58 protein-coding genes, 4 tRNA genes, 3 rRNA genes, 1 pseudogene and 1 riboswitch (2 of these 67 cut by a window edge) are annotated in these 57158 nt (G+C 43.0%); of the genes and pseudogenes, 27 read left to right on the forward strand and 39 right to left on the reverse strand.

The window, feature by feature from the left end:
- The 8 genes from thiL to ACQVGT_RS17500 all read right to left on the reverse strand — a co-directional run.
- On the reverse strand, positions 1–700 hold the 5' portion of the coding sequence (gene thiL / locus ACQVGT_RS17465; protein WP_015382919.1) for a thiamine-phosphate kinase. 278 nt of this gene lie to the left of the window's left edge; 700 of the gene's 978 nt are visible here — the first part of the coding sequence; its start codon is at positions 698–700; its stop codon lies off the left edge, out of view.
- Between the two features lie 180 nt (positions 701–880).
- A tRNA-Asp gene (locus ACQVGT_RS17470) sits at positions 881–957 on the reverse strand.
- A 60-nt stretch (positions 958–1017) separates the two neighbouring features.
- A tRNA-Met gene (locus ACQVGT_RS17475) sits at positions 1018–1094 on the reverse strand.
- A 14-nt stretch (positions 1095–1108) separates the two neighbouring features.
- Positions 1109–1224 (reverse strand): 5S ribosomal RNA (rrf, locus tag ACQVGT_RS17480).
- A gap of 55 nt (positions 1225–1279) precedes the next feature.
- Positions 1280–4207, reverse strand: a 23S ribosomal RNA gene (locus ACQVGT_RS17485).
- A gap of 170 nt (positions 4208–4377) precedes the next feature.
- A 16S ribosomal RNA gene (locus ACQVGT_RS17490) occupies positions 4378–5927 on the reverse strand.
- The 16S, 23S and 5S rRNA genes sit together here with 4 tRNA genes alongside, the layout of an rRNA operon.
- A gap of 160 nt (positions 5928–6087) precedes the next feature.
- Positions 6088–6161: transfer RNA gene (locus ACQVGT_RS17495), tRNA-Gly, on the reverse strand.
- Positions 6162–6175: 14 nt separating this feature from the next.
- Positions 6176–6252, reverse strand: a tRNA-Arg gene (locus ACQVGT_RS17500).
- A gap of 357 nt (positions 6253–6609) precedes the next feature.
- Here ACQVGT_RS17500 and ACQVGT_RS17505 point away from each other — a divergent pair.
- Entirely contained in the window at positions 6610–7464 is an 855-nt protein-coding gene (locus ACQVGT_RS17505; protein WP_015382918.1) for a manganese catalase family protein, read from the forward strand.
- Positions 7465–7523: 59 nt separating this feature from the next.
- Here ACQVGT_RS17505 and gmuG read toward each other — a convergent pair whose 3' ends face one another.
- The 8 genes from gmuG to ACQVGT_RS17545 all read right to left on the reverse strand — a co-directional run bounded on the left by gmuG (position 7524) and on the right by ACQVGT_RS17545 (position 14770).
- Positions 7524–8612 carry a mannan endo-1,4-beta-mannosidase gene (gmuG, locus tag ACQVGT_RS17510; RefSeq protein ID WP_015482881.1) on the reverse strand — a complete coding sequence of 363 codons (1089 nt, stop codon included), beginning with the start codon at positions 8610–8612 and terminating at the stop codon, positions 7524–7526.
- A gap of 18 nt (positions 8613–8630) precedes the next feature.
- Positions 8631–9578, reverse strand: a complete 948-nt coding sequence (gene manA / locus ACQVGT_RS17515) for a mannose-6-phosphate isomerase, class I (protein ID WP_015382916.1) — start codon at positions 9576–9578, stop codon at positions 8631–8633.
- The gene (locus tag ACQVGT_RS17520) at positions 9575–10474 is read right to left on the reverse strand and encodes an ROK family protein (protein WP_015382915.1); all 900 of its coding nucleotides are present in this window, start codon (positions 10472–10474) and stop codon (positions 9575–9577) included. The genes manA and ACQVGT_RS17520 overlap by 4 nt, the downstream gene beginning before the upstream one ends.
- A gap of 28 nt (positions 10475–10502) precedes the next feature.
- The gene (gene gmuR / locus ACQVGT_RS17525; protein WP_015382914.1) at positions 10503–11216 is read right to left on the reverse strand and encodes a transcriptional regulator GmuR; all 714 of its coding nucleotides are present in this window, start codon (positions 11214–11216) and stop codon (positions 10503–10505) included.
- 148 nt (positions 11217–11364) lie between these two features.
- Entirely contained in the window at positions 11365–12762 is a 1398-nt protein-coding gene (gene gmuD / locus ACQVGT_RS17530; protein WP_015382913.1) for a 6-phospho-beta-glucosidase GmuD, read from the reverse strand.
- A gap of 17 nt (positions 12763–12779) precedes the next feature.
- A complete protein-coding gene (gene celB, locus ACQVGT_RS17535) occupies positions 12780–14108 on the reverse strand; it encodes a PTS cellobiose transporter subunit IIC (RefSeq protein WP_015382912.1) in 1329 nt (442 codons plus the stop codon).
- A gap of 18 nt (positions 14109–14126) precedes the next feature.
- Entirely contained in the window at positions 14127–14459 is a 333-nt protein-coding gene (locus ACQVGT_RS17540) for a PTS sugar transporter subunit IIA (RefSeq protein ID WP_015382911.1), read from the reverse strand.
- Positions 14459–14770: a PTS sugar transporter subunit IIB gene (locus ACQVGT_RS17545; protein ID WP_014112863.1), complete on the reverse strand. Its 312-nt coding sequence runs from the start codon at positions 14768–14770 to the stop codon at positions 14459–14461. The genes ACQVGT_RS17540 and ACQVGT_RS17545 overlap by 1 nt, the downstream gene beginning before the upstream one ends.
- A gap of 176 nt (positions 14771–14946) precedes the next feature.
- Positions 14947–15046, forward strand: a riboswitch (purine riboswitch).
- 55 nt (positions 15047–15101) lie between these two features.
- On the opposite strand from ACQVGT_RS17545, the gene pbuE reads away from it, so the two are divergent.
- Positions 15102–16268 carry a purine transporter PbuE gene (gene pbuE, locus ACQVGT_RS17550; protein ID WP_003234105.1) on the forward strand — a complete coding sequence of 389 codons (1167 nt, stop codon included), beginning with the start codon at positions 15102–15104 and terminating at the stop codon, positions 16266–16268.
- 15 nt (positions 16269–16283) lie between these two features.
- Here pbuE and ACQVGT_RS17555 read toward each other — a convergent pair whose 3' ends face one another.
- Together ACQVGT_RS17555 and ACQVGT_RS17560 are read right to left on the reverse strand one after the other, a co-directional pair.
- Positions 16284–16901: a YdhK family protein gene (locus ACQVGT_RS17555; RefSeq protein WP_080030715.1), complete on the reverse strand. Its 618-nt coding sequence runs from the start codon at positions 16899–16901 to the stop codon at positions 16284–16286.
- Between the two features lie 142 nt (positions 16902–17043).
- Positions 17044–18021, reverse strand: a complete 978-nt coding sequence (locus ACQVGT_RS17560; protein ID WP_015382908.1) for an HD domain-containing protein — start codon at positions 18019–18021, stop codon at positions 17044–17046.
- An 82-nt stretch (positions 18022–18103) separates the two neighbouring features.
- On the opposite strand from ACQVGT_RS17560, the gene ACQVGT_RS17565 reads away from it, so the two are divergent.
- Both ACQVGT_RS17565 and ACQVGT_RS17570 read left to right on the forward strand, forming a co-directional pair.
- Positions 18104–18586, forward strand: a complete 483-nt coding sequence (locus ACQVGT_RS17565) for a GNAT family N-acetyltransferase (RefSeq protein WP_080030636.1) — start codon at positions 18104–18106, stop codon at positions 18584–18586.
- Positions 18587–18603: 17 nt separating this feature from the next.
- A complete protein-coding gene (locus ACQVGT_RS17570) occupies positions 18604–19101 on the forward strand; it encodes a YdhH/YoaO family protein (RefSeq protein WP_015382906.1) in 498 nt (165 codons plus the stop codon).
- 74 nt (positions 19102–19175) lie between these two features.
- Here ACQVGT_RS17570 and fra read toward each other — a convergent pair whose 3' ends face one another.
- Positions 19176–19547 carry an iron chaperone frataxin gene (fra, locus tag ACQVGT_RS17575; RefSeq protein WP_015482878.1) on the reverse strand — a complete coding sequence of 124 codons (372 nt, stop codon included), beginning with the start codon at positions 19545–19547 and terminating at the stop codon, positions 19176–19178.
- Positions 19548–19874: 327 nt separating this feature from the next.
- Here fra and ACQVGT_RS17580 point away from each other — a divergent pair, with 327 nt between their 5' ends.
- Together ACQVGT_RS17580 and ACQVGT_RS17585 are read left to right on the forward strand one after the other, a co-directional pair.
- Positions 19875–21263 (forward strand): alkaline phosphatase family protein, encoded by a 1389-nt coding sequence (locus ACQVGT_RS17580; protein WP_015382905.1) that lies wholly within the window; start codon positions 19875–19877, stop codon positions 21261–21263.
- Between the two features lie 65 nt (positions 21264–21328).
- Positions 21329–22039 carry a membrane lipoprotein lipid attachment site-containing protein gene (locus ACQVGT_RS17585; protein ID WP_015482877.1) on the forward strand — a complete coding sequence of 237 codons (711 nt, stop codon included), beginning with the start codon at positions 21329–21331 and terminating at the stop codon, positions 22037–22039.
- A 38-nt stretch (positions 22040–22077) separates the two neighbouring features.
- Here the strand turns inward: ACQVGT_RS17585 and ACQVGT_RS17590 are convergent, their stop codons facing one another.
- The 3 genes from ACQVGT_RS17590 to ACQVGT_RS17600 form a co-directional block, all read right to left on the reverse strand.
- On the reverse strand, positions 22078–23265 hold the full coding sequence (locus ACQVGT_RS17590; protein ID WP_015382903.1) for a macrolide family glycosyltransferase: 1188 nt from the start codon (positions 23263–23265) through the stop codon (positions 22078–22080).
- 160 nt (positions 23266–23425) lie between these two features.
- Complete coding sequence (locus ACQVGT_RS17595) at positions 23426–24688, reverse strand: glycoside hydrolase family 18 protein (protein WP_015382902.1); 1263 nt, start codon at positions 24686–24688, stop codon at positions 23426–23428.
- 126 nt (positions 24689–24814) lie between these two features.
- Positions 24815–25489: a GntR family transcriptional regulator gene (locus ACQVGT_RS17600; protein WP_015382901.1), complete on the reverse strand. Its 675-nt coding sequence runs from the start codon at positions 25487–25489 to the stop codon at positions 24815–24817.
- A gap of 248 nt (positions 25490–25737) precedes the next feature.
- Between ACQVGT_RS17600 and ACQVGT_RS17605 the strand changes: the two genes are divergently transcribed.
- Positions 25738–26475, forward strand: coding sequence for a sulfite exporter TauE/SafE family protein (locus ACQVGT_RS17605; protein ID WP_015482876.1), 738 nt, complete (start codon positions 25738–25740; stop codon positions 26473–26475).
- A gap of 36 nt (positions 26476–26511) precedes the next feature.
- On the opposite strand, the gene ACQVGT_RS17610 is transcribed toward ACQVGT_RS17605, so the two are convergent.
- Positions 26512–27720 (reverse strand): Bcr/CflA family efflux MFS transporter, encoded by a 1209-nt coding sequence (locus ACQVGT_RS17610; protein ID WP_015382899.1) that lies wholly within the window; start codon positions 27718–27720, stop codon positions 26512–26514.
- Positions 27721–27928: 208 nt separating this feature from the next.
- Between ACQVGT_RS17610 and ACQVGT_RS17615 the strand changes: the two genes are divergently transcribed.
- Both ACQVGT_RS17615 and ACQVGT_RS17620 read left to right on the forward strand, forming a co-directional pair.
- Positions 27929–28423 carry a MarR family transcriptional regulator gene (locus ACQVGT_RS17615; protein ID WP_072557150.1) on the forward strand — a complete coding sequence of 165 codons (495 nt, stop codon included), beginning with the start codon at positions 27929–27931 and terminating at the stop codon, positions 28421–28423.
- 15 nt (positions 28424–28438) lie between these two features.
- On the forward strand, positions 28439–29068 hold the full coding sequence (locus ACQVGT_RS17620; protein ID WP_003234135.1) for a nitroreductase family protein: 630 nt from the start codon (positions 28439–28441) through the stop codon (positions 29066–29068).
- A gap of 147 nt (positions 29069–29215) precedes the next feature.
- Here the strand turns inward: ACQVGT_RS17620 and ACQVGT_RS17625 are convergent, their stop codons facing one another.
- Both ACQVGT_RS17625 and ACQVGT_RS17630 read right to left on the reverse strand, forming a co-directional pair.
- Complete coding sequence (locus ACQVGT_RS17625; protein ID WP_015482875.1) at positions 29216–31873, reverse strand: MMPL family transporter; 2658 nt, start codon at positions 31871–31873, stop codon at positions 29216–29218.
- On the reverse strand, positions 31870–32328 hold the full coding sequence (locus ACQVGT_RS17630) for a MarR family transcriptional regulator (protein WP_015252707.1): 459 nt from the start codon (positions 32326–32328) through the stop codon (positions 31870–31872). The genes ACQVGT_RS17625 and ACQVGT_RS17630 overlap by 4 nt, the downstream gene beginning before the upstream one ends.
- Positions 32329–32496: 168 nt before the next feature.
- Here ACQVGT_RS17630 and dinB point away from each other — a divergent pair, with 168 nt between their 5' ends.
- The 3 genes from dinB to vmlR all read left to right on the forward strand — a co-directional run bounded on the left by dinB (position 32497) and on the right by vmlR (position 36514).
- Entirely contained in the window at positions 32497–33015 is a 519-nt protein-coding gene (dinB, locus tag ACQVGT_RS17635) for a damage-inducible protein DinB (protein WP_015482874.1), read from the forward strand.
- 171 nt (positions 33016–33186) lie between these two features.
- A complete protein-coding gene (locus tag ACQVGT_RS17640) occupies positions 33187–34563 on the forward strand; it encodes an amino acid permease (RefSeq protein ID WP_015382896.1) in 1377 nt (458 codons plus the stop codon).
- 322 nt (positions 34564–34885) lie between these two features.
- On the forward strand, positions 34886–36514 hold the full coding sequence (gene vmlR, locus ACQVGT_RS17645; protein WP_015382895.1) for an ABC-F type ribosomal protection protein VmlR: 1629 nt from the start codon (positions 34886–34888) through the stop codon (positions 36512–36514).
- A 40-nt stretch (positions 36515–36554) separates the two neighbouring features.
- Here the strand turns inward: vmlR and ACQVGT_RS17650 are convergent, their stop codons facing one another.
- Together ACQVGT_RS17650 and ACQVGT_RS17655 are read right to left on the reverse strand one after the other, a co-directional pair.
- The gene (locus ACQVGT_RS17650; RefSeq protein ID WP_015382894.1) at positions 36555–37121 is read right to left on the reverse strand and encodes a TetR/AcrR family transcriptional regulator; all 567 of its coding nucleotides are present in this window, start codon (positions 37119–37121) and stop codon (positions 36555–36557) included.
- An 18-nt stretch (positions 37122–37139) separates the two neighbouring features.
- Positions 37140–38321, reverse strand: a complete 1182-nt coding sequence (locus ACQVGT_RS17655; protein ID WP_015482873.1) for an MFS transporter — start codon at positions 38319–38321, stop codon at positions 37140–37142.
- Positions 38322–38805: 484 nt separating this feature from the next.
- Here ACQVGT_RS17655 and ACQVGT_RS17660 point away from each other — a divergent pair, with 484 nt between their 5' ends.
- Entirely contained in the window at positions 38806–39135 is a 330-nt protein-coding gene (locus ACQVGT_RS17660; protein WP_174616607.1) for an HIT domain-containing protein, read from the forward strand.
- 10 nt (positions 39136–39145) lie between these two features.
- On the opposite strand, the gene ACQVGT_RS17665 is transcribed toward ACQVGT_RS17660, so the two are convergent.
- The 3 genes from ACQVGT_RS17665 to ACQVGT_RS17675 form a co-directional block, all read right to left on the reverse strand.
- The gene (locus ACQVGT_RS17665; RefSeq protein WP_015382892.1) at positions 39146–39619 is read right to left on the reverse strand and encodes a GNAT family N-acetyltransferase; all 474 of its coding nucleotides are present in this window, start codon (positions 39617–39619) and stop codon (positions 39146–39148) included.
- 152 nt (positions 39620–39771) lie between these two features.
- A complete protein-coding gene (locus ACQVGT_RS17670; RefSeq protein WP_015482872.1) occupies positions 39772–40116 on the reverse strand; it encodes a DoxX family protein in 345 nt (114 codons plus the stop codon).
- A complete protein-coding gene (locus tag ACQVGT_RS17675) occupies positions 40113–40712 on the reverse strand; it encodes a TetR/AcrR family transcriptional regulator (RefSeq protein ID WP_015382890.1) in 600 nt (199 codons plus the stop codon). The genes ACQVGT_RS17670 and ACQVGT_RS17675 overlap by 4 nt, the downstream gene beginning before the upstream one ends.
- Positions 40713–41066: 354 nt before the next feature.
- Here ACQVGT_RS17675 and ACQVGT_RS17680 point away from each other — a divergent pair, with 354 nt between their 5' ends.
- Genes ACQVGT_RS17680 through cotP form a run of 3 tightly spaced genes read left to right on the forward strand, consistent with a single transcriptional unit; the run spans position 41067 to position 42039 of the window.
- A complete protein-coding gene (locus tag ACQVGT_RS17680; RefSeq protein WP_038827544.1) occupies positions 41067–41339 on the forward strand; it encodes a spore germination protein in 273 nt (90 codons plus the stop codon).
- A gap of 13 nt (positions 41340–41352) precedes the next feature.
- Positions 41353–41595, forward strand: a complete 243-nt coding sequence (locus ACQVGT_RS17685) for a spore germination protein (protein ID WP_014475957.1) — start codon at positions 41353–41355, stop codon at positions 41593–41595.
- Between the two features lie 12 nt (positions 41596–41607).
- Entirely contained in the window at positions 41608–42039 is a 432-nt protein-coding gene (gene cotP, locus ACQVGT_RS17690) for a spore coat protein CotP (RefSeq protein ID WP_015482870.1), read from the forward strand.
- 14 nt (positions 42040–42053) lie between these two features.
- Here cotP and ACQVGT_RS17695 read toward each other — a convergent pair.
- Positions 42054–42548, reverse strand: a pseudogene (locus tag ACQVGT_RS17695) (DUF421 domain-containing protein); the annotation flags it as partial.
- Positions 42549–42751: 203 nt separating this feature from the next.
- Between ACQVGT_RS17695 and ACQVGT_RS17700 the strand changes: the two are divergent.
- The 4 genes from ACQVGT_RS17700 (at position 42752) to ACQVGT_RS17715 (ending at position 44468) form a co-directional block, all read left to right on the forward strand.
- Complete coding sequence (locus tag ACQVGT_RS17700; RefSeq protein WP_015382887.1) at positions 42752–43336, forward strand: DUF421 domain-containing protein; 585 nt, start codon at positions 42752–42754, stop codon at positions 43334–43336.
- Between the two features lie 123 nt (positions 43337–43459).
- The gene (locus ACQVGT_RS17705) at positions 43460–43687 is read left to right on the forward strand and encodes a spore germination protein (protein ID WP_015482869.1); all 228 of its coding nucleotides are present in this window, start codon (positions 43460–43462) and stop codon (positions 43685–43687) included.
- A gap of 32 nt (positions 43688–43719) precedes the next feature.
- Positions 43720–44013, forward strand: a complete 294-nt coding sequence (locus ACQVGT_RS17710; RefSeq protein ID WP_041517676.1) for a hypothetical protein — start codon at positions 43720–43722, stop codon at positions 44011–44013.
- A gap of 218 nt (positions 44014–44231) precedes the next feature.
- Positions 44232–44468 (forward strand): spore germination protein, encoded by a 237-nt coding sequence (locus ACQVGT_RS17715; RefSeq protein ID WP_015482867.1) that lies wholly within the window; start codon positions 44232–44234, stop codon positions 44466–44468.
- A 49-nt stretch (positions 44469–44517) separates the two neighbouring features.
- Here the strand turns inward: ACQVGT_RS17715 and ACQVGT_RS17720 are convergent, their stop codons facing one another.
- The 4 genes from ACQVGT_RS17720 to ACQVGT_RS17735 form a co-directional block, all read right to left on the reverse strand.
- Positions 44518–44856 carry a thioredoxin family protein gene (locus ACQVGT_RS17720; RefSeq protein WP_015482866.1) on the reverse strand — a complete coding sequence of 113 codons (339 nt, stop codon included), beginning with the start codon at positions 44854–44856 and terminating at the stop codon, positions 44518–44520.
- Positions 44857–45041: 185 nt separating this feature from the next.
- Entirely contained in the window at positions 45042–45431 is a 390-nt protein-coding gene (locus ACQVGT_RS17725) for a DoxX family protein (protein ID WP_003234169.1), read from the reverse strand.
- Positions 45432–45529: 98 nt separating this feature from the next.
- On the reverse strand, positions 45530–46468 hold the full coding sequence (locus tag ACQVGT_RS17730; RefSeq protein WP_015382883.1) for a ring-cleaving dioxygenase: 939 nt from the start codon (positions 46466–46468) through the stop codon (positions 45530–45532).
- A gap of 15 nt (positions 46469–46483) precedes the next feature.
- Entirely contained in the window at positions 46484–47104 is a 621-nt protein-coding gene (locus ACQVGT_RS17735; RefSeq protein ID WP_015382882.1) for a nitroreductase family protein, read from the reverse strand.
- Between the two features lie 466 nt (positions 47105–47570).
- On the opposite strand from ACQVGT_RS17735, the gene mneP reads away from it, so the two are divergent.
- From mneP to ACQVGT_RS17755, 4 genes are all read left to right on the forward strand, one after another.
- A complete protein-coding gene (gene mneP / locus ACQVGT_RS17740; protein WP_015382881.1) occupies positions 47571–48464 on the forward strand; it encodes a manganese transporter MneP in 894 nt (297 codons plus the stop codon).
- Positions 48465–48577: 113 nt separating this feature from the next.
- Positions 48578–49390: a MerR family transcriptional regulator gene (locus ACQVGT_RS17745; RefSeq protein ID WP_015382880.1), complete on the forward strand. Its 813-nt coding sequence runs from the start codon at positions 48578–48580 to the stop codon at positions 49388–49390.
- An 89-nt stretch (positions 49391–49479) separates the two neighbouring features.
- Positions 49480–50169 carry a DUF554 domain-containing protein gene (locus ACQVGT_RS17750; protein WP_015382879.1) on the forward strand — a complete coding sequence of 230 codons (690 nt, stop codon included), beginning with the start codon at positions 49480–49482 and terminating at the stop codon, positions 50167–50169.
- A gap of 202 nt (positions 50170–50371) precedes the next feature.
- The gene (locus ACQVGT_RS17755; protein ID WP_015482865.1) at positions 50372–51274 is read left to right on the forward strand and encodes a carboxylesterase; all 903 of its coding nucleotides are present in this window, start codon (positions 50372–50374) and stop codon (positions 51272–51274) included.
- A 412-nt stretch (positions 51275–51686) separates the two neighbouring features.
- On the opposite strand, the gene ACQVGT_RS17760 is transcribed toward ACQVGT_RS17755, so the two are convergent.
- From ACQVGT_RS17760 to ydfH, 3 genes are all read right to left on the reverse strand, one after another.
- Positions 51687–53858 (reverse strand): MMPL family transporter, encoded by a 2172-nt coding sequence (locus ACQVGT_RS17760; protein WP_015482864.1) that lies wholly within the window; start codon positions 53856–53858, stop codon positions 51687–51689.
- Positions 53859–53970: 112 nt separating this feature from the next.
- Complete coding sequence (ydfI, locus tag ACQVGT_RS17765; protein ID WP_015382876.1) at positions 53971–54612, reverse strand: two-component system response regulator YdfI; 642 nt, start codon at positions 54610–54612, stop codon at positions 53971–53973.
- Positions 54605–55828 carry a two-component system sensor histidine kinase YdfH gene (gene ydfH, locus ACQVGT_RS17770; protein ID WP_015482863.1) on the reverse strand — a complete coding sequence of 408 codons (1224 nt, stop codon included), beginning with the start codon at positions 55826–55828 and terminating at the stop codon, positions 54605–54607. Before ydfH ends, ydfI begins: the two co-directional genes overlap by 8 nt.
- A gap of 242 nt (positions 55829–56070) precedes the next feature.
- Here ydfH and ACQVGT_RS17775 point away from each other — a divergent pair, with 242 nt between their 5' ends.
- The 3 genes from ACQVGT_RS17775 (at position 56071) to ACQVGT_RS17785 (ending at position 56925) form a co-directional block, all read left to right on the forward strand.
- Positions 56071–56220 (forward strand): hypothetical protein, encoded by a 150-nt coding sequence (locus ACQVGT_RS17775; RefSeq protein ID WP_015382874.1) that lies wholly within the window; start codon positions 56071–56073, stop codon positions 56218–56220.
- The gene (locus tag ACQVGT_RS17780) at positions 56217–56396 is read left to right on the forward strand and encodes a hypothetical protein (RefSeq protein WP_080030634.1); all 180 of its coding nucleotides are present in this window, start codon (positions 56217–56219) and stop codon (positions 56394–56396) included. Before ACQVGT_RS17775 ends, ACQVGT_RS17780 begins: the two co-directional genes overlap by 4 nt.
- Positions 56397–56481: 85 nt before the next feature.
- Positions 56482–56925 (forward strand): carboxymuconolactone decarboxylase family protein, encoded by a 444-nt coding sequence (locus ACQVGT_RS17785; RefSeq protein WP_015482861.1) that lies wholly within the window; start codon positions 56482–56484, stop codon positions 56923–56925.
- 79 nt (positions 56926–57004) lie between these two features.
- Here the strand turns inward: ACQVGT_RS17785 and ACQVGT_RS17790 are convergent, their stop codons facing one another.
- Positions 57005–57158 carry the 3' portion of an ArsR/SmtB family transcription factor gene (locus ACQVGT_RS17790; protein WP_015482860.1) on the reverse strand. It continues 527 nt past the right edge of the window, so only the last 154 of its 681 coding nucleotides appear in the window; its start codon lies off the right edge, out of view; it ends in the stop codon at positions 57005–57007.

A 57158-nucleotide genomic window follows, 5' to 3' on the forward strand; every position in this document is an offset into this window, starting at 1 on the left:
AAACACAGCTGGCTTCTGCAATCTCGTTCAGTTCACTAGCCAATCCGTCACTAACATCATTTAAAGCTGCCCGTTTAAAACTCGAGCATAATCTGCCGACGCTTACTCTTGGCTCAGGCCGTTTATGCCTGTGGATAAAGTAATCCGTTTCCACAGATGAGTTTTGAGGATTAGTCTCTTCCAGCAATAAAGAAAGTCCTGCTGCAGAAGAACCGATTTCACCGGTTACAAACACAATATCATTCGGTTTTGCCAAGCTGCGCAAACAGGCCTGCCCCTTTTCAATTTCACCGATCACAGTGACTGTAATGACTAATTTGTCAGCGGTAGAAACTGTATCGCCGCCAATCAGATCCATATGATATAGTTTCGCCAGTTCATTCATTCCTTCATACATCGACTTGATTTCAGATTCAGTCCATTTTGAAGGTACCGCAAGTGATACCAGATAAAACTTGGGAATGCCTCCCATCGCGGCAATATCACTTATATTAACGGCTAACGCCTTGTACCCGATATCTTCAGGTGAGGAATAGTGTAATTTGAAGTGCACGTCTTCTACCATAGTATCAACACAAACAATTTCCTGAACGCCGTGTTTCGCAGTGTAGAGCGCTGCATCATCACCTATTCCTACATCAACGGAAGAATGGTGAATGGTCCGCGGAGTAATGCTATGTATCAAATCAAATTCATCCATGAACCAAAATCTCCTTTCAACCCTGCTTATGCCTATATGTGCTCTTCCTAGTTTATCGAATTTTGCTGGAATATCCAAGATGTTCCCGATATAAAGAAAGCTTGGCTATGACACCAAGCAGAAGATACAGTAAAAGAAAACACAAAAAAAACGAAAACATGATCGTTTCGTTTACATTAATGGCGGTCCGGACGGGACTCGAACCCGCGACCTCCTGCGTGACAGGCAGGCATTCTAACCAACTGAACTACCGGACCATATTTGTATAAGATTATTTTGGTTGTACCCTTAGGGCACTCCTTATTTAATCATATATTTGGTTGCGGGGGCAGGATTTGAACCTGCGACCTTCGGGTTATGAGCCCGACGAGCTACCGAACTGCTCCACCCCGCGATGATAAAAGTAATGCTTGGCGGCGTCCTACTCTCACAGGGGGAAACCCCCGACTACCATCGGCGCTGAAGAGCTTAACTTCCGTGTTCGGTATGGGAACGGGTGTGACCTCTTCGCTATCGCCACCAAACAAATTGAGAGTGTTCTCTCAAAACTAGATAACAGGTGTGACATCATTCAAAAATATGGTTAAGTCCTCGATCGATTAGTATCTGTCAGCTCCATGTGTCGCCACACTTCCACCTCAGACCTATCAACCTGATCATCTTTCAGGGATCTTACTTCCTTGCGGAATGGGAAATCTCATCTTGAGGGGGGCTTCATGCTTAGATGCTTTCAGCACTTATCCCGTCCGCACATAGCTACCCAGCGATGCCCTTGGCAGAACAACTGGTACACCAGCGGTGCGTCCATCCCGGTCCTCTCGTACTAAGGACAGCTCCTCTCAAATTTCCTGCGCCCGCGACGGATAGGGACCGAACTGTCTCACGACGTTCTGAACCCAGCTCGCGTACCGCTTTAATGGGCGAACAGCCCAACCCTTGGGACCGACTACAGCCCCAGGATGCGATGAGCCGACATCGAGGTGCCAAACCTCCCCGTCGATGTGGACTCTTGGGGGAGATAAGCCTGTTATCCCCGGGGTAGCTTTTATCCGTTGAGCGATGGCCCTTCCATGCGGAACCACCGGATCACTAAGCCCGACTTTCGTCCCTGCTCGACTTGTAGGTCTCGCAGTCAAGCTCCCTTGTGCCTTTACACTCTGCGAATGATTTCCAACCATTCTGAGGGAACCTTTGGGCGCCTCCGTTACCTTTTAGGAGGCGACCGCCCCAGTCAAACTGCCCACCTGACACTGTCTCCCCGCCCGATAAGGGCGGCGGGTTAGAAGGTCAATACAGCCAGGGTAGTATCCCACCGATGCCTCCACCGAAGCTGGCGCTCCGGTTTCCAAGGCTCCTACCTATCCTGTACAAGCTGTACCAACATTCAATATCAGGCTGCAGTAAAGCTCCACGGGGTCTTTCCGTCCTGTCGCGGGTAACCTGCATCTTCACAGGTACTATAATTTCACCGAGTCTCTCGTTGAGACAGTGCCCAGATCGTTGCGCCTTTCGTGCGGGTCGGAACTTACCCGACAAGGAATTTCGCTACCTTAGGACCGTTATAGTTACGGCCGCCGTTTACTGGGGCTTCAATTCGCACCTTCGCTTACGCTAAGCGCTCCTCTTAACCTTCCAGCACCGGGCAGGCGTCAGCCCCTATACTTCGCCTTACGGCTTCGCAGAGACCTGTGTTTTTGCTAAACAGTCGCCTGGGCCTATTCACTGCGGCTCTCTCGGGCTTGCACCCTAACAGAGCACCCCTTCTCCCGAAGTTACGGGGTCATTTTGCCGAGTTCCTTAACGAGAGTTCTCTCGATCACCTTAGGATTCTCTCCTCGCCTACCTGTGTCGGTTTGCGGTACGGGCACCTCTCACCTCGCTAGAGGCTTTTCTTGGCAGTGTGGAATCAGGAACTTCGCTACTATATTTCGCTCGCCATCACAGCTCAGCCTTATGGGAAACGGATTTGCCTATTTCCCAGCCTAACTGCTTGGACGCGGATATCCAATACCGCGCTTACCCTATCCTCCTGCGTCCCCCCATTGCTCAAATGGTGAGGAGGTGGTACAGGAATATCAACCTGTTGTCCATCGCCTACGCCTTTCGGCCTCGGCTTAGGTCCCGACTAACCCTGAGCGGACGAGCCTTCCTCAGGAAACCTTAGGCATTCGGTGGAGGGGATTCTCACCCCTCTTTCGCTACTCATACCGGCATTCTCACTTCTAAGCGCTCCACCAGTCCTTCCGGTCTGGCTTCACAGCCCTTAGAACGCTCTCCTACCACTGTTCGAAGAACAGTCCGCAGCTTCGGTGATACGTTTAGCCCCGGTACATTTTCGGCGCAGAGTCACTCGACCAGTGAGCTATTACGCACTCTTTAAATGGTGGCTGCTTCTAAGCCAACATCCTGGTTGTCTAAGCAACTCCACATCCTTTTCCACTTAACGTATACTTTGGGACCTTAGCTGGCGGTCTGGGCTGTTTCCCTTTCGACTACGGATCTTATCACTCGCAGTCTGACTCCCAAGGATAAGTCATTGGCATTCGGAGTTTGACTGAATTCGGTAACCCGGTAGGGGCCCCTAGTCCAATCAGTGCTCTACCTCCAAGACTCTTACCTTGAGGCTAGCCCTAAAGCTATTTCGGAGAGAACCAGCTATCTCCAGGTTCGATTGGCATTTCACCCCTACCCACACCTCATCCCCGCACTTTTCAACGTGCGTGGGTTCGGGCCTCCATTCAGTGTTACCTGAACTTCACCCTGGACATGGGTAGATCACCTGGTTTCGGGTCTACGACCACGTACTCATGCGCCCTATTCAGACTCGCTTTCGCTGCGGCTCCGCATCTTCTGCTTAACCTTGCACGGGATCGTAACTCGCCGGTTCATTCTACAAAAGGCACGCCATCACCCGTTAACGGGCTCTGACTACTTGTAGGCACACGGTTTCAGGATCTCTTTCACTCCCCTTCCGGGGTGCTTTTCACCTTTCCCTCACGGTACTGGTTCACTATCGGTCACTAGGGAGTATTTAGCCTTGGGAGATGGTCCTCCCGGATTCCGACGGAATTTCACGTGTTCCGCCGTACTCAGGATCCACTCAGGAGAGAACGAAGTTTTGACTACAGGGCTGTTACCTCCTATGGCGGGCCTTTCCAGACCTCTTCATCTACCTCGTTCTTTTGTAACTCCGTACAGAGTGTCCTACAACCCCAAGAGGCAAGCCTCTTGGTTTGGGCTGATCCCGTTTCGCTCGCCGCTACTCAGGGAATCGCATTTGCTTTCTCTTCCTCCGGGTACTTAGATGTTTCAGTTCCCCGGGTCTGCCTTCTCATATCCTATGAATTCAGATATGGATACCACTCCATTACGAGTGGTGGGTTTCCCCATTCGGAAATCTCCGGATCAAAGCTTGCTTACAGCTCCCCGAAGCATATCGGTGTTCGTCCCGTCCTTCATCGGCTCCTAGTGCCAAGGCATCCACCGTGCGCCCTTTCTAACTTAACCGTTAAAAAGAATCACTATGTGATATCTTGTATTACTAATTGAATGTGATGTCTACTGTTATCTAGTTTTCAAAGAACACGTTTCGAAGGAATGATCCTTCAAAACTAAACAAGACAGGGAACGTTCTGTTTATAAGACCCAAGGTCTTATATTCCGTATAATATCCTTAGAAAGGAGGTGATCCAGCCGCACCTTCCGATACGGCTACCTTGTTACGACTTCACCCCAATCATCTGTCCCACCTTCGGCGGCTGGCTCCTAAAAGGTTACCTCACCGACTTCGGGTGTTACAAACTCTCGTGGTGTGACGGGCGGTGTGTACAAGGCCCGGGAACGTATTCACCGCGGCATGCTGATCCGCGATTACTAGCGATTCCAGCTTCACGCAGTCGAGTTGCAGACTGCGATCCGAACTGAGAACAGATTTGTGGGATTGGCTTAACCTCGCGGTTTCGCTGCCCTTTGTTCTGTCCATTGTAGCACGTGTGTAGCCCAGGTCATAAGGGGCATGATGATTTGACGTCATCCCCACCTTCCTCCGGTTTGTCACCGGCAGTCACCTTAGAGTGCCCAACTGAATGCTGGCAACTAAGATCAAGGGTTGCGCTCGTTGCGGGACTTAACCCAACATCTCACGACACGAGCTGACGACAACCATGCACCACCTGTCACTCTGCCCCCGAAGGGGACGTCCTATCTCTAGGATTGTCAGAGGATGTCAAGACCTGGTAAGGTTCTTCGCGTTGCTTCGAATTAAACCACATGCTCCACCGCTTGTGCGGGCCCCCGTCAATTCCTTTGAGTTTCAGTCTTGCGACCGTACTCCCCAGGCGGAGTGCTTAATGCGTTAGCTGCAGCACTAAGGGGCGGAAACCCCCTAACACTTAGCACTCATCGTTTACGGCGTGGACTACCAGGGTATCTAATCCTGTTCGCTCCCCACGCTTTCGCTCCTCAGCGTCAGTTACAGACCAGAGAGTCGCCTTCGCCACTGGTGTTCCTCCACATCTCTACGCATTTCACCGCTACACGTGGAATTCCACTCTCCTCTTCTGCACTCAAGTTCCCCAGTTTCCAATGACCCTCCCCGGTTGAGCCGGGGGCTTTCACATCAGACTTAAGAAACCGCCTGCGAGCCCTTTACGCCCAATAATTCCGGACAACGCTTGCCACCTACGTATTACCGCGGCTGCTGGCACGTAGTTAGCCGTGGCTTTCTGGTTAGGTACCGTCAAGGTGCCGCCCTATTCGAACGGCACTTGTTCTTCCCTAACAACAGAGCTTTACGATCCGAAAACCTTCATCACTCACGCGGCGTTGCTCCGTCAGACTTTCGTCCATTGCGGAAGATTCCCTACTGCTGCCTCCCGTAGGAGTCTGGGCCGTGTCTCAGTCCCAGTGTGGCCGATCACCCTCTCAGGTCGGCTACGCATCGTTGCCTTGGTGAGCCGTTACCTCACCAACTAGCTAATGCGCCGCGGGTCCATCTGTAAGTGGTAGCCGAAGCCACCTTTTATGTTTGAACCATGCGGTTCAAACAACCATCCGGTATTAGCCCCGGTTTCCCGGAGTTATCCCAGTCTTACAGGCAGGTTACCCACGTGTTACTCACCCGTCCGCCGCTAACATCAGGGAGCAAGCTCCCATCTGTCCGCTCGACTTGCATGTATTAGGCACGCCGCCAGCGTTCGTCCTGAGCCAGGATCAAACTCTCCGATAAATGGATCACAGGTTAAGTTCACCGCATCCTGCGGCGACACCCGTGTGACCTGCGTCGTGCAGGCCCTAGTTTGACTGACTACGCACATCGCTGTGCGATTTATAAAAATGAATTAACAGGTACGTTTTGTCTTGTTTAGTTTTCAAAGATCATTCAATAATGGAGCGGGTGATGAGAATCGAACTCACGACATCAGCTTGGAAGGCTGAGGTTTTACCACTAAACTACACCCGCGTAGCATCTTATATTGGCGCGCCCGAGAGGAGTCGAACCCCTAACCTTTTGATCCGTAGTCAAACGCTCTATCCAATTGAGCTACGGGCGCTTATTAAGCGACTTAACTATCATACTATCATTTGATGTTGAAGTCAAGAAGTTTTTTAAAAATGTTTTTCGAATGTTTTTCGAATGTTTTTCGAATGTTTTCCAATTCGACTTTTCTTATTATACACATTTTTAAAATCTTGTAAACACTTTAGAAAAACTTTTTTGTTTTTCTGTTTTGTTTCACGCTGTTCATCAGCGACGTTTAATAATATACCATGCCTGTTTTATTTGGTCAACACTTTTCCTGTATTTTTTTATTTTCTTCTTTCACGCCTTCCCATGCTTATCATGTATATATTTTATCTCACCTTACAAATAATATAAGAAAATCTCTTAAGAAGAAATGAGGCGTGTTATGTATTACTACAAAGAGGAACTGATTAATATCATTAAACCGGACAAGCCAGACCCGGCAGCTGCTAAGGTCCTGCAGGAGATATTAGGCGGTCATTACGGAGAAATGCGTACAATGATGCAGTTTTTTTTCCAAAGCTCTAATTTCAGAGGAAAGCAGAAACAGTACCGCGATCTGCTTCGCGGCATTTTTTTAGAGGAGATTGCCCACGTTGAACTGGTTCAAAACACAATCAATGCTTTATTAGATGAATCAGGCGGTGAAGGTGTCGGCAGTCAAGGTGCAGATCAAGCGCCACTTGATGAAGCGGTTAAACATGCTAATCCTCATCATTATATTATTGGAGCGCAAAGTTCCCTTCCTGTTGATGCAGGGGGCAATCCGTGGAACGGGTCGTGGGTGTATAACCACGGAAACTTAATTACTGACCTGCTGGATAACCTGCTTCTCGAGTCGACAGGTGTGCTGCAAAAAACAAGAATTTATGAAATGAGCTCTAATCAGACGTTCCGCGAAACACTTGCTTTTCTGATTGTACGCGACAATGCTCACCAGAATGCATTCGCGAAAGCGCTCGAGACATTGGGCGTTGAATGGGCGAAGCTGCTCCCTGTGCCGAATTATGACATTAATAAATATCCTGAGTGCAGAAAGTATGTCGAATTAGGCTACCATAATGCACAGTTTAACTTTAGGTTGGATGAAACGAGAATCGGTGAAATCTATCAAGGGAAATCTCCAAGCCGAAATGGCGGAGAGTTACAAGTAATAGATCCTCCGGCAGGGTTTCCTGTACCAGTGCTTCCTGAAATACCAAATGAACACAGTCCTGGGTTAGGCGATATGAATGCTTAATCCAGTGGGAAGGTGCTCAAGAAACTTCTTCAGCACCTTCTTAATTGTGACAAACAGATTCATTCAACGATTGGCGTTAAAGAATCACCATTCCATATTTCTCCCTTGTTGAGTGTCCAGCTGTCATGATATAAAACTGAAGCACCCTTGTTTACTGCTGGGCTCCATTCATCATTCCATGCCAGAAAGTAAATGGTTTTAGGATATCTTTGTTTTATTGCATTGATAAATAGGCTGTAATCAAAGCTGCCGTTTGCTGTTTGCGGGCCGACTTCTGTAAAAGCAATTGGTTTATTAAGCGCTGTTAGCTGATCGTATCCATTGATCGAGTAGGCATCTTGAAAATACGCATCTAATCCGACAATATCCACGTAAGACGCGCCCGGGTAAAAATCAGTTTTAAAATCTCGGTTGGCGTCGGGAGAGTAAACCCAAAGCAAATGATCAAGTCCTCTTGTGTCGGTCATATAATGATAGATTTTCTTGTAGAGCTGTTTATATAGAGAGATTCTTTCATTATCCTTTTGGTTATATGATGTAAGTCCCCACCAAAACCATTCACCGTTCATTTCATGCAGCGGCCTGAACAAAACAGGCACACCTTGGTTCTCCAGCTCTTGAAGTCCGTCAGCAATTTTGCTGAGCATGGCATTCAGCCGCTTCCCTTCTGCTGTTGAAGAATCTAGTATTTTTTTATACTGATCGTTTGTAATCGGTGTTTTAAAATGCCCTGACTGAAAAGCAGGATTCGCCAGGTGCATGCTGATTTGCGGGATTCCACCATTTTTCCAATACGATATTAAATCGCTGTTGCAGCTTACATCTATTGAATCTTCAATATTTGCTGTTTCAAGCCATCCTCTGGCATAATCGCAGCCGTAAATAGCAGGCGATTGCCCGGTGGCGCTTCGGATTCTATCAGCCTCAGCCATAGAAAATGTGTCATGACTGTAACCTCCGAACGCTCCGGAAAGGACTCTGTTTTCCGTTCGGTTCGGCAGGTGCGCAAGCCAGTTCATCACTGCTTTTGTTGTCTGCTGTGCATTAGGATTCACAGGCGACACAGTATGCGCTTCAATTGGTTTTGCTAAAACAGCAGACGCAAGTAAAAATAAAATGAGCAAAGAGATCGTATGTTTCTTAAACAAATGCAACTCCCCCATTCATTAAGGATGAGATATCATGAATTCACATGTTCCTTCTATTGAAAACTCGCCAAAATGCGCAGGCAAGACAAAGTGTGAGCCTGCATTGCATTCATACTGAATACCATTATTTATGATTCGTCCTGATCCGCTCAGAATACTCCCCAGCAAATAGGTTTGATGTGAAGGAAAAGCAGCTCGGCCGCTAATCTTCCATTTGTACACTGAGAAATAATCTGATTGCACATAAACAATGATCTCAGCGTTACCAACTTCTTTTACTTCCGGTGTATGCACTTTATCGATATGCGGTATCGTTATAACTTCCATGGCTTTTTCTATATGAAGTGTTCTTTTTTGGCCCTGGTCATTACAGCGGTCATAATCGTATACGCGATACGTTGTATCAGAGTTTTGCTGGATTTCAAGGACAAGGGTTCCCTCACATAAAGCATGGAGTGTACCGCTTGGCACATAAAAGAAATCTCCGGGCTTGATTTTGATTCGCCTCAGCAGACCGTTCCAATCACCGCTTTCTATTCGTTGTTTGAACTCTTCCTTTGTGCTTGCATGATGTCCCAAAATTAGTTCGGCGTCATCTTTGCAATCAATGATATACCAGCACTCCGTTTTACCAAGGTCGCCATTTTCGTGCAGTTTTGCATAATCATCATCAGGATGGACTTGCACGGAGAGATCCATATTGGCGTCCAGCAGCTTTACCAGCAGCGGAAACACCTTCCTATCTGGAAAACCGAAAATCTCTGGATGATCTTGCCATACTTGATCTAGTGTCTTTCCTGCCAGCGGGCCATTTTTTACAGCCGACGGGCCATGGGCATGTGCAGAAACGGCCCAGCACTCACCTGTTTTTTGTGAGGGTATTGCGTAGCCAAAAGCGTCACGAAGCTTCGTCCCTCCCCATATTCTTTCTTTAAAGACAGGCTCTAAAAATAAAGGATGTGTCATGATCGCACCTCCCCGGATGCTGCCTCTGCTTGTAAGGCCTGATGCGCCAAAACTAGCGTGCCGATGATTCCGGCGTTACTGCCTAAACGTGGAGGTACAATATAATCACTTATATCATCTGACAATTCAGAAAAATCTAAGTAGCTGTTCATGATTTTCGGTACATATTGATAGATATAAGAAAACACTTGTTTCTGTTGCATGACGCCGCCGCCAAGAATGATTTTTTTAGGTGCAAGGATCAAAATATACTGAACCAGCGCTTGGGCAATATAGTACCCTTCCAGTTCCCAGACTTGGGCTATATCTGATAAATCCGCGGCTTTTTTTCCCCAGCGCGCTTCAATGGCGGGACCGGAAGCCAAGCCTTCAAAGCAATCTTCATGATAAGGGCACTTCCCTTGGTATACGTCATCCGGGTGCCTCCGGATATAAATATGGCCCATCTCTGGGTGTGACAGGCCCTGAAGGAGCCTCCCCTCTACAATAGCCCCCGCTCCGATGCCAGTGCCAATCGTTATATACAGGCAGCTGTCAAGACCCTTCGCTTCACCGAAAAGGAATTCACCCAGCGCTGCAGCGTTGACATCCGTACTAAATCCAACTGGGATTTTCACTTCGTTCTTAACGGTTTGCAAAAAGGGGTAGTGTCTCCAGCCCGCTTTCGGCGTGGCCATAATGGTACCGTATGTTTGACTGGTTTTATCGTTATCAACGGGACCAAAGGAGCCAATGCCGATGGCCTGTAATGAAAATTGCCGAAAATATTGAATTACTTTCTCTATCGTTTCTTCCGGCATCTTTGTGGGGAATTGTATTCGGTCAATGATTGTTCCATCTTCTTTACCGACAGCACAAACAATCTTTGTGCCGCCTGCTTCAATACCGCCAAGCATGCAGATGGCCTCCTTGTTGTCTCCGCAATCAGCGCCGTATGTTTACAGAAGTCACAACAAACTTGTCATGCCGATGACGTGAAAAGGAATATTCAAATGGAATGCCATTATCTAAGAAGCCCACATGTTCAACTTCAAGAATTGGATCATCCTGTTTACAGCCTAGATGCTGCTGGTCAATATGATCAGACTTACAGGCTCTGATTTTCCGATGTGAGCCGGCAATTTTGAGCTGCAGCTCGTTTGAGATGTGGTTATAGACCGAACCATGAAGGACATCATCATTAATGCCCGGTATTAAATGAGTCGGCATATATGTTTTTTCCAATACATAGGGTTCACCTTCTACAATTCGCAGCCGAACGACATAATAAACCGGTGTTTTCTGATCAATAGACAAATGGGCGGCCACTTCCTCAGTGGGAAATTGCACTTCAAACTGAATGACCTTGCTTTGGATTTTTTTATCTTTCAGCAAGTTGGTCAATCCGAGAATCTCATTGCTGACTACATGGACATGGTCATCCTGTATTGCAGATTGAATAATAAACGTGCCATGGCCTCGTTTTCTAAACAGCAGACCCTCGGCAACTAAATTATCCAAGGCTCTCTTCATCGTCATGCGGCTTGAGTTAAATTCTTTTGCAAGAGATACTTCATCAGGAATGGGCTGATCGATCGGATATACGTTATTTTTAATTCTATTTCTCATTTCATTTGCAATAATTTCGTATTTATTCATTGGTATCCTCCGGCAGCTGTTAGAGTCTGATATCACATAAGCTATTACGGATATCATAAGTTCTTTTCCCTATTTCATCAATGTTGCGGATTTTCGTCATCTCTATTCGTTATGATGATTGCCGGAAGATCTTGACCTTTAGGAAAATCTAGAAACCGCTATGCTCAGCAACCTTTTTGAACCATTTTCCGCTCTTTTTGACGGTTCTTTCTCCGTCTTTCTCAAGATTAACTGATACAAACCCATATCGGTTTTTATAGGCATTTGTCCAAGACCAGTTGTCCATGAACGTCCATAAGTGATAGCCTTTTACGTTCGAGCCTTCCTGTATGGCGCGGTGAATCCATTTGAGGTGCTCTTTTATAAATTCAATCCGGTAATCATCTTGAATGATGCCTTGTTCATCCCTGAAGCGCTCTTCACCTTCAACCCCCATACCGTTTTCAGAAATAAAACACTCGATGTTGCCGTAGTTTTCTTTTAAATTAATCAAAATATCATAAACGCCTTTTTCATAGATCTCCCAGCCGCGATGCGGATTCATTTTGCGGCCCGGCATGACGTAGGGATCAAAATATCTGTCCGGTAAAAAAGGAGCGTCGGGATTCGGAAGATGTTCTTTCGCTTTCACACGTCTCGGCTGATAATAATTCACTCCCAACAGGTCAACCGTGTTCTTTTTGATGATGTCAAGATCTTCAGCGTTGTAATCAGGCATAAAGCCTTCATGCTTCAAAATGTCAACCAGCTCTTTGGGATATTCGCCTTTAACAGATGGGTCTAAAAAAGATCTGTTAAAAAACGCGTCTGCGATTTCCCCGGCTTTCACATCCGCCGGATGGCTGCTTCTCGGGTATGAAGGGGTCAAATTTAAGATGATGCCGATTTTCCCGTCCTGCTTCATCTCCCTGTAAGCCTGAATAGCGCGGGCACTTGATAGCATCGTATGAAATCCAACCTGGACGGCCTCTTTAAAGTCGACCTTGTTTGGATAATGAAAATCATATAGATATCCGCCTTCTACGGGAACGATTGGTTCATTATGCGTAAACCATTTTTTCACCCGGCCGCCAAACAAACGGAAGCAAGTTCTTGCATAGTTTTCATACGCGTCAACTGTCTCTCTGTTTACCCAACCGCCGATTTTTTGAAGCGCCATCGGCATATCGAAATGAAACAAATTGACAAAAGGTTCAATTCCGTTAGCGATCAACTCATCAATGACATTGTTATAGAAATCTGCGGCTTTATTGTTGATCTCGCCCGTTCCGTTTGGTATTAAACGTGACCAGGAAATCGACATCCGGAACGAGTTGTGGCCAAGCTCCTTCATCAGCCTGATATCTTCTTTATAGTTGTCGTAAAATTGAGATGTGTCTGCGGGTCCGACATGATCAAAAAAACGATGCGGTTCTTTTTCAAACCAATAATCCCATATATTCTGGCCTTTTCCGTCTCTGTCGGCGGCACCCTCCGTTTGTGTTGCTGAAGCGGATGATCCCCACCAAAAATCCTTTGGAAAACGATATTGTTCTGTTTGTGCCAAGTCTCTCTCCCCTTATGTCACATTTTTATGCTGTTATCATTTTGCTGAGCAGCTGTCTCCTGCACAGCCTGTTCTTTTTCTTTTGCCAGATTTAATTTATCCATTGCTTTTAGGAACGGAAACCAGATCACGAAGACAATCAGCAGATTGATAAGCTGCATCACGCCCCCCATGATTGAGTTCGTCGCCATGATGCCATTAATGAACAATGGAACCGTCCACGGCACTGTCACACCAGTCGGAGGCGGAACGAGCCCGGCTGACATGGCCAAATAGGTGACGAGCGTAACAACCATCGGTGCCAGCACCCAAGGCACAATAATGATCGGATTCATGACTATCGGAAGCCCGAAGATAATCGGTTCGTTTACGTTAAAAATACCGGGAGCGAGGCCAAGTTTTGATACTTGCTTCATCTGCCTGCTTTTCATGAATATGAGAATGGTAAACACAATCGCAAGCGTCATCCCGGTTCCGCCCATCCCTACTGTATAAATCTCCATAAACGGTTTTGAAATAATATGAGGGATTTCTTTTCCCGCCGTGTAAGCAGAAAGGTTTTCTACCTGCAGTGTATTCCAAATCGGGTCCATCACGGAGTTGATAATGATCTGTCCATGCAGTCCGAAAAACCAAAGAATTTGAATGAAAAACACGGCAATCAGCGTTGGGATGATACCGCTTCCAAGTCCGACAAGCGGAGCCTGTATTGCGTGATAAATGACGTCGTGCATATTTGTTTTAAAAAACAGAGTCACCATTACGTTAATCAGCAAAAATACAGTCAATGTGATAAAAGCCGGAATAAGTGCGGCGAATGATTTTGCTACAGCAGGCGGAACGCCGGCTGGCATTTTGATTGTCAGGTTTTTTTGAACAATTCTTCTGTAAATTTCACCAGAAAGAAATGCCGTAATCATCCCAAGAAACATCCCTTTTGCACCGAGACGGTCGACCGGGATAACCCCTGTAATGGCATCTCCTGTTTCCGGTTGAACGATAAATGGCGTTAAGAGCAAAAAGGAAACCAAAGCAATCGCTCCGCCAAATACAGCTTCGACCTGATAGCTTTTTGACAGGTAATAGCCTATTCCGAACACAACAAAGACAGACATAATGCCCATAGTCGCCGTGGAGGCAATGCCGAAATGAGACTGAAACGATGTAAGCATTGAGGCGTTCATGATTTCGTTTAGAAACGGCAAATTCGTTAACACGACAAAAATGGACCCGAATATCGTAAGCGGGAAAGCCAGCATAAATGCATCACGCAGCACTTGCAAATAACGGTTATTGTTTAACCTCCCTGCAATTGGAACAAGGAATTGGCTGATTTTCTCGAACACCCTATCCACCCCGATTATTTATAGATTCTTTGTTTTAAAAATATCAAGCATCTCTTTCACTAATTCTTTCATGGATAATGTTGACATCAGGTGATCCTCCGCATGCATGAGCAGCAATGAGAAAGCTTGTGCTTCTCCGCCGGATTCCTTCTGTATCATTTGAAAGTGAATGTCATGGGCCGCGGATAAATCCTGCTCAGCCTTGGTAATGAGGGCATCCGCCTCATCCTTGTTCCCTTCTTTGTAGGCGCGCAGTGATTGTATGATGCAGCTGCGGGCATTGCCGCTGTGCAGGATAAGCTGAAAACTGATTTGTTCATCTGTTAAATTCGTGATTTTCACCTGTTCCATTATTGATTCTCCATTAAGGACAATGCCTGCTCATACGCTTTTTTCCCATCTGCCATTCCGTAGGCCATCATGTCAATGACTTCAACCCGAATGTTGTATTGATCCGCCTCTTTTTGGAGTTCGCTTTTCAGAAAGCTCATTTGCGGACCGATCAAAACGGCATCCGCTTTTCTCATGTCTTCTTTTGCTTTATCCTGGCCAACAGCCCAAATCTCCGCTTCCTCACCGATAGACTGTGCGTATTCCTTCATTTTTGTCACCAATAAACTGGTAGACATTCCTGAACTGCACGCGAGTAATATTTTTTTCAACTGCTATCCCCCCTTGTGATTAAAACGCTTACATGGATTATTATAGTCATTTATCTTTAAATGTCTATACTTTTATAAAATAAATATAATCATATACTTGTCCGGTTCATCATTTTGTAAATTTTTCTATGGAAGATTCATTCATAATGTGGTACACTCATCAACGGAAACGAATCAATTAAATAGCTATTATCACTTGTATAACCTCAATAATATGGTTTGAGGGTGTCTACCAGGAACCGTAAAATCCTGATTACAAAATTTGTTTATGACATTTTTTGTAATCAGGATTTTTTTTATTTATCAAAACATTTAAGTAAAGGAGTTTGTTATGAATTTCAAAGTTTTCCTGCTTGCAGCTTCTACGATTGCAGTCGGATTGGTTGAGTTAATTGTGGGGGGAATTCTTCCTCAGATCGCAAATGATTTAGACATTTCCATTGTTTCAGCCGGACAGTTGATCAGTGTGTTTGCGCTGGGATATGCAGTGTCTGGGCCGCTGCTTTTGGCATTGACTGCGAAGATTGAGCGGAAGCGCTTATATCTAATTGCTTTATTTGTTTTCTTCCTTAGCAATCTTGTCGCCTATTTCAGCCCTAATTTCGCAACACTGATGGTATCTAGGGTATTGGCAGCAATGAGTACAGGGCTGATTGTTGTGCTTTCTTTAACAATTGCCCCGAAAATTGTAGCGCCTGAATACAGAGCCCGCGCAATCGGAATTATTTTTATGGGTTTCAGCTCTGCTATCGCATTAGGCGTGCCGCTCGGAATCTTAATCAGCGATTCCTTCGGGTGGCGGATTTTGTTCCTTGGCATCGGCCTGTTGGCGCTGATCTCCATGCTGATTATTTCAATCTTCTTTGAAAGAATACCGGCGGAGAAAATGATTCCTTTCCGGGAACAACTCAAGACGATCGGTAATCTGAAAATCGCGAGTTCACACCTCGTCACGATGTTTACATTAGCTGGCCACTACACGCTTTACGCTTACTTTGCGCCGTTTTTAGAAGAGACTCTTCACCTGAGCTCTTTCTGGGTCAGCATTTGTTATTTCCTTTTCGGGATATCTGCTGTATGCGGAGGCCCTTTCGGAGGAGCGCTATCTGACCGGCTTGGTTCCTTTAAGAGCATTTTGCTGGTGACCGGTTCCTTTGCCATCATTATGTTCTTACTGCCGCTGTCTACATCGTCTATGATTTTCTTTTTGCCTGTCATGGTGATTTGGGGTCTTCTGAGCTGGAGCCTCGCCCCGGCTCAGCAAAGCTATTTAATTGAAATTGCACCTGATTCGTCTGACATTCAGCAAAGCTTTAACACGTCGGCACTCCAAGTCGGAATTGCCCTTGGCTCAGCCATTGGCGGTGTTGTTTTGGATCAGACGGGTACTGTAGTGTCAACAGCATGGTGCGGCGGGTCAATTGTGATCATCGCTGTCCTGTTTGCTTTCATTTCTTTAACAAGACCTGTTCAGACAGCAAAAAAATCCTCCTTGTAAAAGGAGGATTTTTTATTATTTAGCTGAAAGCTCATCTTCTATGACCCATTTGTGGTTTTTCACTTTTTCGCCGCTCGTTGTCGATGTATAGTCAACCATGTATACAGTTGTTTTTTCCGCGGAGTCGATCTCGGCTGTTGCTCCTTTCATGCCTTTCATATGAGAAGCCTCTAAAATCACCTGATCTCCGGGATGTAACGTTTTATCTCCGGTATCTTTGATTTCTTCTTGGATCACCCATTTATGATGATCCACACGCTGTCCCCCATTAGTCGGAGTATAAGAAACAACATACGCCGTTGTATCATAGGCGCCTGTTACCGTAGCTTCGGCACCTTTCATGCCTTTCATATGGGAAGTATTGATGATTACCTGGCTGCCTACTTTGTATTTCGGATTTTTAGATTCCTGTAATCCCTCTGGAACGTCAGCTGATCCGGAATGGTCCATCTCTTCATGTGTTGAGGAGTCTGAATGATTGTCATGTGTGCTTTCTTTCGTACTGTTGTTATTGCCGCATGCTGATAAAACAAAAACAAGAGATAACATCAGAATTCCCAGTGCATTTTTAGAGATTTTCATGTTCATTCTCCTTTGCTTCATTTTTTTCCTGTAACTTTTGCCCGCAGACAATGAAAACATGGCCTCTCGATAATACTATACCCCCGAACGGTATGTAAATACGCTGATATTCTCATAAAGCGTTCCCGCAGTTTGTCCTATTCCCCTTTGTTTGCAAAACCAAACATGAAAAAAAGCCGCTGTCAGGCGGCATTTACTGATTTAAGATTTTTATATACACACCTTTTTTTGCTTTTTGATAAGCGGCCTCACCCATTTTCCTCACCTTTTCAGAAGCATCTGAGGATTTGATCCATTCGTCATCAAGAAAAATGGATGGATCGATTAGGCGCATTTTCTTCTTTTGATGGAAATCGTACTGGATGTCATCCTCTATTACTTGTATGCCGGGATGAATAGATGTAAGCAAGCCCAGGACTTCTTCATTTTTTGATGCACGCAGGATGTTCAGTACCTCTTGGTCCGTTTTCAGCAGATCCTCTGCGGATATGACATCATGCCGCAACGCTGCCTTCAATGCTCGCGCTAAATACTCATATCCATATACATTCACGGGATTCAAAAAGAAATCAATCACTTCCTTGTAGTACACACTGACAAACCATTCGGCAGCTTCAATACTATCAGGAAACATCCTTCCGTTTCTCACAATAAGATGATCCAAAAAGGTTTGCGCTTCGTGCAGGCTAATGTGTCCATATCGGTACATATCACGCAGCGTATAGTCTGTCCGATCAGCACACAGCTCCGGTGCGGGCTGTTCGAGCAATGTCCACCTTGAATCGTCAGATAAAAGTTCTTCAGTATGATAGCCGTGTTTTTGTAAAATGTCCGGGATTTCAGAGTGAACAATGACTTGTTGAAAGATGTTTTCATGATAGTCTTCTGCTTGATTTTCAAAGACAACGTCGACCACATGAGAAAAAGCTGTGTGTGATACGTCGTGGAGCAGACCCGCAATCTGTTCTTCTATCGTTCCTCCGAGCTTTTTGATGAGGAGCATTACGCCGATGGAGTGCTCATACCTGGTCACATTCCACCTTCGATTGACTAAAAAGCTTGCTCCGCCTTGATAGATCCCTTTTAATCTTTGCACAGGAGCGCTTTTGATAAGCTCTTCCAGTACTCCATCTATATGGTGGTGCCCGTAAATGACATCGCTGATTTCCATGCCGTCACCTCAATATCTATTTTTTTTGTTATATATTGTTTATATTGATAGTACATATGCAATCTTTCAATAGAGGAGTGTTATGATGATCATCATCCCAAACAATGAGATAGCGAAACATATGTTGATCGATTTTTTTGCCAAGCGTTGGGGTACACCCGAGATGGCGATTTCCAGCGGCATTTTTCGGTGTGATGAATTAGATGGATTTGCCGCAGTAAATGAAAGCGGCGAAATCATTGGCTGTATTACATACTTGATAGATGGGAAAGATTGTGAAATTATTTCATTAGATAGTATGATTGAAAATAAAGGAATCGGCACAGCTTTACTTCAGCAGGTTGAAGAGACGGCTAAATATGCACATTGTCAACGAATAAAGCTTATCACAACGAATGATAATGTACATGCGATGGCGTTTTATCAAAAGAGAGGCTATCAATTCGCCGCAGTGTTTCCGAACGCAGTTGAAAAAGCGCGCCGACTCAAGCCGGAGATTCCCGAGGTGGCTGAAAACGGCATTTTGATTCGGGATGAAATTCTATTTTCGAAGGTAATTGATTAAACGAATAGGAGTCTTTTATGTCCAGTCATTATAAATACCCTCTCATTTTCACGGCATTCCTATTAATCGCTTTCTGCTTGATCTTTTTTTCCTATCACCTGATTCATCATGTTCGTTTGGAGTATCCGAATTGGCAGGGAGAAAGCAAAGACCAGAATTGGGAAGCTGTTTTCAAAAAAAATGAAGATGCACCAAATGAATACAGCGGCGAACTTTATTGGATCGGTGAACCACATGAAACAGACAACACTTATTTGGAATCACTGATTGTAAAAAAGGATGATGAAGTTCTGCTGAGTTCTGACACGGAAATCCCGATGCATGATTATTCTGGAGGCACTTTTTCTGATGGAAGCGCAAAAGAAAAGTCCGTTTCTTTTTTAGAGCGGTTAGATGAACATGAGCTTGAAGGCCATGATATTACGATTGAAGTGAAATGGAAACAAGGTAATCATTATTCTGCGAGCCAGCTTACGCTCAATGAAAAGACCTTGTTTGAAGAAAAGCAGCAATAGATGATCAAAACGAAAAATAGACAAATGAAAAGGTGTAACATATTTTATACAGCTCATATGTTATGCCTTTTCCTTCATTTTCGCCAAAAAGTGGAGCAGTCTGCCTTATCCCGAATATTAACCTCAATCATGTTCTCAAGTAGCGTGTAATCAACTGGACCGTTCCAAGGGATACGTATTAGCTGCTCGGTGTAATCATATCCGGCCTTCACAATATCATCCTCTACGTGCGCTATCGTTACTTTTTCAGGAGCGACAGCTAAATGCTTTTTAGAAACACTAAAGCCAATAATAAATGTACCGTGATCCGTAAACATCGGCTGGTTCCATTTTATTTCTGTATGTAAATTTGGATATTTATCTTTGATCCAAGTCAACACCTCTTCCGTTCTTTCTCGGTGGAACGGGTCATCAATCCCCGCTAAATACTCAGAAAAAACGTCCATGTTGTTCCCTCCTAAAATAAAATGATGCCACTCCATATGAACTGCTCAGACATGTGCTTACACAATACCTCTTTCCAACATAATACTTAAAATTGTTCAAGATGTAAGCGGGTTGCTTCTATGCGACTATAGCAGATTTCAGTCCGCCTATCCACGGCCAGTATCTATTCCTCCCATTTATTTCTTTAGTACTATCACTCTTTCCTTTGATAGCCAGTTCATTATTCTTGTAAATCCAATCTTTAAAATCGATTAATACTAGCTTAACAGTTTAAAAATATAATTGGGTTGTCATTGAGATTCATCTATATTTAGGAGGTTATCCAGTTGAAAAAATTCCCGAAGAAATTACTGCCTATCGCGGTTTTATCATCAATTGCGTTCAGCAGCTTAGCCAGCGGCAGTGTGCCTGAAGCCAGCGCCCAGGAAAAGAAAAAGGGGAACCACGACGAAATTAAGAATGTTATTGTTCTGATTGGTGATGGTATGGGTGTTTCTTATACGTCCGCTTATCGATACTTAAAGGATAATAAAAAGACAAAAGTTGTGGAGCCTACGGCTTTTGATCAGTATCTTGTCGGCCAGCAAACAACTTACCCCGATGATCCTGAACAAAATGTAACGGATTCTGCAGCGGCGGCAACGGCTATGTCTGCGGGAATTAAAACATACAATAATGCCATAGCCGTGGATAACGACGGGTCAGAAGCCAAAACGGTGCTTGAAGCTGCGAAAGAAAAAGGAAAAGCAACAGGACTTGTGGCCACTTCAGAAATTACACACGCCACTCCGGCCTCTTTCGGTTCACACGACCACAGCCGAAAAAATATGAACTCAATTGCGGATGATTATTTTGATGAGATGGTCAACGGCAAGCACAAAATTGATGTCCTTTTAGGAGGGGGAAAGAGCAATTTTGACCGTAAGGACCGTAATTTGATTAAAGAATTCAAAAAAGCGGGGTACAGCTATGTGGATAACCGCAAGGACATGCTGAAAAACAAAGACAGCCAAGTTCTCGGCCTATTCGCTGACGGCGGCCTGCCTAAAAAGATTGACCGGACGAAGGATATTCCATCACTTAAAGATATGACAAACACAGCCATTAAAAAATTAAACAAGGATAAAGACGGATTCTTCCTCATGGTGGAAGGCAGCCAAATTGACTGGGCGGGCCATGACAATGATATCGTCGGCGCCATGAGCGAGATGGAAGACTTCGAACAAGCTTATAAGGCGGCTATTGATTTCGCTAAAAAAGACAAGCACACATTGGTTGTCGCAACGGCTGACCACTCAACCGGCGGATATTCCATCGGTGCGGACGGCATCTACAATTGGTTCAGTGAACCCATTAAAGCCGCAAAACGCACACCTGACTTTATGGCAGAAAAGATCGCTGACGGCGCGGATGTTGAAAAAACTTTGAAAACATATATCGATCAAAAAAAATTGGCTTTAACAAAAGCCGAAATTCAATCTGTTGAAGAAGCGGCAAAATCGAAGGAAGTACTGGATATCGATAACGCAATCGAGAACATCTTTAATAAACGCTCTCACACTGGATGGACAACAGGCGGACATACCGGTGAAGATGTTCCCGTCTATGCATACGGTCCGTCTAGTGAGACATTTGCCGGCCAAATTGATAATACAGAAATCGCAAAAAATGTCTTCAAGGCTTTACAATACAACATTAAGATTAACGATAAGTAAAAGAATACAAGGTGTCCCGTTGCTTGTATGAAGTAACGGGATCTCTTTTTAATGGAGGAATCATCATGAGAAGAATTCTTTCAATTTTCGTTTTTGCTATCATGCTTGCGGGCTGCTCATCAAACGCCAGTACTGAAAAACAGCATGCAGGCGGGGAGAAAACAGTAAAAGCTGAGCCGCAAAGCACTTCATCCCAGAAGGACAGCACAGATGATTATCAGCCTAATTCCCAGGTAACTGATGACCGGTCATTGCTTAAGGTCGGCCAAACGTTTTCAGATGATAAAGGAAAAGCTGTCTTAAAAGATATCAAACAAGTGAACAAAACCTATAAAATTGGCGACGTGGAGTTAACAGTAAAAGAAATGAAGCTGATCCACTTGCGCCCGGACTACAGCATGATTGATTACTTTCATGAGTTAACACACGATGAAGAGTTTGATTTCGTTAAGGTTTTCGTTAATATCAAGAACACCTCTTCAAAAAAAGTAAATGTTGCACCGATTGCATTGATGAAAACAAATACGGGCGAAACCTTCGATTGGAACAAAGATATTTATCTTGAAGAGTTAAACGGCGAATTGCAAGGCGGCGCCGAAAAGTCCGGAAATCTCGGCTTTATTGTGAACGCATCAAGCGGCCATGCTCATGATAAGGCCGCGGATGCTGAGAAGAAAACAAAAGAGATTAAGTGGATCGAAATCACGACAAGTGACGTCTTTGACCATAACCATAAGAAAATCAGTGATGCTCAAAAAATCAAAATCAAGTTTTAAATCAAGAACTCCCGTACAAGGTACGGGAGTTCTTTTTCTTATTTGTTTTTTTGGCGAATCAACTCATCAATCCGCTCCATCACTTCTTCCATGTCCATACATTCTTTGAAGCTTTGATTGATTTTTTTAATGCCTGCCGTATACTGATCGTTGCGCAAAACCTCATCTACGGCCTGTTTTAATATTTGGACATTGACTTCATCTTTAGAGATGACATAGCCTGCATGGAGTTCAGAGAGACGCTGCGCCACCATCGGCTGATCCTTATCATGAGGCATGACAACCAGTGGCACGCTGAAATGAATGCCTTCGTTTACGCTGTTCATTCCGCCGTGTGTAATGAAAACATCCGATTGCTCCAGCACTTCCAGCTGAGGGACATACGGAGCAATGATAAAGTTTTCCGGCGCCTGCTTTAATTTGGTCAGGTCCGCTTTTTCTCCGGCAGCGATGACGACTTTTCCGTTAAAGCCTGAAAATGCATCAATACAAAGGTTGAAGAAATCCTCTGTATGATCCAGTACAGTCCCCATTGAAATATAAATGACCTTCTCATCTTTTAGCTGTTCAATCGGGAAATTTGTTTTTTCCGCTCTCTTTGGAAAGCTCGGCCCGATAAACAGACATTCATCCCCGAAACGATCATTTTCTGGCTGAAAATAACGGCTTGTATACACTACGTTCAATTCCCCTTTATTGTTCATGAATTGAACCAGGTTTTTCGGGGCAACACCGTACGTTTCTTTCATTTTTGCCAAAAGGTCTTCGCACTCTTGATCCAATTCAAGCGGCGCTCCAGACTCCGGATGCAGCGGCAGGATTTTCAGGTGCTCCTCGCCAAACAAGAAAGACGCCGATGAAGAGACTCCTGGAATATCTAAGTAATCCCTTACCAATTCCCCCGCGCCGAATTTATCATAATAAACAAAATCAAATTGAATGCTCTTAGATAAGTCTTTGACAATCTGTAAAATGTCCAATGACGTTTTGATATGGATTTTCACGAAATCAAGAATGCCATTGGGCGAACCGACATGAATAGGTGTCGTTCGCAGCAGATCCCGGTGAAGATGGACCGTTGCTCCCGCTGCTTCTAATCGTTTTTTATATTTTTCAGTGGATATATAATGGACATCATATCCCTTATCGGAAAACGCTTTTGTAATGCCTAAGGTAGGATTCACATGGCCTTCCGCAGGAAAATTCAAAATCAATACTGTCTTCATGTAGACAACTCCCTCTCAAATCGTATTCTGACTCTTTGTTTGATCAGACTACTACTAATCGTAAAATGGGAACACAACCCATGCAAGGTACAAATGAATGAACTATTCTGCTGCTCTGGACTTAATCAAAAAAAAGACACCCAAGCTCTGGTGTCTTTTTTTATACTTTTCTGATCGTAAAAAATTTCCGCAGAAGCCATGGGCCCGGTGTAAAGCCCAGCGTTAACTGCCAAGCGCCAATAGCCTGCAATCTGTATTCGCGGACGATCTGCATCTTCCGGCTCATGCTCCTGACATCCTCAAACCATACCTCATGCGTCCGCCCCTGCTGATCACTGTACCGGAAAAACGGTGATTGATATTCGGCTGAATATTGTATCGGGGCTTGGTACCTCATCGCTCTTTCGATTGCGTTTTGATTTGAAATCGCTGAAGCAACTGTGCCCGGCTGATACGGGATGATCCAGTCGTACCCGTAGAGCGGGACTCCGATAATGATTTTTCTGCTCGGTACCTGCGCAATCGTAAACTCAATGGTTCTCCTTATTTCAGTAATCGGCGCTACAGGACCCGGCTCACTTCCGGCATGATGCCAATCATAAGCCATGATAAACATATAATTAACAACCGCTCCTATTCCTCCGTAATCATAGCCTCTCAGCCAGGGGATATTATCGCTTGTTTTTGCCGGAACAGCTATCGTCAGCACATATCCTCCCGCCTGAAGGCGATCTCTCAGCTGACGCAAAAAACCAGTGAAAAGGTCACGATCCTCGGCGCTCACCTGTTCAAAATCGATTGTCACACCGCCATATCCCCTTGTGGAAACTAAGTAATAAATATTGTTGACCAGATTGCTTCTCGCTGTCGGGTTGTTCAGGACTTGGTGAACGAGTTCTGTACTGAATCCTGTTGATGTAAGGTTTGTTATGGTCGCAAGCGGCGTCACCCGTCTTTGCCAAGTTGTCTCGATAGCAGCCGCATCATTCAATTGGTTTGCAATGTCGCCGTTCGGTGCAATATGGTATTCGAAAATCGAAATTGAAGACGAGTATGGCGCATAATCATTGATCAGCTCCCGATCGAGGTCAGGATTTCGGAGCACGTAAAAACTTAATGTTCCCGCAATGTAATTTGAGATCGAAGGAATCGTTATTTTTGCTCCCGCTTGTAAAGCATTTGGGCTGATGCCCGGATTGGCGGCTCGCAGACGCTCTAATGGCACAAACGCTTTAGCTGCAATGGCGGTAAGCGTATCTCCCGGCTGGACTGTATATACATAAAGAGGGATAAGCAGAGCCTGCCCCGGCACGATATTCGTTTCATCTAAACCATTCACACCCCGTATTTGATCAACAGAAGCACCGTATCTTCTGCCTATCGAAAACAAAGAATCACCAGGCCCGACGATATGGATAAACATGTTTAACCCCCATTATTCGTTAGTCAAACCATCATAAAATCTTATTAACGGGGCCTCTTAGTTATGTGGTGAATACATAAAAAAATACCAAGGGTTCTGCTCCCCCTTGGTACCGGATCATACAAATCAATTCTCTTTTCCTTCTTCAAGTACACGCTTCAAATGCTCACAGTCATGATTGAAATGAGCCAGCACATACTGTTTGGCTGCTTCTTTGTTTTTCTTTTTCACTTCTTCAAATATCTTGCGGTGTTCACTCAGGATCGTTTCTGCACGGTGGTCACCAGTATAATTAAGGATTCTGCAAAAGTGAATCAGATCATTTACATGCTCAAGCAAATTTTTCAAATGTCTGTTATGGCTGAAATCAACCAGCAGCTCATGAAATTTTTGGTTTAAACGAATGATTTCCGTATCTTCCGTGCCGTTGTGAATCGCTTTCTCTGTTTCTTCAAGCTGTTTTTCGAGTATGGTCAGCTCTTCTTCGTCCGCTTCGTCTATGACTAATTCGACTGCCAGCTGCTCCAGCGGAATTCTGATTTTATAAATCTCATCTACATCTTTTGCCGTTAATGACGTGATCGAAAATCCATTTCGGTCATCCGCTTTTAACAAACCATCTTTCTCAAGCAATCGCATGGCTTCCCTTATCGGAGAGCGGCTGACGCCAAAGCTTTTCGCCAGCTGTGTTTCGTTTATCCGTTCCCCAGGCTTAAAAGTCCCGTTGAAGATCATTTTTTTTAGCTGGTTATAAAATTGCAGGTAGTAGGGAGTCGGCTTATCTAATTTAAAATCGTCCATATATAATACCTCTTTTGAATATATTCAAGGGCTTTTCTTCATCAAAATCATATAACAGATGGTAATGGGAAGCAACAAACTGCCTTGTCAGATCCCAGAATTTGAGGTACGATATGTTTGCTGAACGACGGTCGACGGACTACTGGCAACTGAAAAAACGGCGTGTTTTTCTTCGTCAATAGGACACCATACCTCCGCCAGAATAGCGCACGATTACATTTTTACATCTTTTCAATGGAGGAAAAAATATGCTCATTATTCTTGTTATGTTTCTTCTAGGAATTATTTTAGGCTTTATTGGCGCCGGTGGAGCCGGCTTTGTCATTGCCCTTTTAACGCTTCTTTTCCATATCCCGATTCATACGGCGTTAGGCACTTCGCTTGCCGGCATGGCTTTTACAAGCTTATCAGGGGCATACAGCCACTATCGCGAGGGCAACATTCAAATGAAAATCGGCTTAATAGTCGGAGGCTTTGCTGCGGTTGGCTCATTTTTCGGCGCCAAGCTGACATCTTTTATTCCGGCTGATTTGCTTCATTATTTGACGGCTGGAATGTTATTTTTATCAGCAATTCTCATTTTAATCAGATTATTTATTTTAAAAGAGAAGGCTCAAGTGAATCAAAGCACTCTTTCAACGTATACGAGAGCGGTCATCTTAGGAATTGTAGCCGGCGTTCTTTCCGGCACATTCGGCATCGGGTCGGCACCTTTTATTCAAATCGGTTTAATGATTATGCTGAATCTGTCCATTCGCCATTCTGTCGGAACGACGATGCTTGTGATCATCCCTCTGGCTGTAGGTGGAGGCATCGGATATATCACAGAAGGTTTTGTTGATTATGTATTGCTGATCAAAGTTCTGGTCGGGACAATGTGCGGTGCCTATGTAGGCGCAAAATTCACCAACCTTATGCCAAAGGTGGTTTTGAAATCAGCCATCTTTTTGACTCCGGCGATTGCAGGCCTGCTGTTATTATTCTAAATAAAACAAAAAACCTGACGTCATGTCAGGTTTTTTTTATGAATTCTGCCCTACTCGTTCTTTGGTTAATCCAAAAAACGCCAGTGAGCCGATGACAGCTGTCACAAACATGATCGCTCCCATCGGAACGGCTGTTGTCTCATTAATGCCTACAAGCGGTGACACGATTGAACCGAGGAGCAGCGGGAGCATTCCAAGCAGCGCACTTGCACTTCCGGCGCGGTGCCCCTGCTTTTCCATGGCCAAGGTAAACGTGCTGGTCAGAACCATGCCGATCGTAATCATGTAAATGAAAATGGATATGACTAATGTAGCAAGAGGACCGTGAATCATGGTCATGGTTAATAGCACAGCCGTCGCAATCACAGCCGTAATGACCGCTATACGAAGAAGGCTTTTTTCATGAATGATTCCGCCAAAGCGTCCGATGATAAAGCTGCCCGATATAATCGCCAGCCCGTTAATGCCAAAAAGAATACTAAATACCTGCGGAGACACCCCGTAGATGTCCTGGTATACAAAAGGCGTACCAGACACATATGCAAAGCTTCCCCCGTGAATAAATCCGACAGTTAACGCGTACCCCATAAAGGATCGATCCTTCAGCAGGCTGCCCATCGTTTTGACGGATGTTCCGATTGAGCTTGGAATCCGTTTTTCCGGCGGAAGCGTTTCTTTTAACCTCAATGCAATCAGAAGAACGAGTAAAAATCCGATGATCATGAGGACGTGAAAAATTGTATGCCACGTTGCGAACGGCAAAAGCAAAATGGCACCGCCTGTCATAGGCGCAACCATTGGCGCCACCGCGGTAATGACCATTAACAGCGAGAAAAATTTAGAAAGCTCTCTTCCGGTAAACACATCGCGGACGATTGCGCGAGACAGCACAAGCCCTGCAGAAGCAGTGAAGCCCTGTAAAAAACGCGCAGCCACTAAAGTTGTTATATTGGGCGACAGTGCACAAAACAGAGAAGATAACGCAAATAAAAAAATACAGATTAATAGCGGTTTTCGTCTTCCCTGCGCATCGCTGACCGGCCCGACAATCAGCTGGCCGATCGTAAGCCCGACCAGACAGGCTGTTAAACTTAACTGAACAAGTGAAGCACTTGCTGATAAATCTTCCGCGATTTCAGGAAAACTTGGCAAATACATATCTATATTAAGCGGGCCCAATATAGCAAGCATGCCGAGCAGAAACGCTAGTGCCAAGCGTTCTTTTCCAGTTGGATTGTGCAGCATGTTATCAAACCTTCCCTTCAACCTAGTCCCTTATATAATGGATGTCAGCTCCAACAATGGATTGAAGCCGTGAAACATTTGTATATTGTATCATAACTTTCAGCCTGTGAAAGCCGCTTGAGCACGGGCTCGGCAAAGTGATATTCCTCTGGGAGGTTTTTCGAAGATGCAAATGGCTTGCAAGATGAAATCATTCGTTGTATATTAATTGACGTGTCAATCATTGATATATCAATTAATAGTTTTGACAGGAAAGAAGGGATGGGTTTTGGCGTCATTTTGTTCAGAGGAAGCCGAGATTTTATATCAGCTGCAAGGCGTGAACAAGGTGATTGGCGTGAAGTTCGAGGCATGCACGGGCATCAGCCAATCTCGTTTGGAATTGCTGACATTGCTTTATCATGCAGATGAGATCAGTCAAAGCGACCTTCAAAAGAAAGTAAATATCGATAGCGCAGCCGTTACCAGACACCTGAAACAGCTGGAAGCCAAAGGCATGGTATCAAGGCGGCGCAAGCCTGAGGACAACCGCATCACCCTTGTTCGGTTAACAGACCAAGGAAGAGAGCGAATTGAGTCTTCTAAGAAGGAAAAGGAGCGTTTCATGAAGGAAATGCTCGCAAATGTAAGCGCAGAAGAACGCCGCCTGCTCATTGATGTGCTGGCGCGCATGCGAAACAATATAGATAATATCGAAGCTTAAGAGGAGTGTATCAACATGATCAAAACAAACGATTTTATGGAAATTATGAAAGGCCGCCGTTCTATCCGCAACTATGATCCGGCAGTAAAAATCAGCAAAGAAGAAATGACAGAGATCTTAGAGGAAGCAACAACTGCCCCATCTTCTGTTAACGCGCAGCCATGGCGTTTTCTTGTCATTGACAGCCCGGAAGGAAAAGAAAAACTCGCACCGCTTGCAAGCTTTAACCAAACACAGGTCACAACATCATCTGCTGTCATCGCTGTATTTGCAGACATGAATAATGCAGACTACTTAGAAGAAATCTATTCAAAAGCTGTGGAACTCGGTTACATGCCGCAGGAGGTCAAAGACAGACAAATCGCCGCGCTGACCGCACATTTTGAAAAGCTTCCGGCACAGGTCAACCGTGAAACGATCCTGATTGACGGAGGTCTTGTTTCCATGCAGCTGATGCTGACTGCACGCGCGCATGGCTACGATACAAACCCGATCGGCGGATACGATAAAGAAAACATCGCGGAAACCTTCGGATTAGATAAAGAACGTTATGTACCGGTTATGCTACTTTCTATCGGAAAAGCTGCAGATGAAGGCTATGCTTCCTACCGTCTGCCGATTGATACAATTGCAGAATGGAAATAAAAACAAAGAGCCCAGGAATGTTTTCCGGGCTCTTTGTTTTTAAGTACAGCCGCCGTTTGATCGTCTGACCTTTTTCGGGTAACACGTCTGAAGTTAGTCGTTTAGTCATGAAAAAAGAGTGATGACCATTCATCACTCTTCTCTCAATTATTCTTTTCCTTTCTTCCTGCCGAACGGCCACCAGTTTCCTTCTCCAAAGGTCGCAATGATTGCCGGAATGAAGAGCGGAAGTATGACAAGGCCGTAAAGCAAGAGTCCGATGATGATAACACTTGCCACCTGCATCAGTGTATTGACGCCTGAAGGCATCATCGCCGCGAACGTACCGGCCAATATAATGGCAGCTGTAATAATGACAGATCCCATTTTGCTCATTGACCTGACGACACCTTGCTGAATGCCAAGGTGCACCTCTTCCTTAAATCGATCAAGCAAGAAGATTGAATAATCTACCCCTAACGCGATCAAGATGACAAAGCTGAAGAATGGTACTGCCCAGCTGACGCCGGCGTTTCCTAAGCCGTTTACAAAAATTAATTCTGTTATGGATATCGACGTATAGTACGTCAGCAGCAGTGACGCGAGCATATAAATCGGCATGATTATGGAGCGGAACAAAATGGTTAACACGATAAACAGGCCTATAATCATGATCACCATTGTTCTGGAGAAGTCCGTTGTGGACAGCTCTTTTAAGTCCGCATTCATACTCGTGACCCCGCCGTATACGATCTGTGCATCCTCCAAAGGAGTGCCGTCAACTTCGTTTGCGACAGCTTTTTTAATTTGGTTTATTGTCGTAATAGCTTGTTCTGAGTAAGGATTTGAATCCAGAACGACACTTAATTGAACACCTTTTCCGTCCGCAAAGGAATACTGGTCAATTGACTTCTTAAAGTCTTTGTCCTTCATTACTTGATCAGGAATGAATATGCCTGTATCTCTTACAGTTGGACTTTTGCTCATGTCCTCTAACATATCACTGGAAGCTGTAATACCGTCAGAGACTTTCGTCAGGCCATCATTTGCGCTTTTCACGCCTTCGGACAGCTTCTTCAGGCTTTCTGTCAGCGTTCCGGCTTGTGCCTGCTGGCCTGAGAGCTGCTGGTTCGCTTGTTCAAGGCCGGTTTGAATCTGGCCAAGCTGTCCGCTGATTGCCGTAAGCTGCTGCACGGTCTGTGCGGTATTGCCGGTTTGGGAAATCTGTTTGCTCATGAGCTGCAGCTGCTGATTGATTTTGCCCAAGCCATCTGCCGCATCGCCCAGTGAACCGCCAGACTCTCCATTTGAGGCCGAGCCGGTTTGCCCTGCCATTTGATTCAGTCCGTTTTCTATATCCGTTAATCCACTTTGGACATCGGCAATCCCTTTTACCGTCTTATCCAGCCCGTCTGAAACCGATCCTAGCTGGTTATCAATATATAAATCTTTGATTTTTTTACCAGTCGGCTGCGTAATGGTCATAACAGAGTCAACATGATCAACTTTCTCGATCGCTTTGCTGATATTTCCTAGATAAGGGATTGTATCAGCTGTTGTAAGATCTTTGTCTCCTTTTACGACAACATTGATCGGGAACGCTTTTCCTTCCCCGAATCCATCCTTAATGGCCTCGAGAGCTTTTATAGATTTATAATCGCTGCTGATTTCCGCAGTTGAGTCGAATGAAATCTGGTCATCATAGGTCAAGATGAACGGAAGCGTGATAATGACCGTGATGACTATAAACAGAAACGGACGAGCGACGGAATGCCTGCCGAGAAACGCCCATAATTTGTTATCACTGTGCGACAGCACTTTCTTAGAAGGCCAGAATAATTTTTCACCCAGCGTCACCATAAATAATGGCAGCAGTGTGTAGAGGATGATCATTAAAATTCCCACACCGACTGCTACCCCTACTGCGGATTGGAAAATCGCAAACTTCGCAAATCCTAAGGCTGAAAATCCGATCAATACCGCAAATCCGCTGATAAATAAGGTTTTTCCCCCCGTGCGGTAAGCGATAAGCGCCGCTTCTTTTTTATCATGCCCGTTTGCCAATTCTTCACGGAATCGTGTAAGAAGCAGTATGCAGTAATCTGTTCCAATGCCGAACAGGATCGCAACTAAGAAGGTTTGCGTGAACGTCGAGATAGGAAAATCAACATTGTATACAAGGATGCCCAGTATGGATTGACTGATCAGATAAGAAAAACCGACAACCACAATCGGAATAAAAGGCGTCACAACAGATCGGAACACGATCAACAGTAAACCGATGATCAGGCAGACTGTGATCACTTCCGTTTTCTTAAGCCCTTCCTCTGAGCTGTGAGCGAAATCCTGGTTGATAAGGGAAGCTCCCGTAATATATGCCGTCAAACCATCAGGAACGATTTGATAAATCTCGTCCGCAATTTTTTCCGCCTTTTTATCAGAACCTGTAATCGTGACAGGCATGAGAACGGTTTTCTTGTCTTTCGACATCAACTGGTCTTTGACTTCTTTTTCCGCTGACAGAGGAGATGTTACATCTTCTACACCGTCGATCTTTTTGATTTTATCGATCATGGCGCGGAGCTGGTCCTCTGTTTCTTTCTTTAAAGCGTGGTCTAATGTAAAGACAACACTGATCGAATTATTGTCTTCTCCCGCTTGTTTTAAAATGGCGTTTGCCCTTTCTGAAACAGCATCAGCGGGAAGCTGGGCCTGCCCCTTTTGATTGGCCAGCTCCGTTAAGTTCGGAGAAAACAAACTCAAAACGACGGTTAGTGCTAATACTATGGCTGCAATTGCCCACTTGAATTTGATGATTGCTCTCATTCGGCAGAATCTCCTCCTTTAAATTTACTTTTTAAAATGGTGAATATCTCGATGATGGAATGTAAGTGTTCCTCATCTATATCATCGATCAGCGGTTTGAGCGCATTAAAGATGGCAGAATCTAATTCTTCTAGTATGTGTTCACCGCTGGGTGTAATGTTAATAAGCTTAGAGCGCCTATCACTTTTTGCCGGACAGTCGTCCCATTGAACCAATCCCTTTTCGAGCAGCTTTTTCAGTCTGTTAGAGATCGCGCTCTTATGTACATTTTGGTACATGGCCAGGCTGCCGGGAGAGGTTGGGCCCTTGACTTTTAAAATTTTCAACAGGTCTGCCTGTTCCCTTGAGATATGCTTGAAGACATCCTGATTGATTTCACGATGCACAAATTCTGTCCCTTCAAGCAGGACTTCCACAAACAGGTTTATCGCCTGGCATAGCTTTTGTTCATTCAATATCTTCCCCTCCTCATTATAGTTTACCCCGCTAAACTTTATGTTCAATGTCAATTAGTTTATTCCCCTAAACCATATATGTCAACAGATTTTATTCACGAGCACTCTACATAAGAACCCATGTTCGTGTATAATGGAAGATATACACACGAAAGGGGGAATTTTAACATGTCAGATTTGGCATTCAAATTGTATGAATATAACGTCTGGGCCAATCAACAAATATTCAACCGATTAAAAGAGCTTCCAAAAGAGGTATACCATCAAGAAATTCAAAGTGTGTTTCCGTCAATATCCCATGTATTGTCTCATGTTTATCTTTCTGATCTCGGCTGGATTGAAGTGTTTTCCGGCAAAACCTTGAGCGATGCGTTGGCTTTAGCTGAACAGCTTAAAGAACAGACAGAGGCAAAAGAAATAGAGGAAATGGAAGACCTTTTTCTGAGGTTATCCGAGCGCTTTACACTATTTTTACAGCAAAAAGAACAGCTCAATAAGCCACTCCAGATTCAAAATCCCTCAAGCGGCATCATGAAAACAACTGTTTCCGAACTGATTCCCCACGTTGTCAATCACGGGACATACCACCGCGGCAATATCACAGCAATGCTGCGGCAGGCAGGCTACGCATCCGCACCGACAGATTACGGGCTCTACCTGTTTATGAAAAAAACTGAAAAAGCATAAGAAAGCGGCTCCCTAAATGGAGCCGCTTTTTTCGGGAAATAGTCCAAATCACATTAAAATTCTTTTCATCAATCCTTTTTTAGTAAAAAAGATAGAAATTTTAGTGTTATAATAATCATTAAAAATAGATTGCTGACTCAATAAACAATTTTCAATGGAGGAACACATAAAGTGACAGACGACATGACGAAAGACAATATAAATCAGCAAACGTTGCAGAGAGGCTTGAAAAACAGGCATATCCAGCTCATCGCCATCGGCGGAGCCATTGGGACAGGCTTATTTCTCGGCTCAGGCAAATCGATTCATTTTGCCGGACCGTCGATTTTATTTGCTTATATGATCACAGGGATCATTTGCTTTTTAATTATGAGATCGCTGGGTGAACTGCTGTTATCAAACTTGAACTATCACTCTTTTGTGGATTTTGTACAAGACTACCTAGGCGATATGGCAGCATTTATCACCGGCTGGACATATTGGTTCTGCTGGATTTCCATTGCGATGGCTGATCTGACAGCAGTCGGGCTCTACACTCAATATTGGCTCCCGGGTGTGCCGCAATGGGTGCCTGGCTTAATCGCTCTTATTATTTTACTGATTATGAATCTGGCGACAGTCAAGCTTTTTGGAGAATTAGAATTTTGGTTTGCTTTGATTAAAGTCATTGCCATTTTGGCGTTAATCGTCATTGGCCTTGTGATGATTTTCAAAGGCTTTTCCACAAGCTCAGGAGTGTCCAGCTTCACAAACCTCTGGAGCCACGGAGGCCTGTTCCCGAATGGCATGCACGGGTTTATCCTCTCGTTCCAGATGGTTGTGTTTGCTTTTGTCGGCATTGAACTTGTCGGGCTTACGGCCGGTGAAACAGAAAACCCTGAAAAAGTAATCCCTAAGGCGATCAACAATATTCCTGTCCGTGTGCTGCTTTTTTATATCGGGGCTCTTCTCGTGATTATGAGCATCTATCCTTGGGATGTCATCAATCCCAGCGAAAGCCCATTCGTACAAGTATTTGTCGCGGTTGGCATCGTCGGGGCTGCAAGTATTATCAACTTTGTTGTGTTGACATCCGCTGCTTCAGCATGCAACAGCGCTGTATTCAGTACAAGCCGTATGGTCTATTCCCTGGCGAAAGATCACAATGCGCCTGAGTCAATGGCGAAACTGACTCAGCGTAAAGTGCCTAGAAATGCTTTATTCTTTTCGGCTATCGTGATTTTAATCGGTGTTACGTTAAACTACATCATGCCAGAAGGCGTATTCACCCTGATCACAAGCATTTCAACCGTATGCTTTATCTACATTTGGGGGATTACGGTCATCTGCCATATGAAATACCGCAAAACAAGACCTGAATTAGCGAAAACAAACAAGTTTAAGCTTCCGCTTTATCCGTTTACAAATTACCTGATTCTTACGTTCCTGGCGTTTGTTCTGGTTGTGCTGGCACTGGCACAGGATACTCGTGTTTCCTTATTTGTCACACCTGTGTGGTTTATTTTGCTGATTGTGATTTATAAAGTGAGAAAAGCGAAGCATCAATAAGACTCGAAACTCCTGCCTTAAAAATGAGAGCAGGAGTTTTTTTGATGAAAATGACCTTTGCTTTTGAATTTGAAGGTATGCTATAGTATTTGTAATCAAACAAGAAGGGATGATGGGTGGACAATGATTAACTAATCTTATTTTTACCGTTTGAAATCAATATTTCAAATCAGAAAAAATAGGATTAGTCTGCCCATTTTCTATATATACGACACTGCTATTTATAAATAAATAGCTTATTTGATCATGCAACGGCGCGGCTAATCCTTCCAACACATTTTGGGAGGATTTTTTTATTCTCCCTTTAAAGCGAGGGATATGGATGAAAGAGATCGTAACATTAACAAATGTCAGCTATGAAGTGAAGGATCTGACTGTTTTTAAAAACATAAATGCCAGTGTTCAGCAAGGAGATATCATTGGGATTATCGGCAAAAACGGTGCTGGGAAATCTACGCTGCTGCACCTCATTCACAATGACTTAGCCCCTGCACAGGGACAAATCCTTCGGCAGGATATAAAAATGACGATGGTTGAACAGGAAACCGCGGCGTATTCCTTTGCGGATCAGACACCTGCCGAAAAGAAATTATTGGAGAAATGGCGTGTGCCCGTCCGTGATTTCCAACAGTTAAGCGGCGGTGAAAAACTGAAAGCGCGGCTGGCGAAAGGACTATCAGAGGATGCAGATCTGCTGCTGTTAGATGAACCGACAAACCACCTTGATGAAAAAAGCTTGCAATTTCTCATCCAACAGCTGAAAAGTTATAGAGGCACTGTAATTCTTGTTTCTCACGATCGTTATTTTTTAGACGAAGCCGCAACAAAAATATGGTCGCTTGAGGATCAGACGCTGATTGAATTCAAAGGGAATTACTCCGGGTATATGAAGTTCCGGGAAAAGAAAAGACTCGCCCAGCAGCGTGAATATGAAAAGCAGCAAAAAATGGTTGAACGGATTGAAGCACAAATGAATGAGCTCGCTTCTTGGTCGGAAAAAGCCCACGCCCAATCGACGAAAAAGGAAGGGTTTAAAGAATATCACAGGGTAAAAGCGAAGCGTACGGATGCCCAGATAAAATCCAAGCAGAAGCGGCTTGAAAAAGAGCTGGAAAAAGCAAAGGCGGAACCCGTTACCCCAGAATATACAGTCCGCTTCTCATTCGATACAACCCACAAAACAGGAAAACGTTTTTTAGAAGTTCAGAATGTAACAAAAGCGTTTGGAGAAAGGACCCTCTTTAAAAACGCAAACTTTACAATTCAGCACGGCGAAAAGGTAGCGATCATAGGACCCAATGGCAGCGGAAAAACAACATTATTGAAAATCATTCTGGGACAGGAAACGGCTGAGGGAAGCGTATGGGTATCGCCGTCCGCAAATATCGGCTATTTAACGCAAGAGGTGTTTGATTTGCCTTTAGAACAAACACCGGAAGAGTTATTTGATCATGAAACATACAAAGCAAGAGGGCACGTTCAAAGTCTGATGAGACACTTAGGTTTTACAGCTGCCCAATGGACTGAACCGATCAAGCATATGAGTATGGGTGAGCGTGTAAAGATCAAGCTGATGGCATATATGCTGGAGGAAAAAGACGTGCTGATTTTAGATGAGCCGACAAACCATCTCGACCTGCCTTCACGCGAACAGCTGGAAGAAACACTGTCACACTACAGCGGCACATTGCTGGCGGTTTCACATGACCGATACTTTCTCGAAAAAACAACAAACAGTAAACTCGTCATCTCAAACAACGGCATCGAAAAGCAGTTAAACGACGCTCCTTCAGAAAGAAATGAGCGGGAGGAGCTTCGATTAAGGCTTGAGACAGAAAGACAAGAAGTGCTGGGCAAGCTCAGTTTTATGACGCCAAATGATAAAGGGTACAAGGAGCTTGATCAGGCTTTCAATGAGCTTACGAAACGAATGAAAGAGCTGGATCAATAGCGTGTAGGGGATACCAAGGGCTGTTCGCCCTTGGTATTTTTCAAGCTTTTGCCTTCAGCCCTCGCCAAAAAATATCGAAGGAAATCTCTAAAGACCGCTCAAATGATTGTTTATTCTCATAAACCAGCTGAATGTTCAGCCCGTCAAAAAGAGTGATGAAGGCTATCGCACACTTCTCGGGCGGACAGGTGATGACCGATTCTTTAAAAACAAGTGCAACCCGGCTTTTCAAAGCATGCAGAAACATCAAGTACTGGGCTGAAATAAAATCACTTACTTCAGCAGGAGCCTTAAACGACATCGCCTGCAAAAAGGCTACATTAGGCATAGCATGAAAGCGCACCTGTGTTTCTTTTAAAAAATCATATATAAGATTCTTGGCTGGCATATGCTTTCGTGATTCAAAAAAATCATTGATAAACGCTACTTCTTCTTCAACAATCTCGGGGTATACTTCCATCAGCAGGTCCTTTTTTGACGAGAAATGGTAGGACAGAGATTGTTTCCGAATTCCTAATTCTTTTGCAATATGCGCCATTTTGACTCCCTCGTAGCCAAGTTCATTAAATTGGCGAACGGCTGCGCGTTTTATATTCTCACGGGTCACTGTTCTGCCCTCCCCAAATTATTTCATCCGTTTTCTCTTGGAACAGATAAATAAAATATATAATAAAAGAAACAACAGGTACACCAAAATAGAAGCGATATAAAGCTCCCGATAAGAATAAATCGTTGCCACCACACCTAATAACAATGATCCTCCGCCAATTCCCATATCAAAAAAATTAAAGAATGTCCCCATAGCATCCTCATGTTCATGCTCTTCTACTAGATTGATACACCATGTCTGGATAGCCGGAAATATTGAGCCGAACCCAAATCCGTAACATATCGCCGCAGTAAAAAACATTGCATTGGTTTGGGCAATATATAATATTGAAAGGCCTGCTATTGAGAATATTGATGCGGGGATAAGGATGGCTGCCGCTCCGAATCGGTCAAATATTTTCCCGGAGATAAGACGTATAAAAAAACTGGCTGCTGCAATCAGAAAGAAAAACATTCCGACACTTCGGAAACCCTTTTCGATCGCATAGAGCGCAAAGAAGGACATAATCCCAGATGCAGCAATGCCGACTAAAAAAATTAGAAACGAAGGAAACAGCACACGTCTTTCTAACACCTTTATCTTTATCCTTCCCTTTTCACCCGTGTCTTTTGCTTCAGGCCGCCTCCGCACAAGTGCAGCCATAAGCACTGCCAGTAAAAGAATGGACATCCCGCCTAAAAAAAGCCTCTCAAAATCATAAAGCTCCAGTGCTGAGATACCAATCATAGGCCCAACCGAAACAGCAATCGTTTCGCCTACCCCAAAATAGCCAATCCCCTCGCCTCGGCGCTCCTTCGGAATAATTTCCGCGGCAATCGTCGCAAAATAAGTAGTAGCTAATCCAAAACCGGCACCATGTATTAAGCGAATGAGCAATAGGACGCTCACATCTGACGCCAGATAATATGCACCGGTTGAACAGGCACTGATAACAATTCCAAATATAAGTAAATTTTTTTTATTAAATCGTTGAGCCAAAACCCCTGCAAAAGGACGTATGGCAATGGCAGATATCATAAAAATACCTGTAACCAATCCGACTTGCTTTGCCCCGCCTCCGATAGCAGTTACAAACAATGGCAATGTCGGCAATAACATTTCAAACACCATAAATAAAAAGGCATTTGAAAGTGTGACAAAAATAAATGATAAGGACCACATTTTTGCAGTATGTATTTTTTCCGCCTGTAACTCCATGAGCTTCTTCTCCTTTTCTGTTGATCGATTTAATTGGTTACACTCACTTTATCTGACTATAGTCAGATTGTAAACTGGAAATCCACGAAAAAATTATGATAACCATTTATTTTTAAATGTTTTCACTCAAAAAAACTGACAATAGTCAGACTTCCAAATGAAAGAAAATAAGTTTGATTCGATCGTTATAGGCGAGAAGCTCCGTAAAATGTTGACGATTTCAATAATAATGCACATAAAAAAAGAACAACACACGTTGTCCTTGTTTATATCTTAAAGTACCCTGTCACCACTTCCAGATAGGCATTTCCATACTGGAGGAAAGGATCAGAGCCTGCTGCCGTCATAGGACACCATTTTGTTTTCAAACATCAAAACGAACTGAAAATGATAAAAAGTGTTCCCCTAAATCAAATGCAAAAGAAGGGAAATAACGGAAGACAGTAGAAGGATAAACCCAACAAACAAAATGAAGATGGATCATATGACTGAAAACTTTTACTGTGATGAGGTATTTAGCGGCAAAACGAAAGTGAATAAGGTAATAGAGACGGATAACATATTGGCTTACTATCATACAAAGCCTTTTTATCCGGTTCATATTGTAGCTGTTTCCAAGAGACATATCTCTTCGTTAATCACCTTGGAAGAGTCCGATCATGACTTACTTCTTGAATTAATGAGTGTCATTCAAGAAGTCGCTTCCATGGTGACGGACGAAAAAGGCGCATGCCGTGTAATCACCAACTTAGGAGCTTACCAGGACTCTAAACATTTACATTGGCATATTGTGTTTGGAGAACCGCTTAAGTAAGCGTCTGGGGTCAGCACAGCTGTTTCCGCATACGTATATTGGTCATGGCATAACCCATCTTCTGATAAAGATAGACGGCTGTCTCGTTGTGTGCAAATACATGTAGAGCCAGCCTTTCCGCACCAAGCTCTCTTGCTCTTTCATCAAGCGTTTGAAGCGCCAATTGAGCAAGTCCTTTTCCGCGAAAGGCTTCATACAATCCAAAGGAATAGATAAACGCTTCCTTTTGCGGATGAAATGGATCAGCATACAGCCAGAGCCAGCCCATTCTTTCCCCTTGGTCATTTGTGATGTTCCAAAAATAATGATTGCTGCTGTCTCGCCCATTCGGAATCATGTTCTCATATGCTTGCTCCGATTTCTCAAATGCCTCTTTTTCCGTCCAAGTTCCTGACGTTATGTTTTGTTTCGCATAATTTTGCACGGACATCCCGCGAAAGGCTTCGAACTCTTCCTCAGTCATGTCTTCCAAAGTTAATGCCATCCTGTATTCCTCCTTTATAAAAAAAGCCCAGCTGATGCCGGACGAATAACGCAGAAATGGAGCTCTATTTTACTGATTCAGTTAATTCCTGGACTTTCTAAGAAAAGGAGATTTCCTGCAAATGGGCTTGTTCTTAAACATTAGTGAAAAGCTTACGTGTAACTCCCCATGATGATCATGATAGAAACAATCAAACAGATCATCGCTGGTATCGCCATGATGACCGATTGTCTTGCTCGAAACATATGCGCATGAATTGCTCCCGCCATGAGAACGACAAACAGAACACCTGCTCCAATCGCTGCATACCGATTCCAAATTCCCGCGGTCATAGCAAGTGCCCCGGCTATTTCAAGAATGCCAGTAACAGTCAGAAACCATAATGGATATTGATAATGCCGCCAATGCTCAACTTGAAAGGGAACGCGGCTTACCTTTATGATGCCTCCCGCAAGCATAAAAACTGTCAAACTGACTTTCATAATAATAGATATCATCTTACGTCATTCCCTTTCGGAAGCATCCCGTATATTAAAAGATTCACAACCTCTGCTGCGAGGCTTGCCGGATCTTTGATTCCGGTTAACAAAAATGAATCGGTTAAATGTTCAATCATGCCGACCAAACACTCAGCGACAGTTTCCATATCCAGTTCAGAGTGAAAATAGCCAAGCCGCTGTTCTGCTTCTAAGTTCTCTTTCAAAACCATCGCCAAGTCTTTTTTCATTTGTTTTGCTTCCGGGTTGAGAAAAAAGCCGATCTTGGTTAAATCCTTGTCCTCAGCCAAAAATTGAAAAACAGTCTCTACAGCTAGCAGTACCCGTTTTGACACATCCTCCGTGTTTAATCCGTTTTCCAGAAGAAGTGACTCTGTCAGCTTTCTGACTCGAGAGTGAAAATCGGTGATTAACTCGGCAAAGATGGCTTCTTTGCTTTGAAAGTACAGGTAAAATGAAGGCTGTGTGAACCCAGCTTTTTTCACAATTTCACTTACCTTCGCGTCATGGAATCCCCGAATCGAAAATTCATTAGCGGCAGCTTTGAGTAACCGTTTCCGGCTTTCTTCTCCTTTACGTCCTTTTTTACTTTTCAACGAGGACCACCCCCAAAAATAATACTCGCAAGTAATGTTACTCACGAGTATTATTTCATGGCATTAGCTTCATTGTCAATGATTTCAAACTGATCCTGTTTGCCAGCTTCCTTTATTAAAGGGTCTCATGTATTTCGAATAACTGAATCAATTCATTGATTACTGTATCAATGGCTTTTCATTCACTGATAAGTATTTGCCAATAGATTGAAATTCAGGCTGTGACAAACTTTATTCTTTTTTTCTAACGAGCATCACTCCGGGGCCAGATAGAGTTTTGCCCGCAAATGCAAGGAACAATTGGGTGCAGCGGCGCATAATGTACTGTACAGAATGATGGAAGGGTGTGATGGGATGCCGTCTACAATAATCAACCTATATTATTTAAAGATCAACAGTATTTCGGGCAATGGTTCAATTACAATAGGTGAAGCCGCGCATAACAGCCATACCGCAAATAATAAATCCCAAGGGATCAACTCCTCTTTCGGTGATACATCACCTGCAGAATCAATCATGGAAAACTTCTTAAATGATCCTGATGTCAACGACCAGACAGAACTCGGAAACTCTGATAATACCACTATGAATGCTCCTCAGCTTCCAGTACCACCAATTTTAGATTAAAAGGAGTTTCGCTATGCCATACCAAATTAACATCGCAAATATTAAGGTGAACGGCGTCACACAAAACGGAAATATTGATGTCGGTCCAACCGTACACAACAGCCATACAGCGAACAGCAAATACTTTGGGGCAAACTTTTCTCTAGGGGATTTTTCGCCTTCTTCTTCTCTTTTAAATACTGGGAACCTCGATACTGATATCAGTGATCAAGACCAAATTGGAAACCCTTCTGCACCGATTTCAAACCAAATTTAAGGAGGATCCTAGATGGATCTCGAAAAAATGAGAAAGTGGCTTGAGATTACAAATGAATATAAGCAAAATGACTTTTGGACAAATGTGCTCAAGTATAAAGCCCCGGAACAATTTTTTAATACCAACACCTATACTCTCGTTTACGACTTTTATCAAGATGAAGAATATAATTTTATCATTGTGGAAATGCCCGGTTTGTATGAGGAAGAATTAACGATCCGCTTACTATCTAAAACCCAGCTGCTGATCAAAGGAACGATCACGCCGGTTTTTCCAGCCGAAATGGAGGTGCAGCGTGAACGGTATTACGGCGAAATTGAGCGGACGATTCAGCTTCCTGAAGCTACTGAATTTCATTTATTACAGTTTCAGATGTTAAACGGGCTTCTGCACATTTCGTACCCAAGACAAGTTGAAACCATTGCGTTCAATAAGGGGCTTTAAGATTGATTGTTCCTTCATTCCTTATCCATAGGGGCTGATATATGGTCTTTATATTGATCCACATAAATATCCCCATTACCCAGCAGCACTGCGTACACGGTCTCTTTCACCTTTATGTCTCTTTTTCGCAATTCTTCCAAAAGCCAGGATTCCGTCAAACGATTCTGCTTTAAATTATTCTCAATGATTTCTCCGTCCATAATAAGCTCTATCGGAAGCCTGTGTTCTTGGTTTACCGCAATCATTAAATCCTGTTTGGTCACATGCCGGAATTGCGGTTTTCTTAACACAGTCAGCTGACCATTCGTTTCAAGAATGGCAAAAAGTACTTCTTCGATATTAAATATTTCTTTTTCCCGTAATTGCTGATTTAAATAATCAAGTGTGTAACGCATTTTCCTCATATTTGATTCAAGTATCTTCCCGTTTTGAATCAGCACTGTAGGATCTTCAGCAAAAAATTTCCTCAGCTTCCTGTTCTTTATCGACAGGAACGAAATAAGAAAAATGGCGTTCCCCGCCTCCCAGATTGTTTTGGCCAAAAAACTCCTGCTGCTATCATTGTTTGGCTTAATATATCCATCTATACCAAAAATATCGTTTGGTTTAGGACAGAATGAACCAACTGCCTTTCGGATATATTAAATTGCGATTGGCCGATAGAAAAGCCAATCCCATGACAAATCTAATTCATCATTGGTCAGGTGGTAGCATGAATTTCACTTGGGAATCTCTTGTTCTCATTGTAGCCGGAGTCATTTTGCTGAGAATTTCAGGAATGAAATCAATCGCACAAATGACTTCAACTCAAACGGTTGTCATGATTTCAATCGGAACTATTATCGTGCAGCCAATCATCAAGTACAGCCTTTTCAAAACATTAATTGCGGCGGCAATTTTCACAATAACACTCATCGTTATAGAATGGATCCAAATGAGATCGAACTTCATTGAAAAGATGTTGACCGGAAAAGCAAAAGTTGTTATTGAAAACGGACAGCTTCATATCGAAAACTTAAAGAAGATGAGACTTACAGTTGATCAACTTGAAATGCATCTAAGGCTTCACGGCGTTACGGCTATACAAGATGTCAAAATTGCGACATTAGAGGCAAACGGGCAATTAGGAATAGAATTAACTGATGACGCCAAACCCTTAACTGTCAGGGATCTGAAAAAACTCATTCACCCGGATTTCATAAATAAGGACGGACAAGCCCATTTGTCTAGCAATCAGAATATTTTTGATGAAATTGGTAAAAAGAATAAAAAAAACATCCCTAAAAAACTGCATTAACAGGCACTTGTGGAATTTTGCAGGTTTTTGTCTCTCGTTGAATGTTTTTGCCGTTTTGTTTAAGCAATTGCTGCTCACACACCATATTGTATAAACAGTCATAACAGAGAGGAGAGATGAAAGATGAAATTCCCAGTATATATTCATTCGATATCCGGAAACAGCATTTTTAATAACGGTTTTGCATTCTCCATCAGCCCTTTCTCTGTTTCTAAAGAGACAGATGGTTCCGGAGGGAATAATACAGGTTTGGTTTTTGAATCCAATGCTTTAAGCCAAACAAGCTCCGCCAATCAAGCCCTACATGTTACAAATGCGGTCCAAGAACTGCTTTCCAAGCTTTTAGCGTAAACATAAGAAATGAACACTTCATGAGGTGCCGTATGGATTTTCCAATTATTCACACAAACTTTTGGGATGCTGTAATAGCTGTTCCAATCATTATATTGATAACCCAAATCCTCAAAATATTATTGAAAATCCCCAAAACATTTGTACCGTCAGTTGCCTTAATAACAGGCCTTGTCATTTCTGTTTTCATAAGCCATCGACACAGCCTCTTTTCTGGCGTATTTATGGGCTGGTTTTATGGCTACGCTGCTATAGGCTCCTACTCATCATTAAAAACGACCATCTTATCCTTTAGGCAAACGAAAAACGATACATCAAATTCATAGATGACATATAACGATCTGCCGCCTCTTTATCAGGCGGCTTTATTTCTGCTGATAGGTTGATCATCTTCAAAAAAGATGCTCAATCACTCGCTTAAAGAGGCGCTATTATTTTTACCATTATGTTGATGCAATGATATAAAAACGCAATATCATAGAAGTAAATAGACTGCCAGCGTCCTCTATGACGGCTACTTCTGAGTGAAAGGAGTTTTTGAAGCATGCGATCTCAAATCAACATTTCAAATCTCACGATAAATGGAATGACACAAAACGCCAATACAGATATCGGACAAAACTTGCAAAACAGCCATACTGCGAACAGCAAAAATTACGGAGTCAATTTCACATTAGGAGATTATTCTCCTTCTAATTCAATTATTATTTCAGCAAGTTGTGATAATGATACAAGTGATCAAGGGCAGGTTGATAACCCTTCTTCACCTAGTGAAGAATAAATTGATGCAAAAAAAGAACTCATTTGAGTTCTTTATTTACCTTATTTCTTTATTCACCTTCATATAATCGATAAACCCTTTTCAGCTTTTGTTCAAGCTGTTCAAAATGAACAAAACGGGCTTCTCTTAGAAACTCAGTCCCATCAATGAACAAAAGAAGCACAGGAACGGTGAAAACTGAAAATCTGCCGGCGACCTCTGTTACATCGTCAGCATTGATATGCCCCAATTTGATGTTTGGAAACTGATCCAATACTATTCTGAGCTGGGGCAGAACTGCGTGACATACTGTACAGCCAGGCCTTGATATATAAATAAAACTGAATTTGTGCTGTTTGATAAAATTTTCTATAGAATCTAATGAATGTAATCCTGTCATCTCTTTCATCCATTTACTCCTTCAAATAGGTCTGTTTTTCATGACCAAGCTCATCAATACGTATCATTGACTATACAGATTTATATTTATTATATCCGCTTTTTTGCTTTGCAGAGTACCTGCAAGTTTGCCGAAAATATCAAAATAAAAGAACAGTTACTGACAAGCAGCAACTGTTCTTACATACTTTCTTATTAAAAATGCAAAGCGTAAGCTCCTGAACCGATGAGTGCAACCCCTATGGAAACTGCAATGAGCACCAGGTTATATTCAAAACCTCCCGCGCCATTCGCAAAACCTTTCGCGCCATGGACTTTTACGATGGCACCTAACATAATGATCGTTATGATAGCAGCTCCAAGCGGGAGGAATACGCCTAAAATAAATAGAATTCCGCTTACTAACTCCCCAAGACCTGATAGCGCGGCCGCAACGTTTCCTGGTTTCACCCCAATTGATTCGAACCATTGTCCGGTTCCTTTAATCCCGTATCCGCCAAACCAGCCGAATAATTTTTGTGTGCCATAAAACAAAAACACCACACCAATCATTATACGAATAAGCAACAGTCCTGCATCTTCCATTTGTATCTCTCCTCATCTTTGATTTCATCTGATTCTTTGCTGACAGTATCCAGCAATCATCAATTGAATATATGTTTCTTTATTTTTTATGTGTCAAATCAATCTAACTCTCTTACTTCAAACGGCAGCAGCCCTTGTTCAATTTGTGTGCGATGCGGTTCATATTGCACAGGCAGCATCAGTTTTTCGCCCATTGTATCTTGTGTTTCATCATGTGCAAAGCCCGGGGGATCAGTTGCGATTTCAAACAGGATTTCCCCATGTTCCCTGAAGTAAGTGGCATTAAAATAGTTTCTATCCCGAACAGGAGTTACACCATATCCGTGGGAAGCAATATATCTTTGCCAATCTAACTGATCTTCATCATCGTTAGCCCGCCAAGCGATGTGATGCACCGTTCCGGCCCCCATTTGCCCGCGGCCAATAGGCGTTAACTTAAGGTCAATCACATTTCCGATATCACCGGCGGAACGATAACGAACGAAGTCTCCTTCTTTGCCGACTCGCTCCAGCCCCATGATGTTTTCTAAAAGGTCAGCGGTTTTGTCAGGCTGCGCTGATAATAGGGTTGCACCCCCAAAACCTTTAATGGCAACATCGGGCGTTACATCTCCGAAAGTCCACGTATTAGCCTCTCCTTCTTCTCTTTCCACGATTTCTAAGTGCAGTCCATGAGGATCGTCAAATTCTACATATTGTTCCCCAAAGCGCTCGATTTTGGTGTATGGAACGTTGAACTTTTCTAGTCTCTTTTCCCAAAATGCCATAGCCCCTTTCGGCACGACATACGAAGTCACGCCAACTTGACCGTCTCCAATGACGCCTTGGCGGGCTCCGGCCCACGGAAAGAAGGTAATGATTGTTCCCGGCTTCCCGCCTTCATTCCCAAAATAAAGATGATACGTACCTGGGTCATCAAAATTGACAGTTTGCTTGACCAAACGAAGCCCAAGCACTCCTGCGTAGAAATCTGTGTTCTCTTGAGGGTGACCGACAATCGCTGTAATATGATGAATTCCCATCGTTTTTTTAGCCATTTTTATCCGCTCCTTTTACATATACTCAACAAACTCATTCACAGGCTTCCGGTAGCCGCGTGGTCTTCTGCTCTCTGTTTTTTCTTTTCCAATCGTAATCATCATGACAACCTCAAATTGGTCGTCTATATTCAAAATCCGTTTTACGGCTTCCGCATCAAAGCCGATCATCGGGCAGGTATCCCAGCCTTTTTCCTTAGCACTCAGCATAAACATCATCGCAGAAAGTGAAGCATTCCTTATCGCCTCATCTCTCTTAAATTGTTCTCCCCTGTTTTCATAAAACGAAACAGTGTCGTGTACCATGTGGTCATACTCTTGCTTATTTAATATCCCCAATACCTTTAAACCTTCATAGATATCGGGCGCTTGTTGATATGCCTGCTTATCCCCTAATACCAAGAGAACCGCAGATGAGCTAACCACTTTATATTGTCCATTTGCGGCCTGCTTCAGCTTTTCTTTTACGTCCTGGTCAAGAACCGTCACATATTTTGTATGCTGCAAATTAAAAGCCGATGGCGCCAATGCAACCAATTCAAACATCTCATTGAGATCTTCTTTTGTGATTGGATGACCTGAAAGAAAATTGCTTGCAGATCGTCTTTCATTGACTAACTGTGTAAATTCAGCCATTACGCTACACTCCCTTTTATCTCGAATTCGAGATATTATGTTATAAAAAATCATATTGAATATTGTGTAAAAGAACTGACAACGATTGAACACTTAGAATTGCGCTTGATCGCTGATCTTTTCAATCAAATATCTCGAATTAAAATATCTTGAATATGAGATAATAATAAAATACAGATCTTCTCATGTCAATAGGTTTTTGAGAATCAGGTGGAAATTTTTCTCTGACGACAGCATTTTAATTGCGAATCATCACTGTTGTTACATTAGAACTCATTGTATGACCTTTTAGCACAACTCCAACTTTTTTTCTGTCACCTTATTTATTAGTAAACAGGAAACAACGTTGCTATAGACCCACTCGAAATTGAATTGGTATGATAAGCAAAGTGATTACACAAGAAAGGATACGGAGAGCGTATATAGAGCACTCCTATTTTTTTGTGCAGTTTTATAGGAGGGAAAAATGGCAAGTGAAAGAGAACAAATAAGCAGAAAAGTTGCTTTGATTGCATTGATCGCCAATCTGATCTTAATGGCAGGAAAGGTCTTTTTTGGGCTGGTAGGCGATAGTGAAGCCGTGTTTGCAGACGGAATACATTCCGCGGCAGATGTCGTTGCTTCGATTGCAGTCTTGGCAGTGATCGGCATTTCCAATAAACCGCCCGATCAAGACCATCCTTTTGGTCACGGAAAAGCTGAAGTCATTAGTGAGGCGATTGTAGGAATTATCTTAGTGATCGTATCCGTTTATATCCTCATAGAAGCGATTCTGTCTTTTGTTAAAGGGCCAAGCGTTCCCCAATATAGCGCATTGTTTGCGGCACTGATTTCCTACATGGCTAAGCAGATCTTATATCGTTATTCCATCAAACAGGGGGAGAAATGGAACAGTAAGGCGATTATAGCGATCGCATACGATCATAAAGGCGATATCGTGGCCTCTCTTGCCGCTTTTATCGGCGTCCTGTTGGCTATCATCGGAAACACCCGCGGATGGTCCTATCTGTTGTACGCCGATGCAATTGCCAGTGCAATCGTTGCTTACCTCATTTTTAAGATTTCAATGGAATTAATCAGGCCGTCTGTTGATGTGCTCATGGAAAAGAGTGTTGATCCCGAGCTGATAGAGGAATATAAAGCTGTTATTTTTCAATGTGATCAGGTAAAACGAATCGATAGAATCCGCGCGCGAGAACACGGCCACTATAAATTGCTTGATGTCCGTTTATCTTTGGATCATGATTTGACAATTAAGCAGGGACACGACATTGCCCGCGAAATTCGAAATGAAATCAAAAGACAGTTTTCAGATGTAGAAGAAGTGCTCATCCATGTGAATCCTTATTTCGAAGAATAAAAAAGCTCCTTTTTTAGAAGGAGTTTTTTCTTTATGCTGCAAACTTTACCTTTAGAACTCGCCGTACTATATAATGTGTGTATATCAATCATAGGGACAGAAAGGTTGTTAGAATGAAGGAATTTTTTTCGATTGGAGAAGTGTCAAAGTTATTCAATGTGAAAATCTCTGCTCTTCGGTATTATGATGAAATCGGTCTTTTGAAACCGGAATATAAAGACGAGCAAACAAACTATAGATATTATTCTACCCAACAGTTTGAGCGGCTGGATACCATCAAGTATTTGAGGGCCCTAGGCCTGCCAATCAATAAGCTTCTTGATTTTTATAACTCTCAAAATACAAACACTCTTCTTCATTTACTAAAAAGCCAGCAGGCTGAAATTGACCGCAAGAAGAAAGAATTGGAACGCATCGAACGAAAGATCTCCCGACGCATCGCACATATAGAAGATGCCGTTAACATGCCGTTACATCAAATTTCAAAAATCAAACTTCCTGCAATGCGTGTGGCTTACTTGCAGCATGAATATGTTCTCGGCCATGATATCGAACATTCGTTAGCTGAATTGAGAACCCACCTGAATGTGAACGAAGATATATTCATAGGCAAGATCGGTTTATCCATTTCTGCAGCAAATGTGAAAGCAAAACAGTTTGACAAATATTCCAGTATATTTATGATTCTTGAAGATGAAAATGAAAAAACTTCTTCAGAAGTCATCTTTCCTTCAAGAGAATATCTGCAAATTAGGTTTAAAGGGTCACATCCAGAAGCCGAACCATACTACAAAAAATTACTGGCATATATGAAAGAACATCATTATGAGGTAGCAGGGGACTCAATCGAAATCACACTCATTGATTATGGCATTACGAATAACCTAGATAATTACGTGACTGAAATCCTGCTGCCCATCAAATAATCTCATGAATATGTTTTTATCTCCCTTGACTCTCTACTAACTAGAGGGTTTATTTTTTATGCAGGAATGATTTTTGGAGGAGAAAGCTTATGTTTGGAACGATTTTTAACACAGTGATGATCATTGCAGGAAGCATAATCGGGGGGATATTCAAAAAAGGCATTAAAGATGAATACCAGGATATTTTGATGCAGGCAATGGGATTCGCTGCGGTCGCGCTGGGGATCAACGCCATTACACAGCATTTGCCTGATAGTAAATATCCCATTCTATTCATCGTGAGTTTAGCCATTGGAGGTTTGCTAGGCCAGATCATCAATTTAGAATTACGATTCAACAAGCTGGTGAACAAATTTTCTAAAAGCAATTTAGCAGAGGGCTTATCAACTGCGGTCTTATTATTTTGTATCGGTTCGCTGTCAATATTGGGCCCTGTTGAAGCCGCTTTGCATGGAGATTATACATATCTCCTGACAAACGGGATGTTAGATGGGATCACCTCCATTGTGCTCGCTTCAACTTTTGGTTTTGGAATAGCGGCTGCTGCCATTGTATTATTTGCCTGGCAAGGCTCCATCTATTTATTTGCTAAAGTAATGGAGAGCGCAATCAATACAGACCTTATTAATGAAATCACAATTGTGGGAGGCATACTCATCCTCAGTTCAGGTCTAAGCATTCTTGGAATCAAGAAGTTCAAAACATTGAATTTGCTGCCTTCCCTCTTGATCCCTCCTGTTGTGATTTTTGTGATTCATGCATTTGAATTGCGGTTTTAATGAAGCGGCTCCACAAAGGAGGTTAATATTCTGTTATATTGATTTTCAATAATCTGTTTCAATCGTTTTATTTCCTTTTCATCTTGGATTTGACGTCGAATAACAACTGTATTATATTGTAAATAAAGTCTGTTATATCAAAATCAGATTCCCCATCACGAAACGGCACATTCATTTAAACAAAATTGGGAGGGGCATTTGTATGTCAAACCATTCATCTAGTATTCCCGAATTAAGTGACAACGGTATCCGCTATTATCAAACTTATAATGAAAGCCTTAGTCTTTGGCCGGTCCGTTGCAAATCATTCTATATATCTACTCGTTTTGGTCAAACACATGTGATTGCAAGCGGCCCAGAGGATGCCCCGCCGCTTGTATTACTCCACGGAGCATTATTCAGCTCGACGATGTGGTATCCCAACATCGCCGATTGGAGCAGCAACTACAGAACTTATGCAGTTGATATCATAGGTGATAAAAACAAGAGTATTCCTGAGAATTTAAGCGGTACAAGAACGGATTACGCCAATTGGCTTCTTGATGTGTTTGACAATCTGGGGATCGAAAAGTCCCACATGATCGGACTTTCGCTTGGCGGTCTCCATACGATGAATTTCCTTTTACGTATGCCTGAGAGAGTAAAAAGCGCAGCTATACTGAGTCCGGCAGAAACGTTTTTGCCATTTCATCACGATTTCTACAAATACGCTCTTGGCCTTACAGCGTCAAATGGAGTTGAAACATTCTTAAATTGGATGATGAATGATCAGAATGTGCTGCACCCGATTTTTGTGAAGCAGTTTCAGGCAGGGGTAATGTGGCAGGATGGATCAAGAAATCCAAATCCTAAAGCCGACGGATTTCCGTATGTTTTTACCGATGAGGAATTACGTTCAGCAAGAGTTCCTATCCTATTATTACTTGGTGAACATGAAGTCATCTATGATCCCCACTCAGCCCTGCACCGAGCCTCTTCATTCGTTCCTGATATTGAGGCGGAAGTCATTAAAAATGCCGGACATGTTTTATCGATGGAACAACCCGCTTACGTAAATGAACGTGTAATGCGTTTTTTCAGTGCAGAAACAGGCATTTCACGGTAAGGGCTTATAAGATAGTGATTTGCATTTCTAAAGTCCTGAATATGCTTCTAGCCGGGCATTTCAAAAAATAGAGTCTCTCTTATGGACTCTATTTTTCTTGGACAAAACCCGCAGCTGGTTTTGTGTGCTTGTTTCTTTAGGTTTCTTATATGATCAGTTGGTTTATTCTTAGAATTATCAAGAACCTAGGCATTATGGAGAGAAGGCAGCGTCAAAAAAATCATTTGATGTGCTTTATCACTTCTCCTGGGATGCCTGCTAGCATTACGCAGCTTCTGCCAATATGAAACAAAGTTCCATCCATATCGAAAATGAGTGATTGCGCCATAAGCGTCTCCTTTTAACTGCCGACTCCATATTCCAAATAATACCATAAGCAAAAAAGCAGATCATTAAAGATCTGCTTTTTCTATTACATGATTTGTTTCTTTTGTTCATGATCTATTTCTTGCTGTATTTCCTTTGTCAGTTGATGCCCTTCTATATCCACATTCGGAATCATCTTGTCCAGCCATTTCGGCAAATACCAGGCTGCATTCCCCATCAGCTTCATGACACTTGGAATCAGTGTCATTCTTACAATAAAGGCATCAAAGAGTACACCAAAGGAAAGAGCCAGCCCATTGGCTTTAATAGAAGCTTCGCCGGCAAAGATAAATCCTGCAAACACGAAGATCATGATCAAGCCGGCTGCGGTAACAACAGGACCACTGTGTTTTAATCCAGCCTGAATGGCTTGTACTGGATTCTTAGTTTTTACATATTCTTCACGCATTCTGCTGACAAGAAATACTTGATAATCCATGGCTAATCCGAACAGAATTCCAATAGATAAAATCGGCAGGAAGGCGAGTATCGGCCCTTTTTCAGGTATTTTGAAAAAGTCGATGAGATTCCCGTCTTGTAAGACAAATACACAGATTCCAAGAGTGGCTGTCATCGTCAACATGAAACCTGCAACAGCAACAAGCGGCACAAGCAGCGAACGGAAAACGATGGTCAGCAATACAAACGCAAATCCAACAATAAGTACAGCAAACACCGGTATCGCATCATTCAGGCGATCTGAAATGTCAATATTCACTGCAGTCGATCCAGTAACAAGCAAATCTACTCCGTTTTTATCTGACAAACTGCGTACATCGTGTACCAAATCTTTTGTTGTGACATCATTTGGACCTGTTTCCGGAACGACCGTAATGATGGCAAAGTTCCCTTCTTTATTAGGCATTGCAGGGGTGACACTTGCTACATGGTCTAAGCCCTTTATTTCTTTCACTGCATCTGCGAAAGCCTCCGCCTTATTTTCTGCAGCATTTGTGGCATCCGCTACGATTGTTAATTGGCCATTAAATCCTTCTCCAAAGCCTTCGGCAAGCAAGTCATATGCCCGGCGATCCGGATTATCCTTAGCTTTCATCCCAGCATCAGGCAAGCCCAGTTCCAAATGCATAGACGGGATACTAATGACGAGCAAAATCAGAATGCTGCATACACTTAGCATGATAGGATTTTTGGTGACAAAGCGTCCCCAGACATTTGTTTCAGTGCTTTGTTTTTCTATTTTCTTGTTTGATTTCGGAATCATCCGCTTCCCTGCAATCGATAAGACCGCAGGCACAAGTGTGATGGAAGCCAAAACAGCCATCAGTACACTAAGCCCTGCTGTCAGCCCCATCGCAGACATAAAAGGAATGTTAACGACAGTCAATCCGCAAAGTGCAACGATAACTGTAAGTCCGGCAAAAACGACTGCGCTTCCCGCTGTTCCCACGGCTCTCGCAATTGATTCATTCTTTTGTATGCCTTCGCCTAAAAACTGGCGGTGTTTCGTAAAAATAAATAAAGCATAATCAATACCAACAGCAAGGCCAATCATTCCGGCTAATGAAAGACTGACGGAAGCAATATCAAATACTTGTGTCCCAATCAAAACCAGTCCAATACTTACACCTAAACCAATCAGTGCAGTTAAAATCGGCAAACCTGCTATTAATAAAGAACCGAATGTAATGGCTAAAACGACAAAAGCCAAGATAATGCCGACAATTTCAGAGACACCGCCTATCTCCATCTCGGCTCCCGGTACATCTCCGCTTAGCTCAGTTTGCAATCCTTCATCATCAGCCATTTTCAAACTGTCTTTTAAGTGTTTGATAGAGTAATCCTTTATATCATCTGCTGATGATTTATACTTGATATCAGCATAGGCAACTGTGCCATCTTTCGCGATTGTCCCTGTCACAAAAGGACTTGCAATCGAGTCAACAGAATCATCTTTACTGATTTCTTTGAACGTATCTTCTATTGCTTTTTTTGCTGGCTTCCCAGTAAGTTTCTCCCCATCACCAGCACCGAAAATAACCCGTATGCTCCCTTTATCAGGACCGTGAGGAAATTCTTTTTGAATCACATCCATCGCTTTTTCCGAAGGTGTGTCAGGTATGGACATATCCTCAGAAAAACTTGGTTTTAAGGTGACTGCAAGGCCTATCGAAGCAACTAACACAACGATCCACGCACATATTACTTTTATGCGATTGCGAGCAACCCATCCTCCTAATGTATATAACATTTTTGACATGATAATCTCCTTTCAACACATTGCTTGATCACATTTCTCATTGTAGTGGAGAATGAAATAAAAAAAACGTACATTCGGGCATGTACGTTTGGGCAATTTTCAAATATGGAGTTTAGTTGTCTATTGTCAGAATACCTTTTTGCATGGCAATCGTTACTGCCTCAGTTCTTGAATTCGCGCCTAATTTATTGTAAATGGACGTTAATCTGGACTTTACTGTTCGCTCAGAGACGCCCAAATCAAAGGCAATCGCTTTGCTTTTAAGACCTTTAGCAATTGCTTTTAGAACAATGACTTCCTTTTCTGTCAGCTGCGTCTCACTGCGCTGCTTTTTCATCCGCTCAAATTGGATTTCTTGAAGACGTTTGAGGATATCAGGCTGCAACAGCACATTACCTCTGATAGCTGCATCCATTGTGTGAAAAAGGGTTTCTGAACTCGTATCCTTTAACAGATATCCTTTCGCTCCTAATTCAATCCCTTCGATCATTAAGTGATCTTCATTATATGTAGTCAAAATAATGATGGGGGTATCGTGTTTTTCTTTTATTTGTTTAATGGCCTCTAACCCGCTCATCTCCGGCATATACAAATCCATCAGAATGATATCCGGTTCTAACTCATCTGCAAGACGGACTGCGACTTTTCCATTTTCCGCCTCTCCTATAATGGTGTATTGATCATTCGTTTCAATTAAAAGCTTCAGACCTTCCCTCACGACAAGATGGTCATCAACGATTAAAACCTTATTCATCTTGCATCTCTCCCTGAATTGGTACAGTGATCTCAATTTGTGTTCCTTTCAATTTTGTACTCTTGATATTAAATTGGCCATTTATTGCCCTGACGCGTTCTTGTATGCCAAGAAGCCCATAATGTCCTCTCTTTTTCTTTCCTTTTTCAACATCAAATCCCTTGCCGTTATCCTTAACTGTTAAATGGAGCCTTCCCTTTTCATCATCCCAAATGGATATCCAGATTGTTTTCGCCTCAGCATGCTTTGCCGCATTCGTCATGCATTCTCCAATGATGTAATAACAGTTTTCAGCTGTACGCACATCCAGCACCTGATGCAATCTGTAATCTAATAAACAAGCCATGCCTGTCGACTCTATAAAATGATCCATCAGCGAGGTAATTCTTTCTTTTAAAACACCGATTTCTTCTGATTTGCTGCGGAGATCGTCAATAGCTGAACGTGCATCAGCTAATGTGCTTTTCACTCTTTTCATCGATTGTTGTATGATTTCCTTCGCTCTCTCTGTGTTGCCTTTGGCGAGATGAACATGAATCGCATCCAGCTGCATATTTAAACTGACCAGCCCTTGAGCAAGCGTATCGTGTAAGTCTCGGGCCATCCGCTGTCTTTCGTTCTGCAGCGTCAGCTGTTCTACCTGCTGATGAGCCAGCTCCAGCCTTTCGAGAGTCAGCTGCGCTTTTATCCTTTCATCGACTTGGGCAAATAATGTAGCGGCATAAGTAATAATCACGATCATGATAGGTGCAGCAATCACAATAAAATGCAAATATTCACCTTTGTGAATCTGATTAGCTACATTTATTAACAGAAGAAGCAATAAATATAGAATGAGGAAAGTTTTACTTCTGTCTGCCATTCCTATAATCTGTCCAATCAAAAATGCATAAAGGCCAATGAGGACCAGCACTAAGAAGCCCGTCATGAGATTAGCAAGTGTAAAAGTGATCAAACCTTGCAGTACAAAGTATAGAATGACCCTTTTCTTCACCCAGCGATATGAATGCCAATGCAGAAAAGAAAAAACAGCCATCAATATCGTGAAGACATTAAGCAATAAAATGGACCAGCTTGCAGTAATAAATTGCAGCACGACAGAGGCTACATAGATCATGAGAATAAAAGCCAGGCCCGGCACTCTGAGTGCAAGCATGTTTAATGCCCGTCTATCATGCGAGTAGTATTTTTCTTTGAAAGGATTCCTGATACGCAAACCTCATTCACTTCCTTTCCATTGGCAGAAGCGATATACACTCCAGCCACATATACATGTATCCCATCATTTTATAGGAAGAGAAGGTACTCAACAATACAAAGATGCGGTGAAGCATAAGCGTTTCCAACATGGATCATTGCCCAAACGTACATAAGCGTTCTGCCTTTATGTACGTTTTATCTTTCCGAATTTCCATTTACAATAATGGAGAAGTCACTATTTAAAAGGAATGATCATCATTGAAATCGATTGATCTCACAATTTTATCATTAAAAAGAAAAGGAATCCGGACTGAAAAAGTGTTAAAAAATCAGTGCCTTGATCGATTAAGCAATGAGAAAGACAAACATACTCAATCAAAAATCACATGCAAGGAAAAAGAGGAATGAACATGTATTGGTTTTTAGGCGCTTTATTATATTTTCTGATCGGTACTTATATATTCATTGGAGTCACTAAAGACAGCCAATCAGGCTCATGGAGACTGCTTGCATTAGCAGCTCCACTCATCATTGCTGGCTACCCTTATTTTTATTCAAAGAAGCTTCTTTCCAAAAGACAATGAAACAGCTGTCATTCAAACCGCACATTGGTAAAATGATCAATACCGGGATACAATCTAGGTATTCTACGAAAAGGAGTCTTGCCTTATGAGTCAAAGAGTGTCCTACTATGAGATTGCACCTGAAGGTATGAAAATCATGATGGATATGGAGAAATACACGAAACAATCTTCAATTAACCGAACTACGAGAGAGCTAATTAAAATCAGAGTCTCTCAAATGAACGGCTGTGCCTTCTGCTTAGATATGCATACTTCTGATGCCCGCAAAATGGGCGAAACTGAACAGCGAATTTACTGTTTACATGCTTGGAATGAATGTGATTTTTACTCACCTGAAGAGAAAGCGGCTCTCGAACTATCTGAACACATCACGCTCATCCCATCTAAAAGGGTTCCTGATGAGCTATATCATCGGGTGCGGGAACATTATGATGAGAAACAATATGTTGACCTTGTTCTGATCATTAATCAAATAAACAGTTGGAACCGCATCTCTATTGCAATGGGGAATCGAGCTGCTTCAAAATAAGAAGAAGGAGTAAGATTAGAACAAATCTTACTCCTCCTAGATATCGTGCCTCATCATCTGGTGTTTCTGCTTCAAAATCCTAAATCTTCACGTTTAGATGCTTCTCAAACGCGATTTTCCCGCTTTGTGTAATCCTAATCGCTCTCGTTTTAGGCATACGAACGATCCATTCTTCTTCTAACATGTGCACCAATAGGGCGTTTCCTAATGCTCCTGCAATATGATGCTGCCGT

The sequence above is a fragment of the Bacillus sp. SCT118 genome, from assembly GCF_058566435.1.

Bases quoted from the DNA above. Each gene is read 5' to 3' on its own strand.
- ACQVGT_RS17600 (WP_015382901.1), bottom strand. From the start codon at position 25,489: ATGGACGATTTTAAATTAGATAAGCCGACTCCCTACTACCTGCAATTT.
- cotP (WP_015482870.1), top strand. From the start codon at position 41,608: ATGGATCTCGAAAAAATGAGAAAGTGGCTTGAGATTACAAATGAATAT.
- pbuE (WP_003234105.1), top strand. From the start codon at position 15,102: ATGAATTTCAAAGTTTTCCTGCTTGCAGCTTCTACGATTGCAGTCGGA.
- ACQVGT_RS17655 (WP_015482873.1), bottom strand. From the start codon at position 38,321: ATGGAGTTACAGGCGGAAAAAATACATACTGCAAAAATGTGGTCCTTA.
- ACQVGT_RS17720 (WP_015482866.1), bottom strand. From the start codon at position 44,856: ATGAAAGAGATGACAGGATTACATTCATTAGATTCTATAGAAAATTTT.
- ACQVGT_RS17710 (WP_041517676.1), top strand. From the start codon at position 43,720: ATGGATTTTCCAATTATTCACACAAACTTTTGGGATGCTGTAATAGCT.
- dinB (WP_015482874.1), top strand. From the start codon at position 32,497: ATGTCAGATTTGGCATTCAAATTGTATGAATATAACGTCTGGGCCAAT.
- vmlR (WP_015382895.1), top strand. From the start codon at position 34,886: ATGAAAGAGATCGTAACATTAACAAATGTCAGCTATGAAGTGAAGGAT.
- ACQVGT_RS17625 (WP_015482875.1), bottom strand. From the start codon at position 31,873: ATGAGAGCAATCATCAAATTCAAGTGGGCAATTGCAGCCATAGTATTA.
- gmuR (WP_015382914.1), bottom strand. From the start codon at position 11,216: ATGAATAAATACGAAATTATTGCAAATGAAATGAGAAATAGAATTAAA.
- ACQVGT_RS17505 (WP_015382918.1), top strand. From the start codon at position 6,610: ATGTATTACTACAAAGAGGAACTGATTAATATCATTAAACCGGACAAG.
- ACQVGT_RS17670 (WP_015482872.1), bottom strand. From the start codon at position 40,116: ATGATATCTATTATTATGAAAGTCAGTTTGACAGTTTTTATGCTTGCG.
- ACQVGT_RS17700 (WP_015382887.1), top strand. From the start codon at position 42,752: ATGAATTTCACTTGGGAATCTCTTGTTCTCATTGTAGCCGGAGTCATT.
- mneP (WP_015382881.1), top strand. From the start codon at position 47,571: ATGGCAAGTGAAAGAGAACAAATAAGCAGAAAAGTTGCTTTGATTGCA.
- ACQVGT_RS17570 (WP_015382906.1), top strand. From the start codon at position 18,604: ATGTCCAGTCATTATAAATACCCTCTCATTTTCACGGCATTCCTATTA.
- ACQVGT_RS17760 (WP_015482864.1), bottom strand. From the start codon at position 53,858: ATGTCAAAAATGTTATATACATTAGGAGGATGGGTTGCTCGCAATCGC.
- ACQVGT_RS17540 (WP_015382911.1), bottom strand. From the start codon at position 14,459: ATGGAACAGGTGAAAATCACGAATTTAACAGATGAACAAATCAGTTTT.
- ACQVGT_RS17620 (WP_003234135.1), top strand. From the start codon at position 28,439: ATGATCAAAACAAACGATTTTATGGAAATTATGAAAGGCCGCCGTTCT.
- fra (WP_015482878.1), bottom strand. From the start codon at position 19,547: ATGGACGTTTTTTCTGAGTATTTAGCGGGGATTGATGACCCGTTCCAC.
- ACQVGT_RS17755 (WP_015482865.1), top strand. From the start codon at position 50,372: ATGTCAAACCATTCATCTAGTATTCCCGAATTAAGTGACAACGGTATC.
- ACQVGT_RS17735 (WP_015382882.1), bottom strand. From the start codon at position 47,104: ATGGCTGAATTTACACAGTTAGTCAATGAAAGACGATCTGCAAGCAAT.
- ACQVGT_RS17705 (WP_015482869.1), top strand. From the start codon at position 43,460: ATGAAATTCCCAGTATATATTCATTCGATATCCGGAAACAGCATTTTT.
- ACQVGT_RS17725 (WP_003234169.1), bottom strand. From the start codon at position 45,431: ATGGAAGATGCAGGACTGTTGCTTATTCGTATAATGATTGGTGTGGTG.
- ACQVGT_RS17520 (WP_015382915.1), bottom strand. From the start codon at position 10,474: ATGCTTGGCGGTATTGAAGCAGGCGGCACAAAGATTGTTTGTGCTGTC.
- ydfI (WP_015382876.1), bottom strand. From the start codon at position 54,612: ATGAATAAGGTTTTAATCGTTGATGACCATCTTGTCGTGAGGGAAGGT.
- manA (WP_015382916.1), bottom strand. From the start codon at position 9,578: ATGACACATCCTTTATTTTTAGAGCCTGTCTTTAAAGAAAGAATATGG.
- ACQVGT_RS17750 (WP_015382879.1), top strand. From the start codon at position 49,480: ATGTTTGGAACGATTTTTAACACAGTGATGATCATTGCAGGAAGCATA.
- ACQVGT_RS17745 (WP_015382880.1), top strand. From the start codon at position 48,578: ATGAAGGAATTTTTTTCGATTGGAGAAGTGTCAAAGTTATTCAATGTG.
- ACQVGT_RS17730 (WP_015382883.1), bottom strand. From the start codon at position 46,468: ATGGCTAAAAAAACGATGGGAATTCATCATATTACAGCGATTGTCGGT.
- ACQVGT_RS17595 (WP_015382902.1), bottom strand. From the start codon at position 24,688: ATGTTTATCCATATCGTCGGGCCTGGTGATTCTTTGTTTTCGATAGGC.
- ACQVGT_RS17585 (WP_015482877.1), top strand. From the start codon at position 21,329: ATGAGAAGAATTCTTTCAATTTTCGTTTTTGCTATCATGCTTGCGGGC.
- ACQVGT_RS17660 (WP_174616607.1), top strand. From the start codon at position 38,806: ATGACTGAAAACTTTTACTGTGATGAGGTATTTAGCGGCAAAACGAAA.
- ACQVGT_RS17605 (WP_015482876.1), top strand. From the start codon at position 25,738: ATGCTCATTATTCTTGTTATGTTTCTTCTAGGAATTATTTTAGGCTTT.
- ACQVGT_RS17680 (WP_038827544.1), top strand. From the start codon at position 41,067: ATGCCGTCTACAATAATCAACCTATATTATTTAAAGATCAACAGTATT.
- ACQVGT_RS17560 (WP_015382908.1), bottom strand. From the start codon at position 18,021: ATGGAAATCAGCGATGTCATTTACGGGCACCACCATATAGATGGAGTA.
- ACQVGT_RS17610 (WP_015382899.1), bottom strand. From the start codon at position 27,720: ATGCTGCACAATCCAACTGGAAAAGAACGCTTGGCACTAGCGTTTCTG.
- ACQVGT_RS17565 (WP_080030636.1), top strand. From the start codon at position 18,104: ATGATGATCATCATCCCAAACAATGAGATAGCGAAACATATGTTGATC.
- ACQVGT_RS17665 (WP_015382892.1), bottom strand. From the start codon at position 39,619: ATGGCATTAACTTTGGAAGACATGACTGAGGAAGAGTTCGAAGCCTTT.
- ACQVGT_RS17715 (WP_015482867.1), top strand. From the start codon at position 44,232: ATGCGATCTCAAATCAACATTTCAAATCTCACGATAAATGGAATGACA.
- ACQVGT_RS17780 (WP_080030634.1), top strand. From the start codon at position 56,217: ATGAACATGTATTGGTTTTTAGGCGCTTTATTATATTTTCTGATCGGT.
- ACQVGT_RS17590 (WP_015382903.1), bottom strand. From the start codon at position 23,265: ATGAAGACAGTATTGATTTTGAATTTTCCTGCGGAAGGCCATGTGAAT.
- ACQVGT_RS17685 (WP_014475957.1), top strand. From the start codon at position 41,353: ATGCCATACCAAATTAACATCGCAAATATTAAGGTGAACGGCGTCACA.
- ACQVGT_RS17785 (WP_015482861.1), top strand. From the start codon at position 56,482: ATGAGTCAAAGAGTGTCCTACTATGAGATTGCACCTGAAGGTATGAAA.